Source organism: Mycobacterium sp. E3305 (genome assembly GCF_001666785.1).
Taxonomy (GTDB): domain Bacteria; phylum Actinomycetota; class Actinomycetes; order Mycobacteriales; family Mycobacteriaceae; genus Mycobacterium.
Map to the genome: position 1 here is coordinate 54457 of NZ_LZJA01000154.1, position 55769 is coordinate 110225.

Annotated in this window: 63 protein-coding genes and 2 pseudogenes (2 of these 65 only partly in view); 46 read left to right on the top strand and 19 right to left on the bottom strand. The window is 69.4% G+C overall.

Translation table 11 applies throughout. From position 1 onward, the window contains the following. The 4 genes and pseudogenes from A5701_RS14265 to A5701_RS14275 all read right to left on the bottom strand — a co-directional run. A protein-coding gene (locus A5701_RS14265; RefSeq protein ID WP_067754415.1) for an LLM class F420-dependent oxidoreductase crosses the window boundary here: on the bottom strand, positions 1-121 show its 5' portion. The gene continues 722 nt to the left of window position 1, outside the view; 121 of the gene's 843 nt are visible here — the first part of the coding sequence; it begins with the start codon at positions 119-121; its stop codon lies off the left edge, out of view. Positions 122-150: 29 nt separating this feature from the next. Further along, positions 151-747: a sensor histidine kinase gene (locus tag A5701_RS29330; RefSeq protein WP_369807421.1), complete on the bottom strand. Its 597-nt coding sequence runs from the start codon at positions 745-747 to the stop codon at positions 151-153. A gap of 537 nt (positions 748-1284) precedes the next feature. After that, positions 1285-1644, bottom strand: a pseudogene (locus tag A5701_RS29335) (cyclic nucleotide-binding domain-containing protein); the annotation flags it as partial. Beyond that, positions 1641-3326 carry an FAD-dependent oxidoreductase gene (locus A5701_RS14275; protein ID WP_067754425.1) on the bottom strand — a complete coding sequence of 562 codons (1686 nt, stop codon included), beginning with the start codon at positions 3324-3326 and terminating at the stop codon, positions 1641-1643. The gene A5701_RS14275 and the pseudogene A5701_RS29335, both read right to left, overlap by 4 nt. A gap of 252 nt (positions 3327-3578) precedes the next feature. Between A5701_RS14275 and infA the strand changes: the two genes are divergently transcribed. The 8 genes from infA (at position 3579) to truA (ending at position 8305) form a co-directional block, all read left to right on the top strand. Further along, a complete protein-coding gene (infA, locus tag A5701_RS14280; protein ID WP_003418601.1) occupies positions 3579-3800 on the top strand; it encodes a translation initiation factor IF-1 in 222 nt (73 codons plus the stop codon). Between the two features lie 40 nt (positions 3801-3840). Then, on the top strand, positions 3841-3954 hold the full coding sequence (rpmJ, locus tag A5701_RS27515; protein WP_003879483.1) for a 50S ribosomal protein L36: 114 nt from the start codon (positions 3841-3843) through the stop codon (positions 3952-3954). A gap of 208 nt (positions 3955-4162) precedes the next feature. Then, complete coding sequence (gene rpsM / locus A5701_RS14285; RefSeq protein ID WP_007167900.1) at positions 4163-4537, top strand: 30S ribosomal protein S13; 375 nt, start codon at positions 4163-4165, stop codon at positions 4535-4537. 6 nt (positions 4538-4543) lie between these two features. Then, the gene (gene rpsK, locus A5701_RS14290) at positions 4544-4960 is read left to right on the top strand and encodes a 30S ribosomal protein S11 (protein ID WP_046182344.1); all 417 of its coding nucleotides are present in this window, start codon (positions 4544-4546) and stop codon (positions 4958-4960) included. A 9-nt stretch (positions 4961-4969) separates the two neighbouring features. Continuing rightward, a complete protein-coding gene (rpsD, locus tag A5701_RS14295) occupies positions 4970-5575 on the top strand; it encodes a 30S ribosomal protein S4 (protein WP_067273257.1) in 606 nt (201 codons plus the stop codon). 75 nt (positions 5576-5650) lie between these two features. After that, a complete protein-coding gene (locus A5701_RS14300) occupies positions 5651-6694 on the top strand; it encodes a DNA-directed RNA polymerase subunit alpha (RefSeq protein ID WP_055403402.1) in 1044 nt (347 codons plus the stop codon). A 116-nt stretch (positions 6695-6810) separates the two neighbouring features. Continuing rightward, the gene (rplQ, locus tag A5701_RS14305) at positions 6811-7458 is read left to right on the top strand and encodes a 50S ribosomal protein L17 (RefSeq protein ID WP_067754429.1); all 648 of its coding nucleotides are present in this window, start codon (positions 6811-6813) and stop codon (positions 7456-7458) included. Next, positions 7445-8305 carry a tRNA pseudouridine(38-40) synthase TruA gene (truA, locus tag A5701_RS14310; RefSeq protein ID WP_082954899.1) on the top strand — a complete coding sequence of 287 codons (861 nt, stop codon included), beginning with the start codon at positions 7445-7447 and terminating at the stop codon, positions 8303-8305. Before rplQ ends, truA begins: the two co-directional genes overlap by 14 nt. On the opposite strand, the gene A5701_RS14315 is transcribed toward truA, so the two are convergent. Together A5701_RS14315 and A5701_RS14320 are read right to left on the bottom strand one after the other, a co-directional pair. After that, complete coding sequence (locus A5701_RS14315; protein WP_231972826.1) at positions 8302-8916, bottom strand: cutinase family protein; 615 nt, start codon at positions 8914-8916, stop codon at positions 8302-8304. The two genes, truA and A5701_RS14315, sit on opposite strands and share 4 nt — an antisense overlap. Before the next feature lie 63 nt (positions 8917-8979). Continuing rightward, positions 8980-9822, bottom strand: a complete 843-nt coding sequence (locus A5701_RS14320) for a cutinase family protein (protein ID WP_067754435.1) — start codon at positions 9820-9822, stop codon at positions 8980-8982. 120 nt (positions 9823-9942) lie between these two features. On the opposite strand from A5701_RS14320, the gene eccB reads away from it, so the two are divergent. Then, the gene (gene eccB / locus A5701_RS14325) at positions 9943-11310 is read left to right on the top strand and encodes a type VII secretion protein EccB (protein WP_067754439.1); all 1368 of its coding nucleotides are present in this window, start codon (positions 9943-9945) and stop codon (positions 11308-11310) included. Here the strand turns inward: eccB and mycP are convergent. Together mycP and eccD are read right to left on the bottom strand one after the other, a co-directional pair. After that, complete coding sequence (gene mycP / locus A5701_RS14330) at positions 11278-12564, bottom strand: type VII secretion-associated serine protease mycosin (RefSeq protein WP_156670094.1); 1287 nt, start codon at positions 12562-12564, stop codon at positions 11278-11280. The genes eccB and mycP overlap by 33 nt on opposite strands. A gap of 2 nt (positions 12565-12566) precedes the next feature. Next, positions 12567-13991, bottom strand: coding sequence for a type VII secretion integral membrane protein EccD (gene eccD / locus A5701_RS14335; RefSeq protein WP_067754602.1), 1425 nt, complete (start codon positions 13989-13991; stop codon positions 12567-12569). Between the two features lie 92 nt (positions 13992-14083). Between eccD and eccCa the strand changes: the two genes are divergently transcribed. From eccCa to A5701_RS14380, 9 genes are all read left to right on the top strand, one after another. Then, complete coding sequence (gene eccCa, locus A5701_RS14340; RefSeq protein WP_067754445.1) at positions 14084-17785, top strand: type VII secretion protein EccCa; 3702 nt, start codon at positions 14084-14086, stop codon at positions 17783-17785. Continuing rightward, entirely contained in the window at positions 17782-19005 is a 1224-nt protein-coding gene (locus tag A5701_RS14345) for a type VII secretion-associated protein (RefSeq protein WP_067754448.1), read from the top strand. The genes eccCa and A5701_RS14345 overlap by 4 nt, the downstream gene beginning before the upstream one ends. 51 nt (positions 19006-19056) lie before the next feature. Continuing rightward, positions 19057-19374 carry a WXG100 family type VII secretion target gene (locus tag A5701_RS14350; RefSeq protein WP_067754451.1) on the top strand — a complete coding sequence of 106 codons (318 nt, stop codon included), beginning with the start codon at positions 19057-19059 and terminating at the stop codon, positions 19372-19374. A gap of 14 nt (positions 19375-19388) precedes the next feature. Further along, positions 19389-19685, top strand: a complete 297-nt coding sequence (locus A5701_RS14355) for a WXG100 family type VII secretion target (protein WP_067754454.1) — start codon at positions 19389-19391, stop codon at positions 19683-19685. Positions 19686-19905: 220 nt separating this feature from the next. Further along, positions 19906-20349, top strand: a complete 444-nt coding sequence (gene rplM, locus A5701_RS14360) for a 50S ribosomal protein L13 (protein WP_007172542.1) — start codon at positions 19906-19908, stop codon at positions 20347-20349. Then, positions 20346-20834: a 30S ribosomal protein S9 gene (rpsI, locus tag A5701_RS14365; protein WP_082950421.1), complete on the top strand. Its 489-nt coding sequence runs from the start codon at positions 20346-20348 to the stop codon at positions 20832-20834. The genes rplM and rpsI overlap by 4 nt, the downstream gene beginning before the upstream one ends. Positions 20835-20983: 149 nt before the next feature. Next, entirely contained in the window at positions 20984-22321 is a 1338-nt protein-coding gene (gene glmM, locus A5701_RS14370; protein ID WP_067754457.1) for a phosphoglucosamine mutase, read from the top strand. Between the two features lie 43 nt (positions 22322-22364). Next, positions 22365-22694, top strand: a complete 330-nt coding sequence (locus A5701_RS14375) for a type VII secretion target (RefSeq protein WP_067754460.1) — start codon at positions 22365-22367, stop codon at positions 22692-22694. A 2-nt stretch (positions 22695-22696) separates the two neighbouring features. Next, entirely contained in the window at positions 22697-24004 is a 1308-nt protein-coding gene (locus tag A5701_RS14380; RefSeq protein WP_067754463.1) for a hypothetical protein, read from the top strand. 4 nt (positions 24005-24008) lie between these two features. Here the strand turns inward: A5701_RS14380 and A5701_RS14385 are convergent, their stop codons facing one another. The 5 genes from A5701_RS14385 to A5701_RS14405 form a co-directional block, all read right to left on the bottom strand. After that, complete coding sequence (locus A5701_RS14385; protein WP_067754611.1) at positions 24009-25052, bottom strand: LLM class F420-dependent oxidoreductase; 1044 nt, start codon at positions 25050-25052, stop codon at positions 24009-24011. 48 nt (positions 25053-25100) lie between these two features. Next, positions 25101-25367, bottom strand: coding sequence for a polyketide cyclase (locus A5701_RS14390; protein ID WP_082969751.1), 267 nt, complete (start codon positions 25365-25367; stop codon positions 25101-25103). Positions 25368-25392: 25 nt separating this feature from the next. After that, positions 25393-26232 (bottom strand): dienelactone hydrolase family protein, encoded by an 840-nt coding sequence (locus A5701_RS14395; RefSeq protein ID WP_067754466.1) that lies wholly within the window; start codon positions 26230-26232, stop codon positions 25393-25395. Positions 26233-26255: 23 nt separating this feature from the next. Continuing rightward, complete coding sequence (locus A5701_RS14400) at positions 26256-26477, bottom strand: Rv1535 family protein (RefSeq protein ID WP_067754469.1); 222 nt, start codon at positions 26475-26477, stop codon at positions 26256-26258. 421 nt (positions 26478-26898) lie between these two features. Continuing rightward, positions 26899-27336 carry a DUF2510 domain-containing protein gene (locus tag A5701_RS14405; RefSeq protein WP_067754472.1) on the bottom strand — a complete coding sequence of 146 codons (438 nt, stop codon included), beginning with the start codon at positions 27334-27336 and terminating at the stop codon, positions 26899-26901. Between the two features lie 48 nt (positions 27337-27384). Between A5701_RS14405 and glmS the strand changes: the two genes are divergently transcribed. The 22 genes and pseudogenes from glmS (at position 27385) to A5701_RS14510 (ending at position 47745) form a co-directional block, all read left to right on the top strand. Then, positions 27385-29250 carry a glutamine--fructose-6-phosphate transaminase (isomerizing) gene (gene glmS, locus A5701_RS14410; RefSeq protein ID WP_067754475.1) on the top strand — a complete coding sequence of 622 codons (1866 nt, stop codon included), beginning with the start codon at positions 27385-27387 and terminating at the stop codon, positions 29248-29250. Positions 29251-29257: 7 nt separating this feature from the next. Then, complete coding sequence (locus A5701_RS14415; protein WP_067754614.1) at positions 29258-30094, top strand: DUF4436 domain-containing protein; 837 nt, start codon at positions 29258-29260, stop codon at positions 30092-30094. A 132-nt stretch (positions 30095-30226) separates the two neighbouring features. Continuing rightward, positions 30227-31123, top strand: a complete 897-nt coding sequence (locus tag A5701_RS14420; protein ID WP_067754478.1) for a DUF4436 domain-containing protein — start codon at positions 30227-30229, stop codon at positions 31121-31123. Between the two features lie 45 nt (positions 31124-31168). Continuing rightward, the gene (locus tag A5701_RS14425; RefSeq protein ID WP_067754481.1) at positions 31169-32008 is read left to right on the top strand and encodes a DUF4436 domain-containing protein; all 840 of its coding nucleotides are present in this window, start codon (positions 31169-31171) and stop codon (positions 32006-32008) included. Further along, on the top strand, positions 32005-32853 hold the full coding sequence (locus A5701_RS14430; RefSeq protein ID WP_067754484.1) for a DUF4436 domain-containing protein: 849 nt from the start codon (positions 32005-32007) through the stop codon (positions 32851-32853). Before A5701_RS14425 ends, A5701_RS14430 begins: the two co-directional genes overlap by 4 nt. A 74-nt stretch (positions 32854-32927) precedes the next feature. Next, a complete protein-coding gene (locus A5701_RS14435) occupies positions 32928-33605 on the top strand; it encodes a rhomboid-like protein (protein ID WP_067754487.1) in 678 nt (225 codons plus the stop codon). Between the two features lie 33 nt (positions 33606-33638). Continuing rightward, positions 33639-35060: an NAD(P)H-hydrate dehydratase gene (locus tag A5701_RS14440; RefSeq protein ID WP_067754617.1), complete on the top strand. Its 1422-nt coding sequence runs from the start codon at positions 33639-33641 to the stop codon at positions 35058-35060. A 15-nt stretch (positions 35061-35075) separates the two neighbouring features. After that, the gene (locus tag A5701_RS14445) at positions 35076-36458 is read left to right on the top strand and encodes a glutamate decarboxylase (RefSeq protein WP_067754490.1); all 1383 of its coding nucleotides are present in this window, start codon (positions 35076-35078) and stop codon (positions 36456-36458) included. Positions 36459-36717: 259 nt separating this feature from the next. Then, positions 36718-37893, top strand: a complete 1176-nt coding sequence (alr, locus tag A5701_RS14450; RefSeq protein ID WP_369807420.1) for an alanine racemase — start codon at positions 36718-36720, stop codon at positions 37891-37893. A 52-nt stretch (positions 37894-37945) separates the two neighbouring features. Further along, positions 37946-38998 carry an alpha/beta fold hydrolase gene (locus tag A5701_RS14455; protein WP_197498860.1) on the top strand — a complete coding sequence of 351 codons (1053 nt, stop codon included), beginning with the start codon at positions 37946-37948 and terminating at the stop codon, positions 38996-38998. Beyond that, the gene (gene tsaE, locus A5701_RS14460) at positions 38991-39464 is read left to right on the top strand and encodes a tRNA (adenosine(37)-N6)-threonylcarbamoyltransferase complex ATPase subunit type 1 TsaE (RefSeq protein ID WP_067754499.1); all 474 of its coding nucleotides are present in this window, start codon (positions 38991-38993) and stop codon (positions 39462-39464) included. Before A5701_RS14455 ends, tsaE begins: the two co-directional genes overlap by 8 nt. After that, entirely contained in the window at positions 39461-40084 is a 624-nt protein-coding gene (gene tsaB, locus A5701_RS14465; RefSeq protein WP_067754620.1) for a tRNA (adenosine(37)-N6)-threonylcarbamoyltransferase complex dimerization subunit type 1 TsaB, read from the top strand. The genes tsaE and tsaB overlap by 4 nt, the downstream gene beginning before the upstream one ends. Next, entirely contained in the window at positions 40081-40548 is a 468-nt protein-coding gene (gene rimI, locus A5701_RS14470) for a ribosomal protein S18-alanine N-acetyltransferase (RefSeq protein ID WP_067754502.1), read from the top strand. The genes tsaB and rimI overlap by 4 nt, the downstream gene beginning before the upstream one ends. Further along, positions 40548-41573, top strand: a complete 1026-nt coding sequence (gene tsaD, locus A5701_RS14475; RefSeq protein ID WP_067754505.1) for a tRNA (adenosine(37)-N6)-threonylcarbamoyltransferase complex transferase subunit TsaD — start codon at positions 40548-40550, stop codon at positions 41571-41573. Before rimI ends, tsaD begins: the two co-directional genes overlap by 1 nt. Before the next feature lie 201 nt (positions 41574-41774). Next, positions 41775-42077, top strand: a complete 303-nt coding sequence (groES, locus tag A5701_RS14480) for a co-chaperone GroES (protein ID WP_007167930.1) — start codon at positions 41775-41777, stop codon at positions 42075-42077. A 72-nt stretch (positions 42078-42149) separates the two neighbouring features. Then, a pseudogene (locus tag A5701_RS28910) lies at positions 42150-42260 on the top strand (2-isopropylmalate synthase); the annotation flags it as partial. Between the two features lie 10 nt (positions 42261-42270). Continuing rightward, the gene (groL, locus tag A5701_RS14485; protein ID WP_067754508.1) at positions 42271-43887 is read left to right on the top strand and encodes a chaperonin GroEL; all 1617 of its coding nucleotides are present in this window, start codon (positions 42271-42273) and stop codon (positions 43885-43887) included. Between the two features lie 163 nt (positions 43888-44050). Beyond that, positions 44051-44779, top strand: a complete 729-nt coding sequence (locus A5701_RS14490) for a nitroreductase (protein WP_082969753.1) — start codon at positions 44051-44053, stop codon at positions 44777-44779. A gap of 14 nt (positions 44780-44793) precedes the next feature. After that, positions 44794-45273 carry a MarR family winged helix-turn-helix transcriptional regulator gene (locus tag A5701_RS14495; protein ID WP_067754622.1) on the top strand — a complete coding sequence of 160 codons (480 nt, stop codon included), beginning with the start codon at positions 44794-44796 and terminating at the stop codon, positions 45271-45273. A 20-nt stretch (positions 45274-45293) separates the two neighbouring features. Then, entirely contained in the window at positions 45294-45716 is a 423-nt protein-coding gene (locus tag A5701_RS14500; protein ID WP_067754625.1) for a Rid family hydrolase, read from the top strand. A gap of 117 nt (positions 45717-45833) precedes the next feature. Then, positions 45834-46148, top strand: coding sequence for a hypothetical protein (locus A5701_RS14505; RefSeq protein ID WP_067754511.1), 315 nt, complete (start codon positions 45834-45836; stop codon positions 46146-46148). 70 nt (positions 46149-46218) lie between these two features. Further along, positions 46219-47745, top strand: a complete 1527-nt coding sequence (locus A5701_RS14510) for an adenylate/guanylate cyclase domain-containing protein (protein WP_067754514.1) — start codon at positions 46219-46221, stop codon at positions 47743-47745. A gap of 57 nt (positions 47746-47802) precedes the next feature. Here A5701_RS14510 and A5701_RS28915 read toward each other — a convergent pair whose 3' ends face one another. Continuing rightward, positions 47803-48381, bottom strand: coding sequence for a hypothetical protein (locus A5701_RS28915; RefSeq protein ID WP_156670091.1), 579 nt, complete (start codon positions 48379-48381; stop codon positions 47803-47805). Between the two features lie 430 nt (positions 48382-48811). On the opposite strand from A5701_RS28915, the gene A5701_RS14515 reads away from it, so the two are divergent. Both A5701_RS14515 and A5701_RS14520 read left to right on the top strand, forming a co-directional pair. Beyond that, positions 48812-49432, top strand: coding sequence for a hypothetical protein (locus tag A5701_RS14515; RefSeq protein ID WP_231972825.1), 621 nt, complete (start codon positions 48812-48814; stop codon positions 49430-49432). A gap of 55 nt (positions 49433-49487) precedes the next feature. Beyond that, a complete protein-coding gene (locus tag A5701_RS14520) occupies positions 49488-49880 on the top strand; it encodes an ester cyclase (RefSeq protein WP_197504981.1) in 393 nt (130 codons plus the stop codon). 36 nt (positions 49881-49916) lie between these two features. Here A5701_RS14520 and A5701_RS14525 read toward each other — a convergent pair whose 3' ends face one another. The 4 genes from A5701_RS14525 to A5701_RS14535 all read right to left on the bottom strand — a co-directional run bounded on the left by A5701_RS14525 (position 49917) and on the right by A5701_RS14535 (position 51704). Continuing rightward, positions 49917-50324 (bottom strand): hydrogenase, encoded by a 408-nt coding sequence (locus A5701_RS14525; RefSeq protein ID WP_067754520.1) that lies wholly within the window; start codon positions 50322-50324, stop codon positions 49917-49919. A 146-nt stretch (positions 50325-50470) separates the two neighbouring features. Beyond that, the gene (locus A5701_RS14530; RefSeq protein WP_067754523.1) at positions 50471-51211 is read right to left on the bottom strand and encodes a superoxide dismutase family protein; all 741 of its coding nucleotides are present in this window, start codon (positions 51209-51211) and stop codon (positions 50471-50473) included. Positions 51212-51248: 37 nt separating this feature from the next. Further along, a complete protein-coding gene (locus tag A5701_RS29145; RefSeq protein ID WP_255392761.1) occupies positions 51249-51380 on the bottom strand; it encodes a hypothetical protein in 132 nt (43 codons plus the stop codon). Between the two features lie 15 nt (positions 51381-51395). Continuing rightward, complete coding sequence (locus A5701_RS14535; protein WP_046184677.1) at positions 51396-51704, bottom strand: WhiB family transcriptional regulator; 309 nt, start codon at positions 51702-51704, stop codon at positions 51396-51398. Positions 51705-52058: 354 nt separating this feature from the next. On the opposite strand from A5701_RS14535, the gene A5701_RS14540 reads away from it, so the two are divergent. From A5701_RS14540 to A5701_RS14550, 3 genes are all read left to right on the top strand, one after another. Next, positions 52059-52880: a hypothetical protein gene (locus A5701_RS14540; protein WP_067754526.1), complete on the top strand. Its 822-nt coding sequence runs from the start codon at positions 52059-52061 to the stop codon at positions 52878-52880. A gap of 90 nt (positions 52881-52970) precedes the next feature. Further along, positions 52971-53546 (top strand): sigma-70 family RNA polymerase sigma factor, encoded by a 576-nt coding sequence (locus A5701_RS14545; protein WP_066945594.1) that lies wholly within the window; start codon positions 52971-52973, stop codon positions 53544-53546. Continuing rightward, positions 53533-54291, top strand: coding sequence for an anti-sigma-D factor RsdA (locus tag A5701_RS14550; protein WP_197498936.1), 759 nt, complete (start codon positions 53533-53535; stop codon positions 54289-54291). Before A5701_RS14545 ends, A5701_RS14550 begins: the two co-directional genes overlap by 14 nt. Here the strand turns inward: A5701_RS14550 and A5701_RS14555 are convergent. Then, positions 54288-54698, bottom strand: coding sequence for a DUF5319 domain-containing protein (locus A5701_RS14555; protein ID WP_067280469.1), 411 nt, complete (start codon positions 54696-54698; stop codon positions 54288-54290). The two genes, A5701_RS14550 and A5701_RS14555, sit on opposite strands and share 4 nt — an antisense overlap. A 162-nt stretch (positions 54699-54860) precedes the next feature. On the opposite strand from A5701_RS14555, the gene guaB reads away from it, so the two are divergent. Further along, positions 54861-55769, top strand: partial view of an IMP dehydrogenase gene (guaB, locus tag A5701_RS14560; RefSeq protein ID WP_067754533.1) — the 5' portion only. Its footprint extends 681 nt past the window's final position; the window shows 909 of its 1590 coding nt (coding positions 1-909); the start codon lies at positions 54861-54863; the stop codon falls past the right edge of the window.

A 55769-nucleotide genomic window follows, 5' to 3' on the forward strand; every position in this document is an offset into this window, starting at 1 on the left:
AGCCGCCCACCCAGACGGCCCCGTAGCCCAGGGCTTCGATGTCTTTGGCTTGTTCAGGCGTGACGCCGCGTCCGAACGATCCGAACCGGCCGAGGTTGGGCTTGCTCGCTGCATCGGTCATGGTTGTTCCCAACCGGCGCGGCGGCGGCCCTATTCCACCGATTCGACCGGCTCCGGGTCCGCGACCGGCGGGACTTCCAGCGGTAGCAGCACGATGAACCGGGTGTCGCCGGGCACCGATTCGACGCGCAGGTCCCCGCGATGCTTCTTGACGACGATGTTGAACGCCAGGTCCAGCCCGAGGCCGGTGCCCTCGCCGAACGGCTTGGTGGTGAAGAACGGCTCGAAGATGTGCTCGCGGGCTTCCTCGGGCACCCCGGGCCCGGTGTCGCAGATCTCGACGCGAACCATGTTCTCGCCCTCCCGGCAGGTGCGGACGGTCAGCGTGCCGCCCGTGTCGCGCATCGCGGCGATGGCGTTGTCGATGATGTTGGTCCACACCTGGTTGAGATCACCTGGGTAGCAGGGAATTTCGGGAAGCGACTGGTCGAAATCCTTCACCAGGGTGATCGCTTTGGTGCCCTTGCTTCCGTCCTTGGTCAACCGGTCGGCGAACATCACCAGTGTGGAGCGCAGCAATTCGTGGATGTTGGCCACCTGGAACGGGGCGCGGTCCAGCTGCGAATACTGCTTGGCGTCGGCGACCAACGCCGAAATCCGCTTGCTCGCTTCCAAAATCTGGTTCATCAGCAGCTCGCTCTCGATGGTGTAGTTGATCCAGCCGATCGCCTCCTCCAGCGATGTCGACGCGAGTTCTTCGCTGACCGTGGAAATCCGCTCCAGCCAGTCGGTGTCGATGCCGCCCTCGACGAACGTCGGCGCGATGTCCCAGCCGCCCTCGACGCCGTGCTCTTCCAGCCAGTCGCCGACGGCGTCCTCGCGGTCGGCGGTTTCCATCGCGCTCAGGTGTTCCGTCGCCGACTTGGCGACCTGCTCGGCCACCCCTTGCTGGAGGTGGACCAGGGCGCTGAGTGCCTCGGGGCTGACGGTGCCGTCGGCGAGCATGGCCAGCTTGCCCCGCATGCCGGCGACCCGGCCGCGCAGATCGGCGGCCGCGCGGGCGATGGCCGCCGCGGGGTTGTTCAGCTGGTGGGTCAGCCCGGCCGACAGCCGGCCCAGCGCGAGCAGCTTCTCCCGGTTGTCGATGATCCGCCGGGTCCGGTCGGTGCCGACGGCGATGCCGTCGAGCAGGTGGACGGCCATCGGGAACTGGTCCTTCATGAACTGGGCGAACACGGGTGCGTCCATGACGAAGAACCGCGACGGCTTGGTCACGTGCACCGAGGCGTCGTAGCTCTTCTGCTTGCCGCCGGTGAACGCCCGCCAGGCGCCGCAGTAGACGCCGCGCTGCGAGGTGCGGTTGGTTTCGATGTCCTGGCCGCCCGAGAGCTTGGACATCGTCAACTCGCCCTGGATCAGGACGTAGAAGCAGGTCGCCGGCTCGCCTTCGACGCAGATGGGGCCCGGTTCGTAGTTCTCGATGTGCCCAGCTGCGCACAGCACCGCGAGCTGCTCGTCGGTGAGCGCCTCGAACAGGAACAGGCTGCGCAGCTCGTCGGGCTGGCAGGGTGTCTTGGCCGTCATGACTCGGCCAGGTAGCGGTGCACCAGCATGACGGCCATCGATCCCTCGCCGACCGCGGCCGCGACGCGCTTGGCGGATTCGGCCCGCACGTCGCCGGTGGCGAATACGCCCGGCACGCTGGTCTCCAGGTGATGCGGCGGGCGGTCGAGCGTCCACCCGCACACGTTGCGCAGGTCCGGGCCGGTGAGGACGAAGCCGTGGTCGTCGCGCGCGAGCACCCCGTCCAGCCATTCGGTGCGCGGCGCGGCGCCGATGAAGATGAACATCCGGGCGCAGGTGACGTCCTCGGTCTCCCCGGTCTGGTTGTCGACCAGGGTCAGCCGCTCCAGGTGGTCCTCGCCGACGGCGCGCCGCACCTCGGTGCAGGTGCGGACGGTGATGTTGGGCCGCCGCTGGATCTGCTGAATGAGGTAGTAGGACATCGACGCGTCCAGCGACGGGCCGCGCACCACGATGGTCACCGACTTCGCCTCGCGGGACAGGTACATCGCGGCCTGGCCGGCGGAGTTGGCCCCACCGACGACGTAGACCTCCTCGCCCGCGCACTCCGAGGCGATCGAGACGGCCGCCCCGTAGTAGACGCCCTTGCCGGTCAGCTCGCCGCAGCCCTCGGCCTGGTGCTCGCGGTAGGTGACGCCGGTGGCCAGGATGACCGCGTGCGCGTCGATCGAGCCGCCGTCGGCGAACCGCACGGTGCGCTTGGGACCGTTGACCTCCAGCGCCGTGGCGGAGCGGGCGGTGATCAGCTCGGCCCCGAACTTCTCGGCCTGCCGACGGGCGCGCTCCGCCAACTGGCCGCCCGACACGCCGTCGGGGAAGCCGAGGTAGTTCTCGATGCGTGAACTCTGGCCCGCCTGCCCGCCCGTCGCGGTGCGCTCGATCAGCACCGTGCGCAACCCCTCCGAGGCGCCGTAGACGGCGGCGGCCAGGCCCGCGGGCCCGCCGCCGATGACGATCAGGTCGTAGAACTCCTGCGATGGCGTGGTGGTCAGGCCCAGGGTGTCGGCCAGCTGGGCGTCGGTGGGTTCGACCAGGGTGTCGCCGCGTTCGGTGACGACGACGGGCAGCCGCAGGCCGTCCTCGCCGGCGGCCTTGAGCAGCCGCTCGCCGTCGGGATCGTCGGCCATGAACCACGAGTAGTGCAGCCCGTTGCGGGCCAGGAAGTCGCGCACCTGCCAGGACCGCTCCGACCAGCGGTGCCCGATCACCTTGGTGTGCGGGATCGGGTGTTCGGGGGCCGACCGCCAGGCATCCAGCAGGCCGTCGATCACCGGGTAGAACTTCTCCTGCGGCGGGTCCCACGGCTTGAGCAGGTAGTGGTCGAGGTCGACGACGTTGATCGCGTCGATGGCGGCGTGGGTGTCGGCGTACGCGGTCAGCAGCACGCGGCGCGCGGCGGGGTACAGGTCCATCGCCTGCTCGAGGAACTCGATGCCGCTCATCTGCGGCATCCGGTAGTCGGCGATGAGCACCGCCACGGTCTCGCCGCGCAGCTTGAGCTCCTTGAGCGTCTCCAAGGCGTCGGGACCGGACTCGGCGCGCACGACCCGGTGCCGGTCGCCGTATTGGCGGCGAAGGTCACGGGCGACCGCGCGCGAGACGGAGGGATCGTCATCGACGGTCAGCAACACCGGCTTGCGAGGCTGGGCGGAGGGTTCGGCGGGACTCGCGGGGCTCGTCATCGGAGTTAAGTATGCCCTCGTCAGGGCCCTCGCGGCAGGTCGAGGAGGCCGGGCGGATTTCGCTGCCGGCGATTTTGGGTGAAGGGGCCTGACCGGGTATCGTGGGACAACGGTGCGTCATCCGCGCCGACTTTTTGCGTGCCCTGTCTGAGGAATTTCCTGTAACCGGCTCACGTTTCTAGTCGGGCGAATGCTGCGCCGGTAAGGGCGCACACAGGATACGAAACCAAAGACGAGGATTGCTGAAAAGTTATGGCCAAGAAGGACGGTGCCATAGAGGTCGAGGGCCGCGTGGTCGAGCCCCTGCCCAATGCGATGTTCCGCATTGAGCTGGAGAACGGTCACAAAGTGCTCGCCCACATCAGCGGCAAGATGCGGCAGCACTACATCCGCATCCTGCCCGAGGACCGGGTGGTGGTGGAGCTGTCTCCCTACGACCTGTCCCGGGGCCGCATCGTGTACCGGTACAAGTAAGCCCGAATAAGACAACGAGAAAGAACAGGATCGAACAGCCGTGAAGGTGAACCCGAGCGTCAAGCCAATCTGTGACAAGTGCAGGGTGATCCGTCGGCATGGGCGGGTCATGGTGATCTGCTCCGATCCGCGCCACAAGCAGCGCCAGGGCTGATCCGGCGGCGATCGCAAGCGCGGCGTAGCCGGGCGATGCGGGTCGCAGCCATCAAGGCCGGCTCTGCCCAACACAACTGAATGCAGACCTCCCAGCACCACTGAGCGAGTACGTCGCTCATCCACGCCCGGACGGAGGCCGGGCCCCGTCTCAAGACGGGAACGAACTGGGATCAGACCTCCGCTTAGAAAAAGAGGAAACGCCACCTATGGCTCGATTAGTAGGCGTCGATCTGCCGCGCGACAAGCGGATGGAGATCGCGCTGACCTACATTTTCGGCGTCGGCCGTACCCGGTCGAACGAGATCCTGGCAGCTACTGGGATCGACAAGGACCTGCGCACCAGGGACCTGACCGATGACCAGCTGACCCACTTGCGTGACTACATCGAAGCGAACCTCAAGGTTGAGGGTGACCTGCGCCGCGAGGTGCAGGCCGACATTCGCCGCAAGATCGAGATCGGCTGCTACCAGGGCCTGCGGCACCGCCGCGGCCTGCCGGTGCGCGGCCAGCGGACCAAGACCAATGCGCGCACCCGCAAGGGCCCGAAGCGCACCATCGCCGGCAAGAAGAAGGCCAGGTAATCGCCCATGCCACCAGCCAAGAAGGCAGCGTCTGCCCCCAAGAAGGGGCAGAAGACCCGCAAGCGGGAAAAGAAGAACATCCCGCACGGTGCCGCGCACATCAAGAGCACGTTCAACAACACGATCGTGAGCATCACCGACCCCCAGGGCAACGTCATCGCCTGGGCGTCGTCGGGCCACGTCGGCTTCAAGGGCTCGCGGAAATCGACCCCGTTCGCCGCTCAGCTGGCCGCCGAGAACGCGGCGCGCAAGGCGCAGGAGCACGGTGTGCGCAAGGTCGACGTGTTCGTGAAGGGCCCGGGCTCGGGCCGGGAGACGGCGATCCGTTCGCTGCAGGCCGCGGGCCTCGAGGTCGGCGCGATCTCCGACGTCACCCCCCAGCCCCACAACGGCTGCCGTCCGCCGAAGCGCAGAAGGGTCTAGGACACAATCATGGCTCGTTACACCGGACCCATCACCCGCAAGTCGCGCCGGCTGCGCACCGACCTCGTCGGTGGCGACCAGGCGTTCGAGAAGCGCCCCTACCCGCCCGGCCAGCACGGCCGCGCGCGGATCAAGGAGAGCGAATACCTGCAGCAGCTGCAGGAGAAGCAGAAGGCCCGCTTCACCTACGGCGTGATGGAGAAGCAGTTCCGCCGCTACTACGAAGAGGCCACCCGGCAGCCCGGCAAGACGGGTGAGGAGCTGCTCAAGATCCTGGAAAGCCGGCTGGACAACGTCGTGTACCGCGCGGGGCTGGCCCGCACGCGCCGGATGGCCCGCCAGCTGGTCAGCCACGGCCACTTCAGCGTCAACGGCGTGCACGTCAACGTGCCCAGCTACCGGGTGTCGCAGTACGACATCATCGACGTGCGGGACGGCTCGCTGAACACGGTGCCGTTCCAGATCGCGCGGGAGACGGCGGGCGACCGCCCGATCCCGAGCTGGCTGCAGGTGGTCGGCGAGCGCCAGCGCATCCTGATTCACCAGCTGCCCGAGCGGGCTCAGATCGACGTGCCGCTCGCCGAGCAGCTGATCGTCGAGTTCTACTCGAAGTAAGAGCTTCCGCACCGACCGGTGCGGAAACCTAACGGCATCAAATAGCGGGTGCCGAGAAGGAGAAGAAGAAACACCATGCTGATCTCTCAGCGACCCACCCTGTCGGAGGAAGTCCTCACCGACAACCGCTCGCAGTTCGTGATCGAGCCCCTGGAGCCCGGATTCGGTTACACCCTGGGCAATTCGCTGCGGCGCACGCTGCTGTCGTCGATTCCCGGCGCGGCCGTCACCAGCATCCGCATCGACGGCGTGCTGCACGAGTTCACCACCGTCGCCGGGGTGAAGGAAGACGTCACCGCGATCATCCTGAACCTCAAGGGCCTGGTGGTGTCCTCGGAGGAGGACGAGCCGGTCACCATGTACCTGCGCAAGCAGGGCCCGGGCGCGGTCACCGCGGGCGACATCGTGCCGCCCGCCGGCGTCACGGTGCACAACCCCGACATGCACATCGCGACCCTGAACGACAAGGGCAAGCTCGAGGTCGAGCTCGTCGTCGAGCGTGGCCGTGGCTACGTCCCGGCGGTGCAGAACCGGGCCTCCGGGGCCGAAATCGGCCGCATCCCGGTCGATTCCATCTACTCGCCGGTGCTCAAGGTGACCTACAAGGTCGACGCGACCCGTGTCGAGCAGCGCACCGACTTCGACAAGCTGATCCTGGACGTCGAGACCAAGAGCTCGATCACCCCGCGCGACGCGCTGGCGTCGGCCGGTAAGACCCTGGTCGAATTGTTCGGCCTGGCACGCGAACTCAACGTCGAGGCCGAGGGCATCGAGATCGGGCCGTCGCCCGCCGAGGCCGACCACATCGCGTCGTTCGCGCTGCCGATCGACGACCTGGACCTCACCGTGCGGTCCTACAACTGCCTCAAGCGCGAGGGCGTGCACACCGTCGGCGAGCTGGTCAGCCGCACCGAGTCCGACCTGCTCGACATCCGCAACTTCGGCCAGAAGTCCATCGACGAGGTGAAGGTCAAGCTGCACCAGCTGGGCCTGTCGCTCAAGGACAGCCCGCCGAGCTTCGACCCGTCGCAGGTCGCCGGCTACGACGTGGCCACGGGCACCTGGTCCACCGAGGGCGCCTACGACGACCAGGACTACGCGGAAACCGAACAGCTGTAATGGCCGTCCGGTGACGATGCGGCCGTGCAGCGGCCGCCGAGGAACCGGACACAACTAGAGAAGTCCGTCCCGGCCCTACCTGATACGGGGGCCGGCCCCACTTAGGAGATAGTGCAATGCCCAAGCCCACCAAGGGTCCTCGCCTCGGCGGGTCGTCTTCGCACCAGAAGGCGCTGCTGGCCAACCTGGCCACGTCGCTGTTCGAGCACAACCAGATCAAGACGACCGAGCCGAAGGCGCGCGCGCTGCGTCCGTACGCCGAGAAGCTGATCACGCACGCGAAGAAGGGCACGCTGCACAACCGTCGCGAGGTGATGAAGAAGATCCGCGACAAGGACGTGGTGCACAAGCTGTTCGACGAGATCGGGCCGTTCTTCGCCGACCGCAACGGCGGCTACACCCGCATCATCAAGGTCGAGCCGCGCAAGGGCGACAACGCCCCGATGGCGGTGATCCAGCTGGTGCTGGAGAAGACGGTGACGTCGGAGGCCGAGCGGGCGCGCCGGGCGAAGACGCCCAAGAAGGCTGATGCGCCCGTGGCGGCAGCGGCGGCGCCTCAGGCGGCGGTCGAGCCTGAGGAGGCCGTCGGGCCGACGGCCGAAGAGGTGACCGAGCCGGCCGGTACTTCGGAAGCTTCAGAGCCTTCGGAAACCGGGGAATCCACGGAGGCCCAGGCCAAGGCCGAGGAAAAGCACGACGAGGCCATCGAGGCGCGGGCCGAGGCCGAGAAGGCCGAAGAGGCCGACGAGGCTGACGAGAGTTAACGACTCGGATTCTCAGGTCCGTCTGCGGCTCGACATCGCCTATGACGGAACGGAATTCGCGGGCTGGGCGGCTCAGGCCGGCCAGCGCACCGTGGCGGGAGTGCTCGACGAGGCGCTGACCACCCTGTTCCGCACCCCGGTACGGCTGCGCGCCGCCGGCCGCACGGACACCGGCGTGCACGCCACCGGGCAGGTGGCCCACCTCGACGTGCCGCTGGACGCGCTGCCCAACGCCTACCCGCGCTCGCCGCACGTCGGCGAGCCGGAGTTCCGGCCGCTGGTGCGCCGGCTCGGCCGGTTCTTGCCCACGGACGTGCGGGTGCTCGACATCAGGCGCGCCCCTGGGGGTTTCGACGCCCGGTTCTCGGCGCTGCGGCGCCATTATGCGTATCGGCTGTCGACCGCGCCCTACGGGGTGCAGCCGCAGCTGGCCCGCTACGTCACCGCTTGGCCGCGGCCGCTGGACGTCGACGCGATGGCCGCCGCCTCCCGAGAGCTGGTGGGCCTGCACGACTTCGCCGGGTTCTGCCGGCACCGGCCCAACGCCACCACCATTCGCGACCTGCAGCGCCTTCAGTGGTCACGCGACGGCGACCTGATCACCGCGCAGGTGACCGCCGACGCGTTCTGCTGGTCGATGGTGCGCTCGCTGGTCGGGGCGCTGCTGGCCGTGGGCGAGCACCGGCGGCCGGTGTCCTGGTGCCGCGAATTGCTCAGCGCCACAAGCCGATCCAGTGATTTCGCGGCCGCGCCGCCGCACGGTCTGACGCTGGTGAGCGTCGACTATCCGCCCGACGATCAGCTCGAAGCGCGCAACCTGATCACCCGGGACCTGCGCACGCGCTAAACCTTCTTCGCGACGAAATTCGCGGCCTGGTTGGTCAATCCGGGCACATAGCTCAGATGGGACGCCCAGCGGGTTCCGGGCGAGCAGATCGGGTCGCCCGGGTTGCACAGGTCGATGGTCTTGCCGTCGAATTCCGGGGTGAGGGCGCTCATCAGCTGACCCGCCCGGGCGGACGGGTTGCCGAACAGGGCGACGGCGGCCACATGGTCGGCGGCCGCGGCCGGCAGCGGCTGACGGAAGCCGAGGCCGGGTAGCGGTGCGGCCGTGACGATGTCGATGACGGCCGCGCCTTGCGAGTATCCGCCGAGCACCAGCTTGGTGTTGGGGCAGTTACCGGCCATCTGCTGGATGTGGTTGCTGGCGTCGTTGGCCCCGTCGGCCGCGGCGAGGAAGTCCTTGTTGGCCGGGTAGTTCACCCCATAGGAGCCAACGCTTTTGGAAGTCTGCTGGCGCAGCGCGTTGACGAAGGCGGCGCCGACCTTGCCGACGCCGGGCGGCTCGTCGGTGCCGCGGGCAAACACCACCTCAACGCCGGGGCACGAGGCGAAGGCCTGCGGAAGCAGTTGGGGAGCAACCACTATCGCGGCGCCCGCGAGCAGCCCGGCGCCCATTGTCAGTGGAATGAGCCGCACCCCACGATGTTAGGGGCGCGTTGGTCGCGGGCCGGTAACGATTCAGACGAGAGGTGCTTGCGGAGTCACCGTGGTCGGCGTCGCCGGCGTGGGCGCGGGACCGGTGTCGCCGTGGATCGACGGCGGCGAGCCGGGCGGGGTCTGCCCGTTGACCGGCGACGGCGTCCCACCGGGAACGGGGCCCAGCGGCGGCCCGAACGCGGGGCTGGACGGGCTGGAGCCGGCCAGTTTCTGGGCGACGAACGCCGCGGCCTGGGTGGTGTACACGGGGACGTAGCCCTCGGTGTGCCCGCTCCACTCGTTACCGGGACCGGCGTGGCAGATCGGGTCGTTGGGGTTGCAGTAGTCGGCGGCCTTCGACCCCAGCAGCGCGCTCTGGGTGGGCAGCGTGCCGCCGGCGCGGTCGGCCACGTCACCGAACGTGACCACGGCCGCGATGTTGTTGGCGTACTGCTCGGGCAGCTTGTTGCCCCAGCTGATGCCGCCGATCGGGACGCCGGCCACGATGTCCATCACCGATGCGCCCTGCGAGTAGCCGCCCAGCACGATCTTGGTGTTCGGGCAGGTTTCGACGCTCTTCTTGACCCGGTCGATGGTGTCGTTGGCGCCGTCACCGCCGTGCAGCTGCAGCTTGCTGGCCGCGTAGTTCACCCCGTAGGGGAGGATGTTGAGGTGGGTCTGCTCGCGCAGTGAGTCGACCAACGCGTCGCCGACCCGGCCCAGGCCCGGGGGCTCGTTGGTGCCGCGGGCGAAGATGACCTCGACGTCCGGGCAGTCGAAAGCGGAGGCTGTCGGCGCCGCGGCGGGGGACAGCAGCAGGCCAGACGCGGTGACCAGCGCGGAGGCCCCCAGACCCACGCAGCGACCTATCCGGTGAGAAAACACGCCGTAACTTTACCTACCCTAAGCACGGTTCGAAAGTTCGCTGGCCTGTGGATCAATTAAGCGGCCCGACCTATGCCCGCTTTAGCGTGTGTGCAACAACTGCGCAGGGTAGGGGGACCAGTGCCGCGTCAGCCGACCACCGGGCTGCAGGTCAGCGGCTACCTATTCCTGCTGCGTCGCCTCGAATGCGCGTTGCTGGGCGGGGATGTCCACACCCTCAGCGATCGCACGCGGGCGCGAACGCCGGCGCTGACGATCGGGTGCATCCTGGCCGCGATCGCCGTCGCGGCGGCCGCGGCCCTTGCTTTGCTGCGGCCCCGGGTGGCGCTGGATGGCGCGCAACTGGTGATGGGACAAGAGTCCGGGGCTCTCTACGTGCGGGTGGGCGACACCTGGCATCCGGTGCTGAACCTAGCGTCGGCGCGGTTGATCGCGGCGACGGCGGCCAAACCCCAGCCTGTGCCGGAAGCGGACCTGGCCCGCGCCAAACGCGGACCGCCGCTGGGTATCCCGGGCGCGCCGCAGCTGATCGGGGAGCCGTTGAAGGCGGACGAGTCGGCCTGGGCGATCTGCGATACGGACCACGCTGGCACCACGACCGTCCTCGTGGGCCGCACGGACGACGCGGCGGCCCGCCGCTTGAGCGCCGGCGAGGCCGTCCTGGTCGCGTCCGGCCCGGGTTCGCCCGCCTACCTGCTCTATAACGGGCAGCGGGCCGTGCTGGACCTCGCCGACTCCGCGGTGACGCGCGCTTTCCGGCTTGAGCGCCGCGCGCCGCGACCCGTTTCGCCGGCGTTGCTGGGCGCCATCCCCGAGGCGCCACCGATCAGCGCGCCGCGGATCCGGGGCGCGGGCGAGAAGGCGGCGGGATTGCCGGGGTTCACGATCGGCAGCGTGGTGCGCATCACGCGGGCCGGCGGTGACGAGTATTACGCGGTGCTCGCCGCCGGGATTCAGCGCATCGGACAACTGGCTGCCGATCTCCTGCGCTTCAGCAACCCGCAGCGCACCAGCAACGCCGTGACGGTCGCACCCGACGCGATCCGCGCCGCTCCGATCGTCGACGCGCTGCCGGTGGGTAGCTTCCCCGACCGGGCGCCGACACTGCCGGACGACAACGGCACGTTGTGCGTCTCATGGCAGGCGGCGCCATCCGGCCAGGCCGGTGCCGCGCTTCTCACCGGCAACCGAGTGCCGTTGCCGCCCGGTCAGGCGCCGGTGACCTTGTCACGGGCCGACGGGCCCGGCCCCGCGCTGGACGCCGTGTACGTGCCGCCCGGCCGGAGCGCCTACGTGCGAGTCGGCACGCGGTACCTGGTCACCGACACCGGAGCGCGGTTCCCGATCCACGACGACGACGCCGCGCGGGACCTTGGGCTGCCGGCGGCGATCCCGGCGCCGTGGCCGATCCTGCAGACCCTTCCCGCCGGCCCCGAGCTCAGCAGACAACAGGCGTCAACCGCCCGCGACTTCGTCCCGGCCCCTTAGTCGGCCCCTCGCCACACCGACGGCCAGCGCGATGCCCAATCCCGCGAGGCAGACGACGACGCCGCGCAGTGCGGTGTGCCGGGCGCGCGCGTTCGGCGGCGCGGCCGCCGGGGGCGCGGCGATAGGCGCCGGGTCCGGCGTCGGCGTGGACTCCGGTGCAACGACATCGGTGCTCACCGCCGCCAGGGCGTCGATCGTGCCGTGACCGACGAGCGGATCCCACCCGGCCGGCGGGTGATGCGACGTCGACTCGATGCGCTGCATCACCTGCCGAGCGGTCAGCACCGGAAACCGGGCCCGGATCAGGGCGGCCAGCCCACTGACGACCGGCGCGGCATAACTGGTGCCGGACACCGGCGCCGAGCCCAGCGGCGTGACCGCCTCGCCGGGGGCGGCGACGTCGACCCAGGGCCCGGCGAGGGTGAATGCCGACGGCGCCCCCTCGTCGTTCACCGAACCGACGGTGAGCACGTAGTCGTCGTACCACGCCGGACTGACCGCGACCGTGACGGTTTCCCAAGTGGCGTCCAAGCGCTGCGGAGGGCACTGCGCGGCGCTGCCCGTGTTGCCGGCCGCGGCGACGACGACCACGTTCTTGATGTCCACTGCGTAGGCCAGCGCGGCGCCGAGCGCGCGGTCATCGAGCGTCGCGGCAGCCGGAACGCAGGCGACCGAGGAGATGTTGATCACCGAGGCACCCAGATCCGCGGCGGTGCGGACGGCCTTCGCCATGGTCTCGACGTCGCCGACGCCGGTGCGGGACCGATCGCTGGCGGGGGAGAACTTCGCGCTGGACTGGCGAATGCTGATCAGGGTGGCTTCGGGCGCAACGCCGCTGAATCCGGACACGCTCGAATCCCGTTCCGCTGCAACGATTCCGGCGACCAGGGTGCCGTGCGCGTCGCAATCCTGGGTGCCGTCGCCGTTGGAGACGTAGTCACCGCCCGGCACCACGTTCGGCAGCGCTCGCTGCGGCGAAACGCCGGTGTCGATGACCGCGACCCGTTGCCCGGCGCCGCGGGTCAGCGGCCAGACCCGCGACAGGTCGAGGATGTCGGGCGGCCGGTTGGGTGCCGGTCCCGTCGTCACGGCCGCGCACACCTCACGTTGCACCGTCGGAAACGCGGCCGCGGGTCGCGCCGGCTTCGGTAACCATTTGTCGTCGATCTGCGGCGGCGAAACCGCCTGCGCGGTCGGTGCTGCAAGCGGCGACACCAGCGCCCAGACCAACGGGAGGCACGCGATGGGAGACAACCTCACCGGAAATGCAATCCCCGGACGGCCCCGTACAGTCCGCAGATCCAGCAGGTCAGCGGGGCGGTGGCAACCAGCGCGAGCCACTCCAGGGCGTCGGCGGCTCGGCACAATACGCGTGGAGTCGAGATAGCGGGCGCGACGAAGCCGAAATAGACGGCCCCGGCTGCCAGCGTTGCCGTCGCCGCGGCCACCCCAGGCCCGCGCCCCGGCGCACTCGAGACGGCTACACCGAACGTCGTTCCTACGACGGCGATTCCGGCGATCACCAGCGTCAGCATTCTGGCGTTATCACTAGTACGCGCACGCAGCAGTAGCAACGCGCCGGTGATGCTGCCAAACGCGATGCAAGACAAGCGCGGTGCGCCGGCCAGGACGGTGACGACGGCGCCGACGGCCGCCGACGACGCGAACGCGGCAAGCAGGCTCGACGCCCAGGCGTCGGCGCGGAGTGCGCGCGCCACCAGGTGCGTCCCGTTTGCTTCGGTCTCGTCGGATCCAGCCATCGGCCGCACCCGGGGCGATAGCCCCGCCAGCACGATCGACAGCCGCGCCGCTACTCCAAGCAGGCCAAGCGATGTCAGCGCCGATGCCGCGCCGACCGCGTACGGCGGTGCGCCGGTGATCGCCCCCACCAAAGCGGCGATCGCGACGATCGTCGCGGCGCACGACACGGCGGTCAGCACGACGACGGCGCAACGCGAGGCCCGGATCGCCAGCACGCAGGTGGCCGCCGCCGCCGTCGCGGCCAGCAACACGTTGCATACCCCCGGCCCGCCGGGCACCGCCAAAAAGCCGCCAACCGCCGCGAATGTCGTTGCCATCGCGTTGAGCGCCAGCCCGGCGACCGCATCGCGGCGGAACCGGTGCGTCAAGGCGGCCGACACGAGGGCGATCGCGGCCAAGATCACCAACACGCCCACCGTCGCATGGCGATCACGGTCGGCGCCGCCGCTGAGCGTGTTTCGGGTCAGGGCGAACATGCCGACGACGGTCAGGGCGTTCGCCGCCAGCGCGCCGGCGAGCCGTACCGCGAACCGGTGCCCGGTATTCGTCGTAGCGCCGGAACCCGCCAGCGCCTCGGACACGGCCTCCGCCGGATCGTGGTGCAGGAAGGGCGGCGGTGGTGGAGAACCCTGGCTCAGTAACAGAACCGCGCCGTCTCCGATGCCGTTCTGCGCCAGCGTTTTCGACGGGCCCAGAGCGGACAAGCCGGGGGGTGAAAGGTGGTAGCGCTTCGCGGTCAGACCGTCGTCGCCGTCCCGGGCCTGCAGGATGTCGACGATCGACGGCGTCAGGACGCCGACGGGGACCTCGGCCGGGAGGGCCAGGTCCGCGACGGCGGAGCCGGCATGGATTGACACCCGGCACAGCCCCAAATCGGTTGCAGGCAAACGTGACCCCTTCAGTCGTAATGCTGAGAACATAGCGACCATCCGGCAGCCGGGTGTGCCGCTGTCCACAGGTGACTTGTCGTCGAATGGGGTGCTGCCTACGGTCGTCGAACGGGAGGGACGAGATGGCCCAGGACTTCGTGCCCGAAGGGCGCCGGCGGCCGCCGGCGGTGCCGACCGCGGACCTCGTCGTCGATGCACCGCCTGAACCGCCGTCACCGGCGGCGCCTGGCCTGCTGTCCCGGTTGCTGCCCGCCGTGTTGGCGGTCGCCGGAATGGGCGTCATGGTTGCGGCGTTCGCGTCGGGCTCGGGCGGCGCCCGCACACCCATGTTCGTGACCTTCCCCGTCATGCTGCTGGCCTCGACGCTGGTGACAGCACTTTCCGGACGCGGCCGCCGCCGGGGCGGCGGGGTCGACGCCGATCGTCTCGGCTACCTCGCATACCTCAGCCGGCTGCGCAATACCGTCCTCGAAACGGCTGCCGCACAGGGTTACTCACTGACGTGGGACCACCCCGACCCGGACACGTTGTGGACACTGATCGGGGGTCGGCGGATGTGGGAGCGGCGGGCGACCGACCCCGACTTCTGCCTTGTCCGCGTCGGTGCCGGGCCCCGGCCGCTCGCCACTAGGTTGGTCGCGCCCCAGCCCGCGGACGTCACCGACCCCGTCACCGCCACCGCATTGGATCGCTTCCTGCGTACGCATGCGACGATCGTCGGGCCGATCGCCGTCCCCCTGCGCGAAAGTCCGTGCGTCACCATCGACGGCGACCCGACCGGCGCCCGCGGAACGTTGCGCGCGATCATCTGCCAACTCGCCGTCTTGCACCCTCCGGATCAGTTGCTGATCGTCGGCGTGATCGGCGACCGAGACCGTTGGCAATGGGAGTGGCTGAAATGGCTGCCGCACAACCAGCATCCGACGGCGGCCGACGGGGCGGGGCCGGCGCGGATGGTGTACCGCGACATGGACGGGGCGCGGGCCGCGCTGACCGGCGTGCGTCCGGCGCACACGGTGGTGGTCGCTGACTTGGACCGCGACGTCGAAGGGCTCGCGGGCGCGACTGTCCTTCAACTCGGCCGGGGCCGCGCCGACGCGCCGGTGACGATCACCTGTGCCGGCGAAACCCAGAGCCCGGCGCGCCCCGACCGGTTGGACCCCCAGGAGGCGCTGGTATGCGCCCGCCGGCTGGCGATACACCGGGTGGGCACGGGCCGCCGCGGCGGCGACGGGGCGGGGTGGCCGGTCCTGGCGGGAATCGACGATGTGGACGGTTTCGACCCGATCACGGTGTGGCACGCCCGAGATCACCGCGGTCGGCTCCGCACCCCGATCGGAAGCCGAGCCGACGGCGCACGGGTGGAGCTGGACATCAAGGAGGCCGCGGACGCCGGCGTGGGACCACACGGGCTGTGCGTCGGGGCCACCGGCTCCGGCAAGTCGGAGCTGTTGCGCACGATCGCACTGGGCATGATGGTGCGCAACTCTCCCGAAGTGCTGAATCTGCTGCTCATCGACTTCAAAGGTGGCGCAACATTTCTCGACTATGCGCGGGCCCCACACGTGGCCGCGGTCATCACGAACCTCGCCGACGAGGCGCCGTTGGTCGCCAGGATGCGCGACGCCCTGGCCGGTGAGATGAATCGTCGGCAACGGCTGCTGCGGGCGTCCGGCCATATCAGCGCAGCGGCGTACGAGCAAGCGCGCCGGGCGGGCGCCAGGTCGGCCGCCCTGCCCAGCCTGTTCATCATCGTCGACGAGTTCTCCGAGTTGCTCACTCAGCATCCGGATTTCACCGACATGTTCGTGGCGATCGGGCGGCTCGGCCGATCGTTGGGCATGCACCTGCTACTGGCGAGCCAACGGCTCGACGAGGGCCGACTGCGCGGGCTCGACGCCCACCTGTCCTATCGGATCTGCTTGAAGACCCTGTCGGCCGCCGAATCACGTGCCGTGCTGGGGACCTCGGACGCGTACGAATTGCCCAACAAGCCCGGCTTGGGTTACCTGCGTACGAGCGGGGGAGAGCTCATCCGCTTCTGCGCCGCTTACGTTTCGGGGCCGGCGGCGTCCGGCGTGCCGACCACGGCATCCGTGGCGAATCCGTCCGTGCGCACGTTCGGGACCCGAAGCGTCGGCGCCATCACCCGAAGGGTCGAGGCCGGTGCGTCGTCGCCGCGGACGACGCTGCACGCCGTCCTGGACCGGCTGTGCGGGCATGGCCCGGCCGCGCACCAGGTCTGGCTGCCACCGCTGGGCCCGGCGCCCGCACTGCAAACCCTGCTCGATGCCGGTGCGCCCGAACGAGGCGTCCTGACGATTCCGCTCGGCGTCGTCGACCGGCCCTTCGAACAGCGGCGGACGCCGTTGCTGGCCGACTTGCGCGGCGCCGCAGGCAATGTCGCGGTCGTCGGGGCGCCACAGTCGGGCAAGTCGACGGCGATCCGCACGGTGATCACCGCGCTTGCGGCCACCCACTCCCCGCGGCAGGTGCAGATCTACTGCCTCGACTTCGGCGGCGGGGCGCTGACGTCGACACGGACAATCCCCCATGTCGGCGCGGTCGCTGGGAGGGCCGAACCGCGCCTCGTCGCCCGGATCGTCGCCGAATGCGAGTCGGTCATTCGTTCACGCGAGACCCTTTTCGGCGACCGTGGTGTCGGATCGATCACCGAGTACCGCCGGCTGCGCGCGCAGGGCGCGGCGCCGGACGCCGATCCGTTCGGGGATGTCTTCCTCGTCGTCGACGGCTGGGCGAGCCTGTGCCAGGAATTCGGTGCGCTGGAGCCTTCGGTGACCGCGGTTGCCTCCCAGGGGCTTTCCTTCGGCGTACACGTGGTGTTGTCCGCATCGCGGTGGGCCGAGATCAGGCCGGCGCTACGCGACCAGATCGGCACACGCATCGAGCTGAGGCTGGGTGATCCCGCCGATTCCGAGCTGGACCGGAAAGCGGCCCAACACGTTCCGCGTGGCAAACCGGGTCGCGGTCTTTCCGGCGACGGCTCGCACATGATGATCGCCCTGCCGACGGCCGAGATCGGCAGCGCTGAATCGGTCGCGCCGCCGATACCGTTGCTGCCCGCGCTGATCGAGCGTCACACGGTCGTGGAGGCGGCGGGTCCCGGCCTCGGCCAACGTATCCTGCTCGGCCTCGAGGAGCGCCGACTGCAGCCCGTGCCGTGCGAGTTCGACCGGTGGGCCCATCTTCTCGTGCTCGGCGACAAGGGATGCGGCAAGACGTCGACCCTGCGAACGCTATGCCGCGAGATCGTCCGAACGAAGACGCCGGCGCAAGCGCGCCTCGTCATCGTCGACTTTCGGCGCTCCCTGCTCGGCGTGGTCGAGTCGGAGCACCTCGGCGGGTTTGCCGTGTCGCCGGGCTCGCTGGCCGGCACGCTGCCGGATCTGCTCGACCTGCTGGAGCGGCGAATGCCCCCGGCCGACGCGAGCCAGGCGCAGCTGCGAGCCGGGTCCTGGTGGTGCGGGCCTGAGATCTACGTCGTGGTCGACGATTACGACCTGGTCGCCGGCCCGTCCGCCAACCCGCTGGCTCCGCTCACCGAATACCTGCCCTTTGCAACGGATCTGGGCTTGCACATGGCCATCGCGCGCCGAAGCGGCGGCGCCGAGCGCGCATTTTTCGAGCCCCTGCTGGCGGGCGTGCGTGAGCTCGGCTGCATGACCCTGATGATGAACGGATTCGCCGCCGACGGTGCGCCCTTCGGCTCGGGTCGGCCCGCGCCGTTGCCGCCCGGCCGCGGCGTCCTGCTCACCCGCCCGGGCGACGAACAACTTGTCCAGGTGGCCTGGAGCGCTCCGTGAACACACACCGCGCCATCATCGAAGTGGGTCCCGGCGCGATCCGCCGATTATGTTGCCGGACAAGCGCCGTCGCCGACGAGCAGACCTCCGAGATCATCGCGGCCGCGCTGAGTGCGATCGACGATCGGGTCGCGTTGGTCGGCGGGCGACCGATAGCCGTTGCGTCGCTGTGGGCGGACGCGCTGCGCTCCGTCGCCTGTACGGGCGGCAAGGGCATGGTCGTGCTACACCCGTCCTGGTGGTCGTCCTTGCGCGTCGGGGTCGTGAGCCGCGCGGCCGCCAGCGTGTCCGACGACGTGCTGGCGCGGCCCCGGTCGTGGTTGCTGAAGCGGGCCGGCGGCCCCGATGCGGACACGGCGACCGTGGTGGAGATCGCCGAGCGGATGGTGGTGGTGGGTGACGCCGCCGTCGCCATCCGGCGCGGGGCGCAATCGTGCGCCGTCGCCGACGAGGTGATCGCCGCGGTAGCGGGCCGCCCCGCGGGCGTCCTGCTGATCGACGAGCCGAGCACCATCGCCGGGTCGTCGACGCTGGCTGCGGCGATCGCCGCCGTGGCGGGCGGCAACGGGCGGACGGTGGTGCGAATCGGTGCCGCCCGGCTGGCCCGGCTCGCCCGGCTGGCGGTGTCCGATCTCGATCGGCCAGCCAAGCCGGGCGACGATCGTGGCCGACCCCGTGCGCGGACGCTCGCCGGCATCGGCGCGGCCGGCATCGTGCTGGCCGCCGCGGCCCCTGCCGGGATCAGCGCAGACCGGCCTCGTACGGTGACCGCGCCGACGGTCCAGGCCGTGCCGACCACGTTTCTGGTGGAAGGCCGGGTGGCGGTGGCGGTGCCGGCGGATTGGCCCACCCAACGGGTGGTCGCCGGGCCCGGGTCGGCGCGGATCCAGGTCACCTCCCCGTCCGACCCCGAAGTGGCGTTGCACGTCACGCAGTCACCGGTGGTGGGCGAGACGCTGAGTGGCACCGCCGAGCGGTTGCAGCAGGCGATCGACGCCGAGCCCGCGGGGGTGTTCGTCGACTTCAACCCCTCCGGCATCAGCGCAGGCAGGCCAGCGGTGACCTATCGCGAAGTGCGCGCCGCCCATCACGTGCGGTGGACGGTGCTGCTGGACGGCCCGGTGCGGATCAGCCTCGGATGCCAGAGCCGGCCCGGCGGCGAAGAGGCCGTACGCGGCGCCTGCGAGCAGGCCGTGCGGTCGGCCCACGCGGTCGGATGAACCCCGAAAATTCGGTGGAACCAAATGAGCGTTATCCGGGTCGAACTTGGTATGAGTGCACCCAACACACTGAGCACCGACTTCGACTTGATGCGGTCGGTCGCGGGCAGCACGGACGCCCGCAATGAGGAGATCCGGGCCATGCTGCAGGCGTTCATCGGCCGCATGGGTGCGGTGCCCGCGTCGGTGTGGGGCGGGGCGGCGGCCGCGCGGTTCAGGGATGTGGTGGATCGCTGGAATGCCGAGTCGTTGCGGCTCTATCACGTCCTGCACGCGATCGGCGAGACCATTCGGCAGAACGCGGCCACCCTGCAGGAGGCCGGCCATGACCACGCGGCCCACATCGCCGCCGCCGGCGGAAACCTGTGATCGGGGGATCATCAGTGGAATCAGCGTTGTCCTACAACTTCGGCGAGATCGAGTATTCGGTGCGGCAGGAAATCCACACCACATCGGCCCGCCTGAACGCCGCGCTGGATGAACTCCGGGCGCAGATCGCCCCGCTGCAGCAGCTCTGGACGCGCGAGGCTGCGGCCGCCTACCAGGTTGAGCAGCAGAAGTGGCACCAGGCGGCGAGCGCACTCAACGAGATTCTGGTCGATCTCGGCAACGCGGTGCGCGACGGCGCGGACGAGGTGGCGAACGCCGACCGGCGGGCGGCGAGCGCCTGGGGACGCTAGCCGCACCCACAGTCGTCTGTGTGGTCCCGGCGGAGGAGAGCCGCTGGGACCACACAGTCATTTTGACCTGCGGGGACGCGCATCGGTAAGCTGCTCGGTTGGCGTGCGGTACGCCGGGGCCTCGGGTCAATGTCGGTCGCCGAGACCAGCCCCACCGCGAACGCCTGATCGGCACCCGGCTCGACCCGGGATCCACCTCGAGAAAGAAAAGGTAAGCGCTGTGCCCACCTACGCGCCAAAGGCGGGTGACACCACGCGGTCGTGGTACGTCATCGACGCCACGGACGTGGTGCTTGGCCGCCTTGCCGTCGCGGCAGCCACCCTGCTGCGCGGCAAGCACAAGCCGACGTTCGCCCCCAATGTCGACGGCGGTGACTTCGTCATCGTCATCAACGCCGACAAGGTCGCCCTCTCCGGCGACAAACTGCAGAGCAAGCTGGCTTACCGCCACTCGGGGTATCCCGGCGGCCTGCACTCGCGCACCACCGGCGAGCTGATGGAAAAGCACCCCGACCGCGTCGTCGAGAAGGCGATCGTCGGCATGCTGCCCAAGAACAAACTCAGCCGTCAGATCCAGCGCAAACTCCACGTCTACGCCGGCCCGGAGCACCCGCACGCCGCTCAGAAGCCGGTTCCGTACGAGATCAAGCAGGTGGCCCAGTGACCGAAACGACCGAGGCCCTGGAAACCACGGCCACCCCGGAAACCCCCGACGTCCCGGCCGAGGCGCCCGCCCCCGCGGCCGCCGAAGCCTTCGTCTTCGACCGGCCCATCCAGACCGTCGGCCGCCGCAAGGAGGCCGTGGTGAGGGTGCGCCTGGTGCCCGGCACCGGCAAGTTCGACCTGAACGGCCGCAGCCTGGAGGATTACTTCCCCAACAAGGTGCACCAGCAGCTGATCAAGGCCCCGCTGGTCACGGTGGACCGGGTGGAGAGCTTCGACATCTTCGCCCTGCTGCACGGCGGCGGCCCGTCGGGCCAGGCCGGGGCGCTGCGGCTGGGCATCGCCCGGGCGCTGATCGTGGCGCAGCCCGAGGACCGGCCCGCGCTGAAGAAGGCCGGCTTCCTCACCCGTGACCCGCGCGCCACCGAGCGCAAGAAGTACGGCCTGAAGAAGGCCCGCAAGGCGCCTCAGTACAGCAAGCGCTGATCGACCATCACTTTCTGGCCGCAACGGGGCGTCAAACTGGGACGTTCCGCGCTTGTATCGGCGTGTCTGCGCCCAAACGCGCCCCGTTTCGGTCAGAAAAGAACGGGCACGTTAGGTGAACGACCGCCAACTGTGAGAGGTTTTTCCGCATGGGTCGACTATTCGGCACCGACGGTGTCCGCGGGGTCGCCAATCGCGAGTTGACCGCGGAGCTGGCGTTGGAGCTGGGCGCCGCCGCCGCGCGGCACCTGGCCAGCGCGGGCGGACCCGGGCGGCGCGTCGCCGTGATCGGGCGCGACCCCCGGGCCAGCGGCGAGATGCTGGAAGCCGCGGTGATCGCCGGGCTGACCAGCCAGGGCGTCGACGCTCTGCGGGTCGGGGTCCTGCCCACGCCCGCGGTGGCCTACCTGACCGGCGCGTACGACGCCGACTTCGGCGTGATGATCTCGGCGTCGCACAACCCGATGCCCGACAACGGCATCAAGATCTTCGGCCCCGGCGGCCGCAAGCTCGACGACGAAACCGAAGATCGGATCGAGGCGCTGGTCACCGCGGAAATCGGGATGCGCCCCGTCGGCGCCGGGATCGGCCGCGTCATCGACGCCGAGGACGCCGACGACCGCTACCTGCGCCACCTGAGCAAGGCCAGCACGCTGCGGCTCGACGGCCTGACCGTGGTGGTCGACTGCGCGCACGGCGCGGCCTCGTCGGTGGCGCCGCGCGCCTACCGCGCGGCCGGGGCCCGGGTCATCGCGATCAACGCCGACCCCAACGGCCTGAACATCAACGACAACTGCGGCTCCACCCACCTGGATTCGCTGCGCGCCGCGGTCATCGACCACCGCGCGGACCTGGGGCTGGCCCACGACGGGGACGCCGACCGCTGCCTGGCCATCGACGCCAACGGCGAGCTCGTCGACGGCGACGCGATCATGGTCGTGCTCGCGCTGGCCATGCGCGAGGCCGGCGAGCTGGCCTCCGACACGCTGGTGGCCACCGTGATGAGCAACCTCGGCCTGCACCTGGCCATGCGCGCCGCCGGGATCACCGTGCGCACCACCGGGGTCGGCGACCGCTACGTCCTCGAGGAGCTGCGGGCCGGCGACTACAGCCTCGGCGGCGAGCAGTCCGGGCACATCGTGATGCCCGCCCTGGGCTCCACCGGGGACGGCATCGTCACCGGGCTGCGGCTGATGACGCGCATGGTGCAGACCGGCTCGTCGCTGACCGAGCTCGCCGCGCCGATGCAGACGCTGCCGCAGGTGCTGATCAACGTCCGGGTGGCCGACAAGGACACCGCCGCCGCCGCGCCCGCCGTGCGCACCGCGGTCGGCGACGCCGAGGCCGAGCTCGGTGACACCGGCCGAATCCTGTTGCGCCCCTCCGGAACCGAGCCCGTCATCCGCGTCATGGTGGAAGCGCCCGAGGCGGACGTCGCCCAGCGCGTGGCGAACCGGGTCGCCGAGGCGGTCAGCTCCGCGCACTGAATCTCCCCGGAACCGGGGCGCGTGCCCGGGCGTCAGATTAGGCATGAGATTCGACAGGGGAACACGACCCGTCACCGTGGCCCGCACCGAGGTCGACGTCGCGGCGACGCACCGCGTGGCAGATCAGTTCCGCGCCGCCGCTGACCTTCTCGACCGCGCCCTCAGCGATCAGCTGGGCAGGCTGGCTTTCGGCGGGGCCGCCGCCGGCCGGGCACACACCGCGCGCGGCGACGCGCTGCGCGTCGAGTTGGAGCGGCTGACCGCCGAAGTGGCACAGTGGTCGCGCGCGTCCGGTGAGATCGCCAGCGCCCTGCGCGTCAGCGCCGACCGCTACGCCGACGCCGAGGCGTACGCCGCGGAACGGATCGCCTGAGCGTGGCCGAGCGGTTGGATGTCGCCGGGCGCCTCGCCGAGGGCCTGCCCGCTGTCGAGCACACCGAGCTGTACGTGCGGGCCTGCCATGCCCTTGGCTACCAACATCCCGACCTGACGGCGCATCCCGCGCAGATCCGCGACTGGTATGCCACCGAAGACGGCCTCGATCTGCGCGCCCTCGACCGCGACTGCGCGGAGCTGCGGGCGGCGGGCGAGACGGTCGCCGAGGCGTTGCGGGTGCAGCGCGCCCAGATGGCCGAGTTGGCCGCGGCGTGGGTCGGGCCCGCCGGCGACGCCGCGGTGCGGTTTGTCGAACGCCACTGCGACGCCGCCGGGGCGGTCGCCACCGAACTGCGCGCGGCCGCCCAGCGGTGCGAGTCGCTGCGCGACAACCTGTGGTACCTGGTCGATTCGAAGGTCACGACGGCCATTTCGGTCGACGACGGCACCCGGTCGCAGCGGCCGGCGTGGCTGGCCGCCGCCGCCACGGTCACGGCCGGGGCGGGGGACCGGCACGCCGCCGAGGAGATGGTGCGCGGGCAGGTGATGCCCTACGTGGACAACGAGATTCGCGACGACTGGCTGACGACGATGCGGTCGACGCGCGACGGTATCGACACCGCCTACGACATGGTCACCGAACGGATGGCCGCCGCGCCGATGGTGCGCTTCGAGACCCCCGGGGATCTGGGACCCGGCTACCAGCCGGTGCGGGCGGCGCCGCCCGCCGTCGCGCCCGTCGCGGTGGTGCCCGCGGCCGCGATCCCGAGCCCGCCGCCGGATCCGGCGCCGACGGCGGCCACGCTCGCGCCGGCTCCGGTTCCCGCCGCGCCGCAACCTGATTGGGGATCCGCGCTCGGCGACGCGGGCGTCATGCCGGCGGGCGATCTGGGCGGTGGGCTCGGCGGTGGTGGTGGTGCGGGTCTGCTGGGGTTGGCCGGCAGGATCGTCGACGCGGTCGGTGGGCTGATCGGCTCGGCCGGCGACGAGGCGGGCGCTGGCGATCCCTTCGACGAGGGCGACGCCCTCGACGAGGACCCCTTCAAGCCCGACGACGAGGACGACGAGCCCATCAGGACCGAGGACAGCGAAAACGCCGCGGACACCGGAGGATCCGAGCCCGACGTGGCGGCTCAGCCGCGGGCGGCGCCGCAGCCGGCGGATACGCCGGCGCCACCCGTCGAAGCGCCGGTCAACCCACCGCCACCGGTTGCCCCTCCCGCGGCGGGCGGGCCCGTGCCGCCGGCGACCGATGGGAAGACGCCCTGCGAGATCGCCGCGGACCAGCTGCCGCAGGCGGGGCAGTGATGGCTCAGGCCGGGCGGATTTGCAGCACGTCCTCGACGAAGCGCACGGATTCGGCGCGGTCGGTGGCCAGCGGGCTGAGCAGCAGCGTCGTCACACCGGCCTCGGCGAAGGCGGCCAGGCGCTCGGCGACGTAACCGCGCGGGCCGACCAGCGACATGCCGCGCACCAGCTCGTCCGGCACCGCGTCGATGGCCTCCTTTTTGCGGCCGGACAGGTACAGCTCCTGGATGCGGTCGGCGACCTCGCCGAACCCGTAGCGCGTCGCCAGGGCGTGATAGAAATTGCGGCCCTTGGCGCCCATCCCGCCGAGGTAGAGGCCCAGCTGCGGCTTGACCCACGCCAGCCGCTCGTCCACGTCCTCGCCTATCGCCACCGACGCGTGCACCATGACGTCCAGCGGCCCCAGCGCGGGATCGCGCTTGGCGGCCCCGGCCGCCAGCGCGTCCCCCCACACCGACGCGGCCTTGTCCGGCAGGTAGAAGACCGGCTGCCAGCCTTCGGCGATCTCGGCGGTCAGCTCGACGTTCTTCGGGCCCAGCGCGGCGATCGTGATCGGAATGCGTTCGCGCACGGGATGATTGATGAGCTGCAGCGATTTGCCCAGCCCCGTCCCGCGGTCGGGCGGCAGCGGGATCTGGTAGTGCTTGCCGTTGTGCTGCAGGCGTTCCCGCCGCCACACCTTGCGGCAGATCTCCACGATCTCGCGGGTGCGGCCCAGCGGCGCGTCGAACTCGACGCCGTGAAAGCCCTCGATCACCTGCGGCCCCGACGTGCCGATCCCCAGCCGGAAGCGCCCGTCGGACACGAAATCCAGCCCCGCGGCCGTCATCGCCAGCAGCGAGGGGGTGCGGATGTAGATGGGGAACACCCCCGAGGCCAACTCGACGGTGTTCGTCTTGGCCGCCAGGTACCCGAGCTGGCTGACGGCGTCGAAGGCGTACGCCTCGGCCACCACGGCGATGTCGATGCCGGCCTTCTCGAGCTCCACCACGCGGTCCACGGCCTGGTGAAAGCCGCCCGAATAATCCAGGGCGATCCCGATTCGCATCAACGACAGATACCACGACGGCACCCCGGCGCCGCGGCCGCTCGGAGTTCAGCCGGCCGAGGTGCCCGTCCAGTACTCCGCGAACCGTCGACCGTCTGCCGACCGCCGCAGGATGTCGTTGCCGGTGAAGGACACCGGTCCGTCGGGCCCGCGGCCCTTGCCGACCCAGCGGCCCGCCACCAGGTCGCCCGCGGCGAAGGGTCCCAGTTCGATGGCAAAGGTCAAGTCGGCCATCGTGTTTCGGGTCTCGTCGACGACCCGGCCCGCCCAGAGCTCGGTGATCCAGCGTCCGTATAGGGCGCGCACGGTCGACACAGTGAGCAATTACCCGGTTGCCGCGTCACTTCAACAGCGCGACGATCTTCTCCTCGAGCGCGACGGGGGCGGCCTCGGCATCCAGCGGTTCCGTCTTGGGCAGCGCCACGTCGGGATCGGCGAAATCGCGGTAGGTCTTGTCGCCGCCCAGCGTGTAGAGCAGGTAGCCGGTGAGCAGCGCGCGCACCGTCCGCTGCGTGCGCCGGTGCGGGCTGGCCAGGCCGAACACCTTCGTTAGCCGTCGGCCCTCCACCAGGCCGCCGGGCTGGGCCTTGCTGACGACCCGCAGCGTGGCCGCGTCCCACGCCCGGGACAGCGACAGCGCGTTCGACGTCAGCGACTTCGGATCGCCCGGCGCGGTCAGGATCAACCCCGGCAGCTTGAGCGTCGCCGCCGGTGCCTCGGCCGGGGGGCTGGTGACCGCGGGAAACAACGCCGCCGCGGCGGCCGGCTTGTTCGGCATGCCGGCCGCGGCGAACACCGCCGCCGAGCCGCCGAAACCGTGTCCGACCACGCCGAGCTTGGCCGGATTCACGCTGATCTTGCCCGGCCCGAGCCGCACCCCAGAGACGATGTCCAGCGCGGTGCCGAGGTCGAAGGCGAAGTTCAGGACGGAGGGGGCCAGGCCGCGCTCGGTGTCGGGAGCGCCGGCCACGATGCCCCAGGACGCGAGGTGTTCGAGCAGACCCGCATACCGGCCGGCCTTGGTCAGCCAGTCGTGCCCGAACGCGACGCCGGGCAGACCCAGCCCCGCCTCCGGGGTGTACACCACCCCGGGCAAACCGGCGAAGGCCAGGTCACCACGCAAAACCCGGTGCGGACCACGGCGGTTGAGGGCTGCGAACAGCTTGCGGGTGCGGGCCACGCGTCGACGTTAGCGCATCCCGGTCAGGCCATGACCTCGATGACGCCCACCCGCCACAGCGCCGCATACATGTGGCGCAGCGGGAAGCTCAGTAACTTCGCGGCCGTGTCGACCATCGGGTCGCCACTGGCGATCGGCTCGCGATGACGCCGCCGGGGCGCGGGCTTGGGGGCGGGCGCCGGCGCGAGCGTCAGGCTGGGCACGGGCAGCTCGGTCATCACATCGTCGAACAGAACAGCGGTCATGATTCTCTCCTAAAAGAAGCGGTGCGGAATTTCGGATTAACATTTACTAACGGTTAGCTATCCGGCGGCTTACGCATTATCTGGGCAGTTATTTTTAAGCCAAATAATTAGTCGGCCGTCTAACGCAGTTTCCGGGTAGCTGGACTATCATCATTGATGTCTGCATAAAGGTTCTATTGCTACGAAGATATGGTCGCGCTCTGCGCATTTACACTGTTGAGCCGCATGGCTCGCCAGGCGGTAGTGATCAGGCGGGCGTCAACGAGCTGTCCTTTCTGGTGGCTCCGACGGTTGCCGGTTGTAGCCGATTCCAGAATTCTAAGTAGGCAGATTGGTTCAGCGATGACGCAAACGAAAACGCCACAAATACATCAGGTGAAAAGCGTTTCTATCGTTTATGAAGACGATGTAAAGGGGATGGTCAGCGGCCCTGGGCCGGAAACCCGGGTGGATTGGTCCACGGTGTCCACCTGACTCCGTCCCAATACCGGTGCCCGGGCCCCGACGGGTCGCCGTACCAGCCCGGCGGCGGACCGGCGGCCGGGGGCGGGGCGGGGACGTGGGCGGCGCCGGGTGGCAGCGCGGCCAACTTGCGAACCTGCCGCATCGCGTTCCAGTTGGAGACCAGCGCGACCCAGTTCAACACCAGCAGCGAGAGCAGGCTCCACCAGCCGGCCAGCAGGTTTTGCGTCTGCGCGGACCGGTATGCCCGCTCGCACTGCTCGAGGGTGCCCGTGACGGCGTAGCTGCGCTGCTGCCAGAAGATGACTGCGCCGATGTGCTCGATGAGCCGGACGGAGAACTGACGGTACGGGTCGGTCACAACAAACCTTCCTGCGCAGGTGGGCGGCCTAACCATAGCCTCGGCGTGCGGGGTTGGGGGTGCGCCTGCACTACCCTGGTTCGAATGTGCGGAATCGTCGGCTACGTCGGGCAGCAGCCTGCCTGCCAGGTCGTCATGGATGCGCTGCGCCGGATGGAGTACCGCGGCTACGACTCGTCGGGCATCGCACTGGTCAACGGCGCGGGAACGCTCACCGTGTGCCGCCGCGCCGGCCGGCTCGCCAACCTGGAGGACGCGGTCGCGCAGATGCCGCCGGAGTCGATGGGCGGCACCACCGGCCTGGGTCACACCCGCTGGGCCACCCACGGGCGCCCGACCGACCGCAACGCGCACCCCCACCGCGACGCCGCCGGCAAGATCGCCGTCGTCCACAACGGCATCATCGAGAACTACCCTGGCCTGCGCCACGAGCTCGAGGCCTACGGCGTGGAGTTCACCAGCGACACCGACACCGAGGTGGCGGTGCACCTGGTGGCGCAGGCCTACCGGCACGGGCCGACCGCCGGCGACTTCGCGGCCTCGGTGCTGGCCGTGCTGCGCCGGCTGGAGGGCCACTTCACGCTGGTGTTCACCAACGCCGACGAGCCCGGCACCATCGTGGCCGCCCGTCGCTCCACCCCCCTGGTCATCGGGATCGGCGACGGCGAGATGTTCGTCGGCTCCGACGTCGCGGCGTTCATCCCGCACACCCGCAACGCCATCGAGCTCGGGCAGGACCAGGCCGTGGTGATCACCGCGGACGGCTACCGCATCACCGACTTCGACGGCAACGCCGACGTCGAGTACCGCGAATTCCACATCGACTGGGACCTGGCCGCCGCGGAAAAGGGCGGCTACGAGTACTTCATGCTCAAGGAGATCGCCGAGCAGCCCGCCGCGGTGGCCGACACCCTGCTCGGGCACTTCATCGACGGGCGGGTGGTGCTCGACGAGCAGCGGCTCTCCGACCAGGAACTGCGGGAGATCGACAAGGTGTTCGTCGTGGCGTGTGGCACCGCGTATCACTCCGGGCTGCTCGCGAAGTACGCCATCGAGCACTGGACCCGGCTGCCCGTGGAAGTGGAGCTGGCCAGCGAATTCCGCTACCGCGACCCGGTGCTGGACCGCAGCACCCTGGTGGTCGCGATCTCGCAGTCCGGGGAGACCGCCGACACCCTGGAGGCCGTCCGGCACGCGAAGGAGCAGAAGGCCAAGGTGCTGGCCATCTGCAACACCAACGGCTCGCAGATCCCCCGCGAATGCGACGCCGTGCTTTACACCCGCGCCGGGCCCGAGATCGGCGTCGCCTCCACCAAGACATTCCTGGCGCAGATCGCCGCCAATTACCTGGTGGGCCTGGCGCTGGCGCAGGCCCGCGGCACCAAGTACCCCGACGAGGTCGAGCGGGAGTACCGGGAGCTGGAGGCCATGCCGGACCTGGTCGCGCGGGTGCTTGCGATGATCGAGCCGGTGGCCGCGCTTGCGCATCGGTTCGCCCAGTCCTCGACCGTGCTGTTCCTGGGCCGCCACGTGGGCTACCCGGTGGCGTTGGAAGGCGCGCTCAAGCTCAAGGAACTGGCCTACATGCACGCCGAGGGGTTCGCCGCCGGCGAGCTCAAACACGGCCCGATCGCGTTGATCGAGGACGACCTTCCCGTCATCGTCGTCATGCCCTCGCCAAAGGGCCAGGCCACGCTGCACGCCAAGCTGCTGTCCAACATCCGGGAGATCCAGGCGCGCGGGGCGATCACCATCGTGATCGCCGAGGAGGGTGACGACACCGTGCGGCCCTACGCGGACCACCTGATCGAAATCCCATCGGTCTCAACCCTTTTGCAGCCGCTGCTGTCGACCATCCCGCTTCAGGTGTTCGCCGCGTCAGTTGCCCAGGCCCGAGGTTACGACGTTGACAAACCCCGCAACCTCGCCAAGTCCGTCACCGTGGAGTAGCCGCCGCCTGAGGCTGGCCGCCTTGGGTGTCGTGCTCCTGATCGGCGCCTACATCGGTTCGATCGCGCTGTACGTCGACAGCGGCATGGGTCATCCCCATGTCGTGGTGCAGGGTACGCAGGCGGGAGACGGGACGATGTTGACGAACGACGTCGAAGAGATCCAGTCGCACAACAGCGTTCTGATCGCCAACATCACCGTGCAGCCTGGCCCCGGGCTGCTGGACCCCCGCACCCACACCCTCAAGGACGACCTCCACATCTTCGCCGCCTCGACCGCGACGAGCAGCAGGCAAACGTGGCCGAAAGGCACGCTGCCCACCGTGTTTCGGGTGTCGCTCGTCCTCACCGGCGAGGTCGCGGACTGGCCGCTCGACGAATACCACTCGGGGCCCGTCGTCGCCCAACTGTCGTCCGGTCCGGAGAACACACCGGTGCCCGCGACGGTGACCCTGGTCGACCGGCTGCTCGGTTGGAAAGTCGACGTGACCCGCGTCAACGACGCCGACCCGACCGGCCCGTTCCGGGTGGACCTGTCCAGGACTTCGAGCACGGTGGTTTTCGGGGTCGCCATCCTGTGCGTCCTGATCGGGCTCGCCGGCCTGGGCGCGTTCGTCGCCGTCCAGACGTCGCGCGACCGGCGTAAATTCCAGCCGCCGATGACGACCTGGTATGCGGCGATGTTGTTCGCGGTGATGCCGCTGCGCAATGCTCTGCCCGACGCGCCGCCATTCGGAAGCTGGATCGACATCACGATCGTGGTGTGGGTGATCGTCGTGTTGGGGATATCGATGGGGCTCTACATCTCGTGCTGGTGGCGGCATCTGCGACCCGAAGCCGCCTAGCCGACGCCCCTGCGCCGGCCACGTCCGTCACCGCGGAGTAGTTCCGCCGCTTCGGCCGTAACGCCGCGTGATCCGCGGCGGTTCCGTTAGATTGCTCTCGGGTAACAAGCCACTCCACGGGGTAGGAGCAGCATGCGATCGGCGGTCACAAGACTCGCCACGGTGAGCGTCATCGTGCTCATTCTCGGGACATACATAGCGTTGGTGGGCCTCTACAAGGACACCGTCGAAGGGTCCGCCCCCGGCACCCTGAGCGACAATCCGGAGACGGCCGCCCAGAGCATGGCCACCTTGACCGTGGAGGAGATGCAGTCCAACTACAGCGCCGTCGTCGCCAACGTGGCCGTCGCGCCGGGGCCCGCGCTGCTGGACCCGGTCACCCACCGCCTCAAGGAAGATCTCGTGCTGCGCGTTCGATCTTCGGCCCAGCCCAGTCGCAAGGACTATTCGCCGGGCATGCTTCCCGGCGTCTTCCCGCTCCCGCTGACCATCGCGGGTCACGTGGAGCGCTGGCCGTTCGACAGCTACACGTCGGGTCCGATCGAGGTGCAGCTCTTCCCCGGGGGCGATACGACGAAGCCGCCCACACTCATCCCGGTGCGACTCATCGACCATTTGTCGGGCTTCAAGGTCTCCATGAGCAAGATCCCGGGCCAGGAGGCGTACCGCATGCACGTGCGGCGCGCGCTGAGCACCGCGGTGTTCGGGATGGTCATTTGCGGCGTGCTCATCGCGATCGCCGGCCTCGCCGTTGTCGTCGCGGTCCAGACGCTGCGCAACCGGCGCAAGTTCCAGCCCCCGATGACGACGTGGTACGCCGCGATGCTCTTCGCGGTGGTGCCCCTGCGCAACGCGCTTCCCGGCCTACCCCCGTTCGGGGCGTGGATCGACGTGACCATCGTGCTGTGGGTGATCGTCGCGTTGGTGACGGCGATGCTGCTGTACATCGTCTGCTGGTGGCGCCACCTGAGGCCGGAGCCTCAGGTCGTCGCGCCGACGGCGGATCCGGTCCCGGCGTCATCGGGCTGATACCCCTTTCGCTTCAACACATTTCGTTATCGAGTAGGGGGGGTCGTGAGGTACGGCGTCATAGCGTTGATCGTGGGCGTCGTCGGGGCCTACGTCGCCTCGGTGGCGCTGTACGCCAACAGTGGGGGTCACCATCACCACCAACAGGCGGTGGCCGGGGGTGACCGCAGCACGGCGACGTTGGTCGTCGAGGACATCCAGTCGAACTACAGCGTGCTGATGGCGAACCTGTCCATCTCGCCGGGGTCGGGCCTGCTGGATCCGCAAACCGGGCATCTCAACCAAGACCTCGGCCTCCGCGTGCGATCCGTGGCGACGCCGACCCGCCGCACCTGGACCAAGGGCATGCTCCCCGGCGTCTTCCCCGTCCCGCTGACCATCGCGGGGGAGATCGAGAATTGGCCCTTCGACCGTTACGGTTCGGGGCCGATAGAGATCGAGCTCATGCGCGGCGGCAGCGACACCGTCGCCGAGCGGCTGCCGGTGACCTTCGTCAATCACCTTTCCGGTTGGCAGGTGTCCGCCGACGGACCGGGTCCGTACCGGGTGAGCGTGCACCGCTCCCTGAGCGCGGCGGCGTTCGGCATCGTCATCTGCGCCGTGCTGGTCGCCATCGCCGGGCTGGGCCTGTTCGTCGCCGTTCAGACGTTGCGCAACCGCCGGAAGTTTCAGCCGCCGATGACGACGTGGTACGCGGCGATGCTGTTCGCGGTGGTGCCGTTGCGCAATGCGCTGCCCGGCTCCCCGCCCTTCGGCGGCTGGATCGACATCACCCTCGTGTTGTGGGTGCTCGTCGTCCTGGTGGTGTCGATGCTGCTCTACATCGCCTGCTGGTGGCGGCATCTGAGGCCCGACGTCCCTGCGGCGCCGGCGAATCCGTTATGAGGTTCGCCGTCGTAGGACTCATCGTGTCCGTCCTTGCGGCATACGTCGCGTCGGTCGCGCTGTACGCCCACAGCCGCACCGCGAATCACCGGGCGGAAGTCCCGGCCGCGGGTGGCAGCAGCATCGCGACGTTCACGGTCGAAGACGTTCAGTCCAACTACAGCGTCGTCGTCATCAACCTCGCCATTTCGCCCGGATCGGCCCTACTGGATCCCCAGACGCAGCACCTCAACGAAGACCTCAGCCTGTGGGTCCGATCCGCGGCGACGCCCACCCGCCGAAGCTGGACCAAGGGCATGCTGCCCGGTGTGTTTCCCGTCCCGGTGACGATTGCCGGGGAGATCGAACGGTGGCCCTTCGATCGCTACGAGTCCGGGCCGATCGAGGTCGAACTCCTGCACGGCGGTGAGGGAGGCGTGCCCGAGCGCCTGCCCGCCACGTTCGTCAACCACCTTCCGGGCTGGCAGGTCACCGCCAACAACGGCGGAGGGCTCGGTCCCTACCGAGTCACTCTGCAGCGCTCCCTGAGCGCGGCTGCGTTCGGCATCGTCATCTGCGGCGTACTCATCGCCATCGCCGGGGTCGGCCTGTTCGTCGCGGTCCAGACGCTGCGTGACCGGCGGAAGTTTCAGCCGCCGATGACCACGTGGTACGCCGCAATGCTTTTCGCCGTTGTGCCGTTGCGCAACGCGCTTCCCGGCTCGCCGCCCTTCGGCGGCTGGATCGACATCACCATTGTTCTCTGGGTGCTCGTCGTGTTGGTGATATCGATGCTGCTCTATGTCGCCTGCTGGTGGAGGCATCTGCGGCCCGACCCTCCGCAGCCCGGCGCGCCCCCCGTTTAGGTGCGGCAACCCAACGGTCCGCGTGCGAAGGTAAGGACGTGACGAACGCACCGGTGCGGTCCCGACTGCGCAGCATGGGACTGGCGGTCTGGCACTACGTCAGCAGCGCGCCGCTGACGTACGGCTGGTTGCTCGTCCTGTTCATCACCACGCTCGTCCAGCACTGGCTGCCCCAGCGGCAGCTGCACTCGATGCTGATGCACCATTCCACCAACATCCACGGACTGGCCCGCGACCCGCTGGACGTCTTGTTCTCCAGCCTGCTGTGGATCGACGGCGACAACCTGACCCCGTACCTGATCCTGTTCTCGTTGTTCCTGGCGCCGGCCGAACACTGGCTGGGCCAGTTGCGCTGGCTCACAGTCGGATTGAGTGCCCACATCCTGTCGACCTATTTCAGCGAGGGGCTGCTGTATTTCGCCATCGAGCAACACGACGCCTCGGAACGGCTGGTGCACGCCCGCGACATCGGCGTCAGCTACTTTTTGGTCGGGGTGATGGCCGTGCTCGCCTATCACATCGCGCGACCATGGCGCTGGGGCTATCTGGGCGTGCTCTTCATCATCTTCGGTTTCCCGTTGATCACGATGGACCGGATTGAGCTGAACTTCACCGCAATCGGTCATTTCACCTCGATCCTGGTCGGTCTCTGCTTCTACCCGATGACGCGCCACCAGGACCCGAGGCAGCTGAGCCCGGCGCGCCTGCGGGCCATGGCGCGGCGCCGCCGGTCGCCCGAGGCATCGGCCTGAGCGGCGCGGCCGCTGACCCGTAATGTGGCTAAGGTGCGGCACTACTACTCCGTAGACGCGATCCGCCAGGCCGAGGCTCCGCTGCTGGCCAGCCTGCCCGACGGGGCCCTGATGAGGCGGGCCGCGTTTGGCCTCGCCGCGGAGATCGTCGCCGAGTTGCGCGCTCGCACCGGCGGGGTGGCCGGCCGCCGGGTGTGCGCCGTCGTCGGCTCCGGCGACAACGGTGGTGACGCGCTGTGGGCCGCCACCTTTGTGCGCCGTCGCGGCGCGGCCGCCGACGCGGTGCTGCTCAACCCGGAACGCACGCACCGCAAGGGGCTGGCGGCGTTCCGGAAGGCCGGCGGCCGGATCGTCGAAAGCGTCTCGCCGGCAACCAATCTCGTCATCGACGGGGTGGTGGGCATCTCCGGCTCCGGGCCGTTGCGCCCGGCCGCGGCCGAGGTGTTCGCCGCGGTCGACGATGCCGGCATCCCGGTGGTCGCGGTCGACATCCCCAGCGGGGTCGACGTGGCGACCGGGGCGGTGACGGGGCCCGCGGTGCGCGCCGCGGCGACCGTGACCTTCGGCGGCCTCAAGCCCGTGCACGCGCTCGGCGACTGCGGGCGCGTCACGCTGATCGACATCGGCCTGGATCTGCCGGAGACGGACGTGCGGGGCTTCGAGGCGGCCGACGTGGCCGCGCGCTGGCCGGTGCCCGGACCCCACGACGACAAGTACACCCAGGGTGTGACCGGTGTGATGGCCGGCTCCTCGACGTATCCCGGGGCGGCGGTGCTGTGCACCGGGGCGGCCGTCGCGGCGACCTCCGGCATGGTCCGCTACGCCGGCAGCGCGCACCGTGAGGTGCTGGCGCACTGGCCGGAGGTGATCGCGTCACCCACGCCCGCGTCGGCCGGGCGGGTCCAATCCTGGGTCGTCGGGCCGGGATTGGGCACCGACGACGCCGGGGCCGCCGCATTGTGGTTCGCGCTGGAGACCGACCTGCCGGTGATCGTGGACGCCGACGGGCTGACCATCCTGGCGGCGCACCCCGAGTTGGCCGCCAACCGCACCGCGCCGACGGTGCTGACGCCCCACGCCGGTGAATTCGCCCGCCTGGCGGGCAGTCCCCCCGGCGACGACCGCGTGGGCGCATGCCGGAAATTGGCCGACACCTTCGGCGCCACCGTGCTGCTGAAGGGGAACGTCACCGTCGTCGCCGATCCGGGCGGCCCGGTGTACCTCAACCCGGCCGGGCAATCCTGGGCGGCCACCGCCGGCTCCGGTGACGTGCTGTCCGGCATGATCGGCGCGCTGCTCGCGGCGGGCCTGCCGGCGGTCGATGCGGCCGCGGCGGCCGCGTTCGTCCACGCGCGGGCGGCGGCGTTGTCGGCCGCCGACCCGGGCCCCGGTGACGCGCCGACGTCATCGTCCCGCATGGTTCCGCACATCAGGGCGGCGCTGGCCGCCCTCTAGGAAGGATTCTCACCCGTGCCTCAACACCCGTCGCTGCCCGCGCACTCGATCGCCCCGGCCTACACCGGCCGCCTGTTCACCGCGCCCGTCCCGGCGCTGCGGATGCCCGACGAATCGATGGACCCCGAGGCCGCCTACCGCTTCATCCACGACGAGCTGATGCTCGACGGCAGTTCCCGGCTGAACCTGGCGACCTTCGTGACCACCTGGATGGACCCCGAGGCCGGCCGGCTGATGGCCGAGACGTTCGACAAGAACATGATCGACAAGGACGAATACCCGGCGACCGCCGCGATCGAGCAGCGCTGCGTGTGCATGGTGGCCGACCTGTTCCACGCGGACGGCCTCGACGACGCCGACCCCTACAGCGCGTGCGGGGTGTCCACGATCGGCTCCAGCGAGGCCGTCATGCTCGGCGGCCTGGCCATGAAATGGCGCTGGCGGCAGAAGGTCGGCAAGGACTGGAAGGGCCGCACCCCCAACCTGGTGATGGGCTCCAACGTGCAGGTGGTCTGGGAGAAGTTCTGCCGCTACTTCGACGTCGAACCCCGCTACCTGCCCATGGAGGAGGGGCGCTACGTCATCACCCCCGAACAGGTCATCGACGCCGTCGACGAGGACACCATCGGCGTGGTGGCGATCCTGGGCACCACCTACACCGGTGAGCTGGAACCCGTCGCCGACATCTGCGGCGCGCTGGACAAGCTGGCGGCCGGCGGGGGCGTGGACGTGCCGGTGCACGTCGACGCCGCCAGCGGCGGGTTCGTGGTGCCCTTCCTGCACCCCGAGCTGAAGTGGGATTTCCGGCTGCCCCGGGTGGTGTCGATCAACGTCAGCGGGCACAAGTACGGGCTGACCTATCCCGGTGTGGGGTTCGTGGTGTGGCGCAGCAAGGAGTACCTGCCCGAGGAACTGGTGTTCCGGGTCAATTACCTCGGCGGCGACATGCCCACCTTCACGCTGAACTTCTCCCGGCCCGGCAACCAGGTGGTCGGCCAGTACTACAACTTCCTGCGGCTGGGCCGCGACGGCTACACCAAGGTGATGCAGGCGCTGTCCGGGACGGCGCGGTGGCTGGGCGAGCAGTTGCGGGTGAGCGAGCGTTGCGAGCTGATCTCCGACGGGTCGGCGATCCCGGTGGTCGCCTTCCGGCTCGCCGGGGATCGCGGCTACACCGAGTTCGACGTCTCGCACGAGCTGCGCACCTACGGCTGGCAGGTGCCCGCCTACACCATGCCCGACAACGCCACCGACGTGTCGGTGCTGCGCATCGTGGTGCGCGAGGGGCTTTCGGCCGACCTGGCCCGCGCGCTGCACGACGACGCCGTCTCGGCGCTGACTTCGCTGGACAAGCTCAAGCCTGGCGGCCATTACGAGGCGCAGCACTTCGCGCACTGAGCGATGGGCCGGCTGCCGCCGCGGACCGAATGCGCGTGTTGCCCGCCTCACAGCGACAGCGCGCCGCCCGCGGGGAGACGCGGCGCCTTGCGGCGCCGAGACGGGGCGCCTTCCGGCGCTGACGTCGTCGCTTGTCGCTCGGAGGCGGGCACATCGGGCGCGGTCAGAACGGGGGAGTTATGTGGCCACTGTGACGAATGGGGCAAGGCTGGGCCTGCGGCGGGCCGCGCCTGCGGCCGATTCTGGGACAATGGCGGCCATGAATGGGCGGGCCGTTGCGCCGATCTCCCTGACGCCGGGCCTCGTCGCCGAGGCCCTGGTGGACCTGGGCGCCATCGAACACAACGTGCGGTTGCTGTGCGAGCACGCCGGCCGCGCGCAGGTGATGGCCGTCGTCAAGGCCGACGGTTACGGCCACGGCGCCACCCGGGCCGCCCGCGCGGCGCTGGCCGGCGGTGCCGCCGAGCTGGGCGTCGCCACCGTCGCCGAGGCGCTGGCGCTGCGCGCCGACGGCATCGGCGCACCGGTGCTGGCGTGGCTGCACCCGCCCGGCATCGACTTCGGGCCCGCGCTGCTGGCCGACGTCGAGATCGCCGTGTCCTCGGAGCGCCAGCTCGACGAGCTGCTGGACGCGGCGCGCCGCACCGGCCGGGCCGCGACGGTCTCGGTGAAGGTGGATACGGGGCTGAACCGCAACGGCGTCCACCCGTCGCGCTACCCGTCGATGCTGGCCGCGCTGCGCCGCGCCGTCGCCGAGGAGGCCATCCGCCTGCGCGGGCTGATGTCACACATGGTGTTCGCCGATCAACCGGCCAACCCCGTCAATGACCTTCAGGCCCAACGGTTCAGCGACATGCTGGCGCAGGCGGGCGCACAGGGGGTGGGGTTCGAGGTCGCGCACTTGGCGAACTCATCGGCCACCATGTCGCGTCCCGACCTTGCCTTCGACCTGGTGCGGCCCGGTGTCGCGGTGTACGGCCTGAGCCCGGTGCCCGAGCTAGGCGACATGGGGCTGATCCCGGCGATGACGGTGAAATGCCCTGTCGCGCTGGTGAAGTCGATCCGCGCCGGGGAGAGCGTGTCGTACGGGCACACCTGGACCGCGGAGCGCGACACCACTCTGGCCCTGCTGCCCGTCGGTTACGCGGACGGCGTGTTCCGTTCGCTGGGGGGACGATTGGAGGTGTTGATCAACGGCAAGCGCCGCCCGGGCGTCGGCCGGATCTGCATGGACCAGTTCGTCGTCGACCTCGGCCCCGGCCGCACCGACGTGACCGAGGGTGACGAGGCGATCTTGTTCGGGCCCGGCACCGGCGGGGAACCCACCGCGCAGGACTGGGCCGACCTGCTCGGCACCATCCACTACGAAGTGGTGACCAGCCCGCGCGGGCGCATCACCCGGACCTACCGCGAGGCGCAAACCATTGAGCCGTGAGAGAACTCGCAGGCGCCAACGGGGGAGGGCTTGGTTCGCGGGAGGGGCGGGGTTGACGGCCCTCGCCACCATCGTGGGAGCCTCGGCCCGCCGCTCGATGGTCCAGCGCACCCGTGGCGTCGAAGACCCTTACGCCGACGAGGATTTCGACAGGATCGACGACGACCGCCGCTCCGTGGTGACCACCCCGGACGGGGTGTCGTTGGCGATTCGCGAGGCCGGCCCCGCGGACGCCCCGCTGACCATGGTCTTCGTCCACGGGTTCTGCCTGCGGATGGGCGCCTTTCATTTCCAGCGGACGCGGCTGCCCCAGCATCTGGGCCCAGGCGTCCGGATGGTCTTCTACGACCAGCGCGGGCACGGGCAATCCGACGAGGCGCCGCCCCAGAGCTACACGCTGACCCAACTCGGTAGGGACCTGGAAAGCGTGCTTCAGGTGGTGGCGCCGCGCGGAATGGTCGTGCTGGTCGGGCACTCCATGGGCGGCATGACGGTGTTGTCGCACGCCCGCCAATTCCCCGACCAGTACGGGCGCCGGATCGTCGGCGCCGCGTTGATCTCCTCAGCGGCCGAGGGCGTCGCCAGGTCCCCGCTCGGCGAGATCCTGAAAAACCCTGCGTTGGAAGCATTTCGGTTCACCGCACGCTCCGCGCCCAAGCTGATGCACCGCGGCCGCAACGTGTCGCGTTCGCTGATCGGGCCGGTCCTGCGGGCCGCCTCCTACAGCGACCTGCACGTCAGCCGCAGCCTGGACGCCTTCTCGCAGCGGATGATGAACGGCACACCGATCCCGACCATGGTCGAGTTCCTGGATGCCCTGGAAGCCCACGACGAGACCGCCGGCCTGTGGACCCTGCTGCGCGTCCCCACGCTGATCGCCTGCGGTGACCACGACCTGCTGACACCGGACGAATACTCCCGCAAGATGGCGGCCTCGCTGCCGCAATCCGAGCTGGTCATCGTTCGCGGGGCCAGCCACCTCGCGCTGCTGGACAAGCCCGAGGCGATCAACGACGGGTTGGTCCGGCTGGTCAAGCGGGCCACCCCGGGCCGCGTCGCCCTGGCCGCCCGGTGGATGCGGGAAAGGCTGCGGCGCCGTGGCTAGCCAGGCGGATGACGCGGGCACGGCCACCCTCGAACGGGTCGAGGACACCGTCGCCCTGGGGTCTCGGCTGGGCGAGCAGCTGAAGGCGGGGGACGTCGTGGTGCTCACCGGCCCGCTCGGCGCGGGAAAGACCGTCCTGGCCAAGGGGATTGCCGCGGCGATGGACGTCGACGGCCCGGTCACCTCGCCGTCGTACGTGCTGGCGCGGGTGCACCCGCCGCGGCGGCCGGGGACACCGACGATGATTCATGTCGACATGTACCGGCTTTTGGACCACGACGGCGCCGACCTGCTCGGCGAGCTCGACTCGCTCGACCTCGACACCGACCTCGACGGCGCGGTGGTGGTCGTGGAGTGGGGCGAAGGCATCGTCGAGCGCCTCGCCGAGCGGCACCTCGACGTTCGTCTGGAACGCCTCAGCGGTTCGGACGTGCGGATCGCCTCGTGGCAGTGGGTTCGGTCGTGAGTATCGTTCTGGCGCTCGACACCGCGACCCCGGCCGTGACGGCCGGGATCGTGCGGCGCGACGACCTGAGCGTGCTGGCCGAGCGGGTCACCGTCGACGCCCGGGCGCACGCCGAACGGCTGACCCCGAACGTGCTGGCCGCCCTCGTCGACGCGGGGCTGACGATGAGCGATCTGGAGGCCGTCGTGGTCGGCTGCGGCCCCGGCCCGTTCACCGGCCTGCGGGCCGGAATGGCGACCGCATCCGCCTACGGACACGCGCTGGACATCCCGGTGCGCGGCGTGTGCAGCCTGGACGCGATCGGGGTGCGGACCACCGGCGAGACGCTGGTGGTCACCGACGCCCGGCGGCGCGAGATCTACTGGGCCCGTTACCGCGACGGGTTCCGGATGGAAGGACCCGGGGTCAACGCCCCGGCCGACGTCGACCCCGGCCCGGCCCAGGCGGTGGCCGGCTCGAAGGAGCACGCCGCCCTGTTCGGATTGCCGCACCGCGGGCCCGTCTACCCCACGCCGGCCGGGCTCGTCGCCGCGGTGCCCGACTGGTCGCAGCGCCCGCTGCCGTTGGTGGCGCTGTATCTTCGCCGCCCGGACGCCAAGCCGATGGCGGCGCGGCAGTGACCGCCACCCGTGAGCCCGTGACGCTCGGCGCGCTTACCGCCGCCGACGCGACTCGCTGCGCCGAGCTGGAACGCCAACTGTTCGACGGCGACGACCCGTGGCCCGCCGCGGCGTTCAACCGGGAACTGGCCAGCCCCCACAACCATTACGTCGGCGCGCGCGCCGGCGGCACCCTGGTCGGGTACGCCGGAATCTCGCGGCTGGGCCGCACCCCGCCGTTCGAGTACGAGGTCCACACCATCGGCGTCGACCCCGCGTATCAGGGACAGGGCATCGGGCGCCGGTTGCTCGACGAGCTGCTGGTCTTCGCCGACGGGGGCGTCGTCTTCCTGGAGGTGCGCACCGACAACGAGGCGGCCATCGGGCTGTACCGCAGCGTGGGCTTCGAACAGATCGGCCTGCGCAGGCGCTACTACCGCGCCAGCGGCGCCGACGCCTACACGATGCGCCGGGGGGCCCGCTGATGAGGACGATTCTGGCCATCGAAACCTCTTGCGACGAAACGGGAGTCGGCATCGCCCGGCTGGACGCCGACGGCACCGTGACGCTGCTGGCCGACGAGGTGGCCTCCAGCGTCGACGAGCACGTCCGCTTCGGCGGCGTGGTCCCGGAGATCGCCTCCCGGGCGCACCTGGAGGCCCTCGGCCCCGCCATGCGCCGCGCGCTAGAGGCGGCCGGCGTGCGCAAGCCCGACATCGTCGCCGCCACGATCGGGCCCGGCCTGGCCGGCGCGCTGCTGGTGGGCGTGGCTGCCGCCAAGGCCTATTCGGCCGCGTGGGGGGTGCCGTTCTACGCCGTCAACCACCTGGGCGGGCATCTGGCCGCCGACGTCTACGAACACGGGCCGCTACCCGAATGCGTGGCGCTGCTGGTGTCCGGTGGACACACCCACCTGCTGCACGTGCGTTCGCTCGGCGAACCGATCGTCGAGCTCGGCAGCACCGTCGACGACGCCGCCGGCGAGGCCTACGACAAGGTGGCCCGTCTGCTGGGGCTGGGCTACCCGGGCGGCAAGGTGCTCGACGACCTGGCCCGCAGCGGCGACCGCGACGCGGTCACGTTCCCGCGCGGCATGACGGGACCGGGCGACGACCCGTACTCCTTCAGCTTCTCGGGGCTCAAGACGGCCGTCGCCCGCTACCTGGAGAGCCACCCGGACGCGGTGAACGCCGACGTGGCCGCGGGGTTCCAGGAGGCCGTCGCCGACGTGCTGACCATGAAGGCCGTGCGCGCCGCGACGGGGCTCGGCGTCTCGACCCTGCTGATCGCCGGCGGCGTGGCCGCCAACTCGCGGCTGCGGGAGCTGGCGGAGCAGCGGTGTGCGGCGGCCGGGCTGACGCTGCGGATCCCCCGCCCCCGGCTCTGCACCGACAATGGGGCAATGATCGCGTCCTTCGCCGCGCACCTGGTGGCCGCCGGGGCGCCGGCCTCCCCGCTGGACGCGCGCAGCGACCCCGGCCTGCCGGTGGTAAAAGCCCAGGTGACGTGATCGCTTATAGCGAATACCCGGTACGCAGCGGGGCGCCCTTGAGTGCTAGCACTCTCGTGTATAGAGTGCTAGGTGGCAATCGGCCAAACCCTGTGCCGGCACCCGCGACGACGGCGCTCGGGCACGGACGACTGCCGAATCCCTTGATAATTCTGGGGCACCCCGCCCCGGACCCGATCTAACTAGTGGAGGGCTCCAATCGTGGCGAAGGTGAACATCAAGCCACTCGAGGACAAGATTCTCGTGCAGGCCAACGAGGCCGAGACCACGACCGCGTCCGGTCTGGTCATTCCTGACACCGCCAAGGAGAAGCCGCAGGAAGGCACCGTCGTCGCAGTCGGTCCCGGCCGCTGGGACGAGGACGGCGAGAAGCGGATTCCGCTCGACGTCTCGGAAGGCGACACCGTCATCTACAGCAAGTACGGCGGCACCGAGATCAAGTACAACGGCGAGGAGTACCTGATCCTGTCGGCGCGCGACGTGCTGGCCGTCGTATCGAAGTAAGCACCGTGGCCCGCCCCGGCGATCCCCGCGCATGGCCGCGGGTGATTTCCGGGGCGGCGCCATTTGAACGTCGTGGTGATCGCAAGCGCGGCGGAGCCGGGCGAAGCGGGTCGCCACCATTTGAACGTCGTGGTGATCGCAAGCGCGGCGGAGCCGGGCGAAGCGGGTCGCCACCATTCAAACGAGGAGCCTGATGAGCAAGGTTATTGAGTACGACGAGACCGCGCGCCGCGCGATCGAGGCCGGCGTCAACGCGCTCGCCGACGCGGTGCGGGTGACCCTGGGGCCGCGCGGCCGGCATGTGGTGCTGGCCAAGGCCTTTGGCGGGCCCGCGGTCACCAACGACGGCGTGACCGTCGCGCGCGAGATCGAGCTGGAAGACCCGTTCGAGAACCTGGGCGCCCAGCTGGTCAAGTCGGTGGCCACCAAGACCAACGACGTGGCGGGCGACGGCACCACCACCGCGACCGTGCTGGCGCAGGCCCTGGTCAAGGGCGGCCTGCGCCTGGTTGCGGCCGGCGCCAACCCGATCGAGCTCGGCATCGGAATTTCGAAGGCGGCCGACGCGGCGTCCGAGGCGCTGCTGGCCGCGGCCACCCCGGTGTCCGGCAAGGACGGCATCGCTCAGGTGGCGACGGTGTCGTCGCGTGACGAGAGGCTCGGCGAGCTGGTCGGCGAGGCGATGACCAAGGTCGGTGCCGACGGCGTGGTCAGCGTCGAAGAGTCCTCGACCCTGAGCACCGAGCTGGAGTTCACCGAGGGCGTCGGCTTCGACAAGGGTTTCCTGTCGGCGTATTTCGTCACCGACTTCGACGCGCAGGAAGCCGTGCTGGACGAGCCGCTGATCCTGCTGCACCAGGAGAAGATCAGCTCGCTGCCCGACCTGCTGCCCATGCTGGAGAAGGTCGCCGAGTCGGGCAAGCCGCTGCTGATCATCGCCGAGGACATCGAGGGTGAGGCCCTGGCCACGCTCGTGGTCAACTCGATCCGCAAGACGCTCAAGGCGGTTGCGGTCAAGGCGCCGTTCTTCGGCGACCGGCGCAAGGCCTTCCTCGAGGACCTGGCGGTGGTGACCGGCGGGCAGGTGATCAACCCCGACGCCGGCCTGCTGCTGCGCGAGGTCGGCACCGATGTGCTGGGCTCGGCCCGGCGCGTGGTGGTCAGCAAGGACGACACCATCATCGTCGACGGCGGCGGCTCCAAGGACGCGGTCGACGCGCGCATCAAGCAGCTGCGCGCCGAGATCGAGGCGAGCGACTCCGACTGGGACCGCGAGAAGCTGCAGGAGCGGCTGGCCAAGCTGGCCGGCGGCGTGGCCGTGATCAAGGTGGGGGCCGCGACCGAAACGGCGCTCAAGGAACGCAAGGAAAGCGTCGAGGACGCGGTCGCGGCGGCCAAGGCCGCCGTCGAGGAGGGCATCGTCGCGGGCGGCGGCTCGGCCCTCATCGGGGCACGCAACGCGCTGAAGGAGCTGCGCGGATCGCTGTCCGGCGATCAGGCCGCCGGCGTCGACGTGTTCGCCGAGGCGCTGGCCGCGCCGCTGTACTGGATCGCCACCAACGCCGGCCTGGACGGCGCGGTTGCGGTGAGCAAGGTCAGCGAGTTGCCGGCCGGGCACGGGCTCAACGCGGACAAGCTCACCTACGGCGACCTGATCGGCGACGGCGTGATCGACCCCGTCAAGGTGACCCGGTCCGCGGTGGTCAACGCGGCGTCGGTGGCGCGCATGGTGCTGACCACCGAGACGGCGATCGTCGACAAGCCCGCCGACGAGCACGACGACCACGGCCACGGCCATCACCACCACTAGTCGGTAGATCAGCGAGGCCCCCGTATCCCCTTCGGAACGGGGGCCTTCGCTTTGGCCCTCGCCGCGGCCTCCCGAAGGCCAGTCCGATCGCCCCGGAGCAGATAGTATCAATCGATACAGTATGATCTGAAACGGAAATTGGAACCAGTATAGGTAGGCGACCATGGACGTATACGAGGCAGTCACAAGCCGACGGGCGGTGCGCGGATTCACCGACCAGCCCGTTCCGAGAGATGTGCTGGAGCGTGTGCTGTCCGTTGCGGCATGGTCGCCTTCGGGGTCGAACATCCAGCCGTGGAACTCGTATGTGGTGACCGGAACGCTGCTGGACGAGCTCAAGACGCGCGCCGTCGAGCGCGTCGCCCACGGCGATCCCTGGGACGAGCGGGAGTACCAGATGTACCCGCCCGCAATGAAGTCGCCGTACAGCGACCGCCGGTCCGCCTTCGGCAAGGAGCGGTACAGCGCGCTCGGCATCGCGCGCGAGGATTGGGAGGCACGCCAGCGGGCGGCCATCGCGAACTGGAACTGTTTCGGTGCCCCTGCCGCGCTGTTCTGCTACATCGACCGCGACCTTGGCGTGGCCCAGTGGGCCGATGTCGGCATGTATTTGCAGACGATCATGCTGCTACTACGCGCGGAGGGGTTGCACAGCTGCCCACAGATGGCGTGGTCGCAGGTCCGCGAAACAGTCGCGGAGGTCCTGTCCCCGCCGGATGGACTGATCCTGTTCTGCGGCATGTCGATCGGGTTCGAGGACCCGGCGGTGAAGTATGCGCGCACGGGCCGGGCACCGCTGGATGAAACGGTCACATTCGTCGACGACGAGTCGGCCGGTCCCCACAAGGTTGAACATTCCATCCGGGCCGAGTCCGGTGTTCGCATTGGATGAAGGATGCGCGCACGATGACCGGTGACGCTTCTGGGCATGCCACCCCCGCGCGTGCGACCGACCGCCCCGGCGATCCGTCGCCATTCGCTCTCGGCTTGCTTCTGCGCCGGGCGCACTGGCGCGCAGCCGCGGTGATGTCGGAGGCGCTTCGGCCCCTGGCCATCGATTTGCGACATTTCGCCGTGCTGCTCGTCCTCGTCAACCGCGGGCCCACGGAGCAACGGGACCTGGTCGAGGCGACGGGTTCGGACAAGGCGGGCATCATGCGCGTCGTGGACGATCTCGAACGCAAGGGGCTCGCCGTCCGCAAATCCGTCCCGAACGACCGCCGGGTGCGAGCGGTCGAGATCACCCCGAAGGGGTTGAAGGTTTTCGACGCCGCGCACGGCGCGGCCGAGCCACTGGCTGCGCGCCTGGTATCGGTGTTGGGCCCGGGCGAGGCGGAACGACTGACGGATCTTCTCACTCGGTTCACCGCTTCCGCCGAACAGTAGACGCCGTGAAGATGGCATTCATGGACAAGCCCATCTTTTCGGTCACTCCCGGCTACGGGGAGCGCCAGCTACGGGACTTTCACTACTCACAGGTCGTCCGGTATGGCGACCGGGTAGAGACCGCCGGGCAGGGCGGGTGGGACGACGACCGGCGTTATCCGGAGTCGGTGCGTGACGAAATCATTCAGGCCTTCGACAACGTCGAGCGGACGCTGGCGACAGCGGGAGCCTCGTGGCGGCAAGTGGTAACCGTGCACTCGTATCACCTGCCGGATCCGAACGGCCGGATCGGTCGTGAGCACCTCGACACCATGGTCGAACAGCTCCGCCTCCGCACGGGTGACCGCGCCCCGCTGTGGACGTGCCTCGGCGTCGCCGCGCTGGCGGGTCCACAGATGCGCGTCGAGATACAAGTGGCCGCGATCGTCGAGGACGACGACTGAGCGCAGGGGCTTGATTCCCCGCACTCGGCTTGTTGGGATCGGTAGCAAGGCGGGGCTAGTGCACTGGTTGCCAGAGAACGGCACCAGGAGAGGACGGTCATCATGCCACTTGCCCACATGACGAAGAGTCTCATCGCGGCCGCACTGCTCGCGGGGGGTACCGCGCTCACCGGGTGGGGTGTGGGCACCGCGCACGCGGACACGATGGAACCGCACCGCTGGTGCCCGGGCAACCCGAAACAGATGCCCTACGTCGTGAACCAGTACATCGACTGGGACTGGAACGTGTGCCACACCTGGTACCCGACCCAATACGGGATGGGCAACGTCACCATGCAGGGCCGGCCGACCTCGATCTGGGACGGCGACAACCCGCCGATCGAGGCGATCACCATCAGGCATTGCCCGCCGATCAGCTTCATGTGCCCCTAGAGCCGACGCCCCCGGTCACCGGCCGGGGCGTTTTCGTCGCGGGGCCGCCATCGGCGTCTAATCTCGCGCCATGGACCGCTTCGTGCAGTGGGCGTGGGACCGGTTCGGCACGCGGTATTCGTGGGTGGTCTTCGGGGTCTCCATCCTGGTGCCGTCGCCGATATATCTGTTCTTGTCTTGTGCCCAGGTGGCATTCGAGAGATCGGATCGCTACCCCGACGCGGTGGCCGCCACTGCGGTCACCATGTTGGTGTTGGCGTACGGAATCGTGCTGCCCGGCCAGGGCGCATGGCGGCTCGCCGAGCGATGGGCGGCCGGTAAGGCGGTGGATCCGGAGAGCGCACTGCGGGCCACCTACACCTGGTCGCGCCGTGCCGTCGCCCGGGGGTTGGCGGTCGTCACCGCGTGCGGCGCCGGGCTGTCGGTCGCCGTCGGGGTGATTGTCGGCGCGGCCGGACCGCGGCTGGCCGAGTATGCGGTCCTGGGTGGCCTCGTCGGCGCCGTTTCACACCTGGTCGGCGTGCACAGCGTGCCGGAAGGGCCGATGCGGCCGGTTCGGGCCGCCATCGCCGGCGACTCGGCGATCGGTGACACCCTGCCCCGGTCTCGCCCCAGCTTCGCCGCGTGGTCGAACCTGGCCATCCTCGCGGTCGCGTTCGGTTTCTCCATGGGGGGCGCGATGGTCGCCGGTGAGTTCGACCGGGCCCGGCAATCTCCCATGTTGTGGGTGGGCATCGCCTGCGTGCTGACCCTGGGGCTCGCCGTGCCGATCACCGTCATCAGCGTCTTCGCGCCCTCCCTGCAGCCGATCCGGGAGCTTGCCGAAGGCACCAAACGCGTTGCGGCCGGGGACTACTCGCGACGCCTGCCGGTGGTCCAAGACGACGACCTCGGCGCGTTGGCGGGGTCGTTCAACCGCATGCAGGCCGGTCTGGCCGAGCGGCAACGGCTTCACGCCGCGTTCGGGAGCTACGTCGACCCGGCCTTGGCGGCACGGCTGCTCGAGCAGGGCGACGACGTGTTCACGGGTGAGCGTCGCGAAGTGAGCGTGATGTTCGTCGACATTCGCGATTTCACGCCGTTCGCCGAGGCGCACACCGCCGAGGAGACCGTCGCCCATCTCAACGCATTGTTCGAGATCGTCGTGCCCGTCGTCGTCGAGGCCGGCGGCCACGTGAACAAGTTTCTCGGCGACGGCGCACTGGCCGTCTTCGGCGCTCCCAACGAGCTTGCCATGCATGCCGACGCCGCGCTGAGCGCCGCGGCGTCGATCAGCAGCCTCGCCGCCGAGCGATTCGGCGGGGAGCTCCGCATCGGCATCGGCATCAACACCGGTGTGGTGATCGCCGGAACCATCGGCGGCGGAGGCAAACTCGAGTTCACCCTCATCGGTGACGCCGTCAATGTGGCGGCCCGCGTCGAGCAGCTCACCAAAAGCACGGGTGACGTGATCCTGCTGACTCAGCAAACCGCCGACGCCTTGGTTTCCCGACCGCCGGGGCTAGCCGATCGTGGATCACATGCCCTGAAGGGCAAGTCAGCCACTACCCAGGTCTTCGGGTTCGCCGCTGGCATTGGTTCTCATCGCCCCGGCTGAATTGCCTGACGCCTGCCGTCCCGGTGATCCGCGGCGCCGGTAGGGCCGCGACACGCGTCAACTCGGCGGGTTCTGCGTCCTGCCGGGATTCGGAAATGCCGGGTTGGTGTAGGCCGGCGTTTCGGGCTCCTGGCCGAGACTCGGAGTCTCGACTGGCGCTGGTCCGGACTCCGGCTCACCCGGGGGAGTCGGCTGTGCCCGATGTTCGGGCGGTGGCGGCTTGGGCACCAGGTAGTTTCTCCACGCGCCCGGTGGGTTCGGGGCAGGGCCGACCGTGTTATCCGGCCAGCGCCATGAACAGCCACCGGAAGCACCCCCGAAATCGCCTGCCGGAATGGTCAATCCGAAACCCATGAAACTTCCACCGATGATGGAGTTGCCACCCGGGCCACCCATGTTCCACCCGCCATACTCGCAGTGCCAGTGGGTGCTGTTCTCCTCGACGGGGAAATCGCAGTAGTACGTCGTTGCCCCAGCCTCGAAAGTACTTCCGCCGACACCGGGATAGTCGCAGACCCCGGGGCCAGGGATGTTGCCGCCCGGCCCGGCCCAGGCCGTGGGGGCGTTGAGGATTGCCCACAACGTAACCCCCGGTGCCACAAGGATTTTGATTGTCTTGCCGATGGACTCTTTCATTGTGAGCGTCTTCTCACTTCGACGCCGGCGCGTCCTTCGCGATACTCATCAGCCGTGTGGAATGCGACCGTATTCCGTTCATCGCGCTGAGTAGGCATTGTCGATGACATGTCTTCACCACCAGAATCAAAGCTGCGGCTGGCTTCAGGCCCCGACCTGAACCGTAGTACTGCTTCACGTTTTGATATCTCGTTTCCGGCGAATTCTAAGCCACTCTTCGCTACGGCCGCCCCGCGCGGCGTGCCTTCGGTCGCGGCGGTCGTGGGCAAGCTGTGCCCGATCGTGCCGATTGCTAAGCTGACCGCACCATGACGTGGGGGGCGTGAGCGTGAGTTATCCGCAGCAGTGGCCACCGCAACCACCGCAGTACCCCAGGCAATGGCCTCCGCCGTACCCGCCGCCGGCGCCCCCGCCGCGCAAGACCAATGTCGTGCTGATCGTTGTGCTTACGGTCGCCGCGCTCGTCGTTCTCATACCGACGGCGTTGGTCGGTTTTTTCGTGATCCGCGACGTGGCCCGCGACGGTCTCGACGGGCGCGGCGGAATCAAGAAAGCCACGACCCTCTCGGCCTTCGATGTGGTGTGCGATCGCGGGTCAATCAGCAACGCCGCCACGTACGGGAAGCCGTACAAGATCGTGGCGTTCGGTCCGGACGAGCGGCCGAACCCGATGAGCCAAGTGACATCCGATCATTGGAGCCAACTCGCGCTCGATCCCCGTGCCGATTACCACGTCAGCCCCGATGACTTCCAGTCGGCGAATGTTGTTGCCTGCCTTACCCGTAAACCCGGAACCGAGGTGAAGGCACTCACCTGCAATTTCCAGACCGACGAAGGCGAACACGTGACCGTCGATTACTACGCCGTGCAGTACGACATCGAGCTTCGCGAAGCCAGGACCGGCAAGCACATCGAACAACTGGGACCGGTGGACGGTCCCGCGGCCAGCTGCCCGTTCCTGCTGTGGGTCAAAAAGCGCGATCCGAAGATGTACGCGGAACCGGATGCCGCGGCGGTCGATGCTAAGCTCGCCGAGTTCGCCCACCGGTAATCGGTGAGCGCGTTCTGGCTGTACACCGAACCGGCCGGCAGTGGATCATGGTGCGGTGACGCAGCCTGACGACTACCAATCCCTGTACAAGTCCTATCTCGAACACTGCAACGAGCACGATTTCGATTCGATGGCCTCGTTCTACACGCCCACCATCAAGGTCAACGGTGTCCCCATGGATCCGGCCTCGGTTACCGACCAATTCGCGCCCGTGATCGCCGCGTTCCCCGACTGGCACTGGGAGATGAGACACATCGTCGTCGACGAGGAGAACATCGTGGTGCACTTCGAGGTCACCGGCACCCACCGGGGAACGTTCCAGGGAATCGAGGCGACCGGTCGGCGGGTGAGCATTTCCGAATTCACCCTCTACCGCGTCGAGGAGGGCAAGTTCGCGGAGGTGTGGGACCTCGTCGACATGGCCGCGCTGATCACACAGATCAGTTGAGGCGTCGCACCGACAAGCGCTCGCGCCCTTCGTCGTTCACGTTTGAAGCCCGACGATGACGATGATCACGCCCGCGATGACGGCCACGGCCAGTGAGAGCAACAGGAAACTGACCACCCACTCCTTGGCCGCCGAGGCCTCGTGGTCGGCCGCCGCGATCGGCGCGAGCCTGCGGCCCGCGCCCCACGCCGCCGCGAGCAGGGTCGCGAGCCAGTTCGCGTAGGCGGCGTACACGATCAGCGCGACGGCCGTAACCCCCCAGGCGTGGGGCAGGTGCAGGTGCGGCCAGAGCAGACCGATCAGCACGAGGAACATGCCGTTGAGGACGGCCTCGAGGTGGCTCGACAGCGCCATACGCGGATTCTTCAACGCCGCGACCGCGAACCCGGTCAGCAGGCCGATCAAGAACAGGACCAGCCCGAGCGTGAACAGCACCGTCTGCATGTCAGCACACTAGGGGCCCGGGCGCTGCGCGTGTGCCGTTATCGCGATCTGCTTGCCTCACGAGACATAAACGGCTGCGGGCGTTCTCGGCGTGTCGTCGCAGAGATTTATGTGTCGTGGCGGCTCGTGACCGCGCCGGTGCCGCGTCAGCGGGTTCCGGGCGGAAGGCTGGGCGGCGTCGTCACGGTCGTGGTCGGCAGTGTCGACGTGTAGCTCGGGCTGCTGGTGACGGTGACGGTGCTGGTGCTGGTGCTGGTCGACGGCGGCGGCACTTCGGTAGTCGTCGTGATCGTCGTGACGGAGGTCGTCGTCGAGGTGGACGACGTCGTCGTCGCGGACGCCGCGGCGAGCACCCCGCAGGCCACCCGCTTGCCCGATTCACCGGTCGAAGCCCCGCTCAGGTTGTCGGCGTTCTGGTGCACGATCAGCGCGGTGCCCGAGCTGTTTCTCAGGTCCGAGGCCGTGAGCAAGCTGGTGGTGGTGACGAGTTTCGCCGAGCCGTCGTTGCGCACCTGCAAGGCGGTCAGGTCACCGCTGGCGGGGAAACCCGTGTGCCCCTGCGCCTGGTAAACCGGTCCCGCGGACTCGAAGTCCCCCTCGCATTTGCCGACCGCGTGGATCATCAGCGCGTGGAAACCCGGGCTCAGCACCTGGTTGGGTCCGGCCTCCACGGTCACCGTCGCGTACCCGTTCGCGAAATCGATGGTGGCGGTGCCGACCTGGTTTCCGTCGGTGCTCTTGAGCTGCGTGGTCATCCGCTCCGTGCCCGGAGGCGCGCTGGAGGACGTCGACGTGCCGGACTGGCCACCCTGCTGGTTTGCGCATGCTGCCAATGGTGCGATGGTCGCGGCGAGCGCCACGGCCGCGAGGGATACGCCCTTGTTCATGGGCCGGGCCTACCCCAATTGGTCGCGGTTGAAACGACTACAGCGAACTCAGCAAGGCGGCCCGGCCGCGGACGCGAAGCTTGTTGATGGTGGACTGCCGCAATCGGCCGATGCGCTCGACCATTCGGTCGCCCAGCGCGTCGAGCAGCCGCGACGGCGATTCGTTCAACCGAGGTGTGCGCGCCTAGGCCGAGCGGCGAATGCCGCGCGTGCGGCCGATGTCGCCCTTCAGCAGCAGGTCGCGCTCGGATTCCGAGAGGCCACCCCAAACCCCGTACGGCTCACCAACTTCCAGGGCGTGCGAACGGCACTCCTGGATGACCGGGCACTGGCGGCACATCTCTTTCGCGCGCTGCTCGCGCTGCATGCGGGCGCGGCCGCGCTCACCGTCGGGATGGAAGAACATCGACGAGTCAACGCCGCGGCACAAGCCCTGCAGTTGCCAGTTCCAGATGTCGGCGTTGGGTCCAGGTAGCTGCTCCGGCTGTGGCATTGGTGTCTCCCTCTCTGCACGGCACGCCCAGTAAGGTCAGGTTCGCGAAGCGATTGTGCAACTGAAATGAAGCGGCGTCACCGATGACTACCCGTCATGCGTAGACGTTAGGGGTGACGGCGAATTTGCGTCAATAGCCACTTAGCCCGGCAAAGTATGTAATGGTTATAAAAGAATTAACGTCGCGTTCATACGTCAACCATTGGCGAAACACGCTCCGTGCTACCAGGCACTTGACCGAATCGAGATTTCCCAGTTCACGGGGCAGGGGAGGGTCGGCCGCGATTAGTACAGGGCCCGTTGTGATTAACAGTTCGGTAACGCGAACAGCACAAACTGTTTACTACCATCGCCGTGATTGAAACTCGTCACACTTTCGTGATTGGCCGGGCGTTGGCGGCCGCCGCCTTCGGCGACCGGCCCGGCACGTGGCCGCTGCCGACGGCGGTCACCCCCGACGATCTGTGGCTGCGCGCCGTCGCCGCCGGCGGACAGGGCCGCTACGGCAACGCCTACCGCGATCTGGCGGAGCTGCGGCGGAGCGCCCCCGCCGGGCGGCTGGTCTCGCTGGCCCACAGCACGCAGGGATCCTTTCTGCGCCAACTCGGTTGGCACGATCTGGCGCGGGGCTGGGACGGTCGCGCCCTGGCGCTGGCGGGTGGGGACCCCGAGGCGTGCGGCGACGCCCTCATCGGATTGGCGGCCGACGCGCTGGGCGTCGGCCGCTTCCCGGCCGCCGCGACGTTGTTGCGGCGCGCGGATTCCGTGCTGGGCGGCGCCGGACCGATACCCGACCGGCTGCCGATACGGCGACGGTGGGTGTGCGCCGAGCTGGCGATGGCTCAGGGCGACGGCGAAACGGCCGTCCGCCATGCGAACGAAGCGGTGGACCTGGCCGGCGCCATGGCCGTGGCGTCCGCGCGGCACGCGGTGAAGAGCCAAGTCGTGCTGGCGGCCGCCCTCTGCAGCGCCGGGGCCGTCGAGCGGGCCCGAGCGGTGGCCGAGGGCGCGCTCGACGCGACCGGGGCGCTCGGGCTGGTCCCGCTGCGGTGGGCGTTGGCGTGCTTGCTGATTGATCTCGGAAGCGTCACCTTTTCGACACAACAGCTGCGGGAAATTCGTGATGTCTCCGCAGGCCACGTGCGGCGCGCCGGTGCGACGTGGCGTTCCGCTTGAAATGGCCTTGCGCCCGTTATTGTCAGTTCGTTAGTTAGCCCGGTTAGCCCGCGATGTGTCCGGTTCGTAACGTTGGAGATACCGCCGTCGATGACAATTCAAGGGGATCGTCTCGACGCTGTGGTTGCCAAGGCCGTGGCGGGGGACAGTAACGCACTACGGGAGGTGCTGGAGACCATCCGTCCGATTGTCGTGCGCTATTGCCGCGCGCGGGTCGGGACAGTCGAGCGGGGCGGCCTGTCAGCGGATGACGTGGCACAGGAGGTGTGCTTGGCGACTATCACGGCGCTGCCGCGTTACCGGGATCGGGGACGCCCCTTTCTCGCTTTCCTCTACGGCATCGCGGCCCACAAGGTCGCCGACGCCCATCGCGCCGCCGGCCGCGATCTGTCCTACCCCACCGAAGTGATCCCCGAGCGCTGGTCTTCGGATGCCGGCCCGGAACAGCGGGCCATCGAAGCCGATTCGGTCAGCCGGATGAGCGAACTGCTCGAGATCCTGCCCGCCAAGCAGCGCGAGATCCTGATCCTGCGCGTCGTCGTCGGCCTGTCCGCCGAGGAGACCGCGTCCGCCGTGGGCAGCACCACCGGAGCCGTCCGGGTGGCCCAGCACCGCGCGCTGTCCCGCCTCAAATCCGAGATGATCGCGGCAGGTGACTGTGCCTGAATCCCTGGACGAATTCGCCCGCACCGATCTGCTTCTCGACGCGCTCGCCGAGCGGCGGCCGGTGCACGTCGGCGATCCCGACACCGACGCGATGGCCACCCTGCTGGAGGACTGGCGCGACAACCTGCGCTGGCCACCGGCCAGCGCGCTGGTGTCGGCCGAGGAGGCCGTCGGCGCCCTGCGCGCCGGATTGGCCGAGCGCCGCCGCAGCCGTCGGGGCCTCGCGACGATCGGGTCGGTCGCCGCGGCGCTGTTGGTGATGAGCGGCTTCGGCGCCATGGTGGTCGAGGCCCGCCCCGGCACGACGCTCTACGGGCTGCACGCGATGTTCTTCGACCAGCCGCGCGTCAACGAGAAGCATCAGGCCTTGCTGTCCGCCCGGGCCGATCTGGCCAAGGTGCAGGAGTCGATCGACCGGGGTGAGTGGGACCAGGCCCGCAATCAGCTGACCGAGGTGAGCAGCTTGGTCCAGTCGATCGAAGACCCGGCCAGCAAACAGGAGCTGACGAATCAGCTGAACCTGTTGAACGCCAAGGTGCAATCGCGGAACCCGAATGCGACGCTGCCGGCGAACACCCCGTCGGCGTGGTCGACCCCGACCACCCCGGTCCCGACGGCGGCGCCGGCGCCCTCGGACGCTTCCCCCGGTCCGTCGGTCACGCCGTCGCCGAGTCAGTCATGGAGCAAGCACCGGCATCACGGCCAGACGGCCGCGCCGTCGGCGGTCACGCCGGACAATCCCTAGCGGCGGTATCCGTCGGCGTCGGAAGAGGTGGCCTCGTTCAGTGACGCGTCGGCGTATCCCCGGCAGTAATCCCACGTGACGTAGGCATCCGGTTCCGGGTCGTAGGCCGGCTCGTGCGGGCGTACGGTGCCGTCGATCAGCAGCTGCAACAGGTTCGCCCGCAGCATGTCCCAGTCGTGATAGTGATCCTGCTGGCATTCGTCGCAGCACACCACCAGCCCGCGAATGCCCTTGTGCGCCAACAGGGCCTCATAAACCGCCAGGTCGGCCAGGTCCGCCTCGACCGCCATCCGCTCTTGGGCGTCCAGCGGTTGCCCCGGCTCTACGGCTTCCAGCGCAGCCGACGGATCGCAGGGGTCGTCGGCGAAAGGATCGGGTGGCAAACCCGGTGGGAGGTGATCGCGCACGCACACTAGCCTACGCAGCCCGGCCGGGATAACGCCAGCAGGGAAGCCGCCCGTCGTTTCCGCACCGTTTGCCGCCCGCGGCGCGCCCCGGCCAGCGGCTCGAGGGGCGCGCGTGCCGATAGGATGGTGTTCTCACGCCGCATCGTATGGAGGGCCCCGCCGATGACCCGTGGCATGTCCCACCTGGAAGACAGCTCCGACCTCGTCGGCAGCCCCTACGTGCGCGTTGGCGGGCTGGTCGACGACGCGGTGCCCACCGGGGGTGACAACCCGCACAAGGTCGCGATGCTGGGGCTCACCTTCGACGACGTCTTGCTGCTGCCGGCCGCATCCGATGTGGTTCCCGCCACGGCGGACACGTCCAGCCAGCTCACCAAGAAGATCAGGCTCAAGGTTCCGCTGGTCAGCTCGGCCATGGACACGGTCACCGAGTCGCGGATGGCCATCGCGATGGCCCGGGCGGGCGGCATGGGCGTGCTGCACCGCAACCTGCCCGTCGCCGAGCAGGCCGGCCAGGTCGAGATGGTCAAACGATCGGAGGCCGGCATGGTCACCGACCCGGTCACCTGCCGCCCGGACAACACCTTGGCGCAGGTCGACGCGCTGTGCGCCCGGTTCCGGATCTCGGGTCTGCCGGTGGTCGATGACACCGGGGCGCTGGTCGGCATCATCACCAACCGCGACATGCGGTTCGAGGTCGACCAGACCCGCAAGGTCGCCGAGGTGATGACCAAGGCACCGCTGATCACCGCCCAGGAGGGGGTGAGCGCGGACGCCGCGCTGGGCCTGTTGCGCCGCAACAAGATCGAGAAGCTGCCCGTCGTCGACGGCCACGGCCGGCTCACCGGCCTGATCACCGTCAAGGACTTCGTCAAGACCGAGCAGCACCCGCTGGCCACCAAGGACAGCGACGGCCGCCTGCTGGTCGGCGCCGCCGTCGGCGTCGGCGGCGACGCCTGGGTCCGCGCGATGATGCTGGTCGACGCCGGGGCCGACGTCCTGATCGTGGACACCGCCCACGCGCACAACCGGCTGGTGCTCGACATGGTCGGCAAGCTCAAGGCGGAGGTG

Excerpts from the sequence above, each read along its gene's own strand:
- A5701_RS29330 (WP_369807421.1), bottom strand. The coding sequence starts at position 747 with ATGAACCAGATTTTGGAAGCGAGCAAGCGGATTTCGGCGTTGGTCGCC.
- A5701_RS14275 (WP_067754425.1), bottom strand. The coding sequence starts at position 3,326 with ATGACGAGCCCCGCGAGTCCCGCCGAACCCTCCGCCCAGCCTCGCAAG.
- infA (WP_003418601.1), top strand. The coding sequence starts at position 3,579 with ATGGCCAAGAAGGACGGTGCCATAGAGGTCGAGGGCCGCGTGGTCGAG.
- rpsM (WP_007167900.1), top strand. The coding sequence starts at position 4,163 with ATGGCTCGATTAGTAGGCGTCGATCTGCCGCGCGACAAGCGGATGGAG.
- rpsK (WP_046182344.1), top strand. The coding sequence starts at position 4,544 with ATGCCACCAGCCAAGAAGGCAGCGTCTGCCCCCAAGAAGGGGCAGAAG.
- rpsD (WP_067273257.1), top strand. The coding sequence starts at position 4,970 with ATGGCTCGTTACACCGGACCCATCACCCGCAAGTCGCGCCGGCTGCGC.
- A5701_RS14300 (WP_055403402.1), top strand. The coding sequence starts at position 5,651 with ATGCTGATCTCTCAGCGACCCACCCTGTCGGAGGAAGTCCTCACCGAC.
- rplQ (WP_067754429.1), top strand. The coding sequence starts at position 6,811 with ATGCCCAAGCCCACCAAGGGTCCTCGCCTCGGCGGGTCGTCTTCGCAC.
- A5701_RS14315 (WP_231972826.1), bottom strand. The coding sequence starts at position 8,916 with ATGGGCGCCGGGCTGCTCGCGGGCGCCGCGATAGTGGTTGCTCCCCAA.
- eccD (WP_067754602.1), bottom strand. The coding sequence starts at position 13,991 with ATGTTCTCAGCATTACGACTGAAGGGGTCACGTTTGCCTGCAACCGAT.
- eccCa (WP_067754445.1), top strand. The coding sequence starts at position 14,084 with ATGGCCCAGGACTTCGTGCCCGAAGGGCGCCGGCGGCCGCCGGCGGTG.
- A5701_RS14350 (WP_067754451.1), top strand. The coding sequence starts at position 19,057 with ATGAGTGCACCCAACACACTGAGCACCGACTTCGACTTGATGCGGTCG.
- glmM (WP_067754457.1), top strand. The coding sequence starts at position 20,984 with ATGGGTCGACTATTCGGCACCGACGGTGTCCGCGGGGTCGCCAATCGC.
- A5701_RS14375 (WP_067754460.1), top strand. The coding sequence starts at position 22,365 with ATGAGATTCGACAGGGGAACACGACCCGTCACCGTGGCCCGCACCGAG.
- A5701_RS14385 (WP_067754611.1), bottom strand. The coding sequence starts at position 25,052 with ATGCGAATCGGGATCGCCCTGGATTATTCGGGCGGCTTTCACCAGGCC.
- A5701_RS14400 (WP_067754469.1), bottom strand. The coding sequence starts at position 26,477 with ATGACCGCTGTTCTGTTCGACGATGTGATGACCGAGCTGCCCGTGCCC.
- A5701_RS14405 (WP_067754472.1), bottom strand. The coding sequence starts at position 27,336 with ATGGTTAGGCCGCCCACCTGCGCAGGAAGGTTTGTTGTGACCGACCCG.
- glmS (WP_067754475.1), top strand. The coding sequence starts at position 27,385 with ATGTGCGGAATCGTCGGCTACGTCGGGCAGCAGCCTGCCTGCCAGGTC.
- A5701_RS14420 (WP_067754478.1), top strand. The coding sequence starts at position 30,227 with ATGCGATCGGCGGTCACAAGACTCGCCACGGTGAGCGTCATCGTGCTC.
- A5701_RS14430 (WP_067754484.1), top strand. The coding sequence starts at position 32,005 with ATGAGGTTCGCCGTCGTAGGACTCATCGTGTCCGTCCTTGCGGCATAC.
- A5701_RS14435 (WP_067754487.1), top strand. The coding sequence starts at position 32,928 with ATGGGACTGGCGGTCTGGCACTACGTCAGCAGCGCGCCGCTGACGTAC.
- alr (WP_369807420.1), top strand. The coding sequence starts at position 36,718 with ATGAATGGGCGGGCCGTTGCGCCGATCTCCCTGACGCCGGGCCTCGTC.
- tsaD (WP_067754505.1), top strand. The coding sequence starts at position 40,548 with ATGAGGACGATTCTGGCCATCGAAACCTCTTGCGACGAAACGGGAGTC.
- groL (WP_067754508.1), top strand. The coding sequence starts at position 42,271 with ATGAGCAAGGTTATTGAGTACGACGAGACCGCGCGCCGCGCGATCGAG.
- A5701_RS14490 (WP_082969753.1), top strand. The coding sequence starts at position 44,051 with ATGGACGTATACGAGGCAGTCACAAGCCGACGGGCGGTGCGCGGATTC.
- A5701_RS14495 (WP_067754622.1), top strand. The coding sequence starts at position 44,794 with ATGACCGGTGACGCTTCTGGGCATGCCACCCCCGCGCGTGCGACCGAC.
- A5701_RS14500 (WP_067754625.1), top strand. The coding sequence starts at position 45,294 with ATGGACAAGCCCATCTTTTCGGTCACTCCCGGCTACGGGGAGCGCCAG.
- A5701_RS14505 (WP_067754511.1), top strand. The coding sequence starts at position 45,834 with ATGACGAAGAGTCTCATCGCGGCCGCACTGCTCGCGGGGGGTACCGCG.
- A5701_RS14510 (WP_067754514.1), top strand. The coding sequence starts at position 46,219 with ATGGACCGCTTCGTGCAGTGGGCGTGGGACCGGTTCGGCACGCGGTAT.
- A5701_RS28915 (WP_156670091.1), bottom strand. The coding sequence starts at position 48,381 with ATGAAAGAGTCCATCGGCAAGACAATCAAAATCCTTGTGGCACCGGGG.
- A5701_RS14525 (WP_067754520.1), bottom strand. The coding sequence starts at position 50,324 with ATGCAGACGGTGCTGTTCACGCTCGGGCTGGTCCTGTTCTTGATCGGC.
- A5701_RS14530 (WP_067754523.1), bottom strand. The coding sequence starts at position 51,211 with ATGAACAAGGGCGTATCCCTCGCGGCCGTGGCGCTCGCCGCGACCATC.
- A5701_RS14535 (WP_046184677.1), bottom strand. The coding sequence starts at position 51,704 with ATGCCACAGCCGGAGCAGCTACCTGGACCCAACGCCGACATCTGGAAC.
- A5701_RS14545 (WP_066945594.1), top strand. The coding sequence starts at position 52,971 with ATGACAATTCAAGGGGATCGTCTCGACGCTGTGGTTGCCAAGGCCGTG.